The sequence below is a fragment of the Pseudomonas sp. 2(2015) genome, from assembly GCF_000955865.1.
Classification (GTDB): domain Bacteria; phylum Pseudomonadota; class Gammaproteobacteria; order Pseudomonadales; family Pseudomonadaceae; genus Aquipseudomonas.
In genome coordinates, this window is the sequence record NZ_JYOF01000012.1 from 61743 (window position 1) to 118638 (window position 56896).

Genomic DNA, 56896 nt, shown 5'->3' on the forward strand with positions numbered 1-56896 from the left:
GGGGCAAGCCCGCTCCCACCCAGCCCACCCCATCCAGCCATCCCCACCAAGCGCATTCATCTATTCATGTGCGCTGCCGATACATTAAGGCACAATGCCATTATTGATCTGCCGGGTCGGAGATTACCCTTGTTTCGTTTATCCGCTGTACGCCTGAGCCACTTCCTGCCATCAGTCTGTTTGCTGGTGTCGGGGCTCGCGGCCGCTTATGTGAGAGACCTCAGCGTCTTTTTCACCTCACTGTTCAATGTCCTGCCTACTCTGGTCCTGTTGCTCGGCGGCGCCTATTGCGCCGTGTACCGTCGTCAGCGCGAACTGTTTCTGATGCTCACGGTGTACATCGCCTACTTTCTCCTCGACACCCAGACCGACTTCTACCGCGACAACGGTCGCGTGCGCGAAGACGCGGCGGTGGTGTTCCACCTGGTTTGCCTGCTGTTGCCGCTGATGTTTGCCCTGTATGGCGCCTGGCAGGAGCGTACCCATCTGTTTCAGGACATGGTCGCGCGCTTCGCCGTACTGCTGGCCGTGGGCAGCGTCGCCCTGGGCCTGGAGCAGAGTTTCCCCCAGGCACTGCTGAGCTGGCTGGCGGAGATCCGCTGGCCATCGCTGCACGGCCAGTGGATGAGCCTGATCCAGCTGGCCTACCCGGTGTTCTTCTGCGCCTTCATCCTGCTGGTGGTGCAGTACCTGCGCCAGCCACGGCCGTTGCATGCCGCGCAGTTGATCGGCCTGATCGGTATCTTCTGGATGCTGCCCAAGACTTTTATCCTGCCGTTCACCCTGAACATCATGTGCAGCCAGGTGATGCTGATGATTGCCGCAGCGGTGTCCCACGAGGCTTATCAGATGGCCTTCCGCGATGAGCTGACCGGCTTGCCCGGCCGCCGCGCGCTCAACGAACGCATGCAGCGCCTGGGGCGCAACTATGTGCTGGCGATGACCGACGTCGACCACTTCAAGAAATTCAACGACACCCATGGCCACGACGTCGGTGACCAGGTGTTGCGCCTGGTGGCCAGCAAGCTGTCCAAAGTTACCGGCGGTGGTCGGGCCTATCGCTATGGCGGTGAGGAATTTGCCGTGGTGTTCGCCGGCAAGAGCATCGAGGAGTGCATGCCGCACCTTGAGGCCGTGCGCGAGGTGATCGCCAACTACAACATCCAATTGCGCAATCAGGACAGCCGCCCCCAGGACGACCAGCAAGGGCGCCAGCGCCGCGGTGCGTCGGCGGCCTCAAGCGTTTCGGTGACCATCAGTATCGGCGTCAGCGAGCGTCTGGCCGATCATCGCTCACCCGACGAAGTGCTCAAGTCCGCCGACCAGGCCTTGTACAGCGCCAAAGGTGCCGGGCGTAACTGTGTCGTCGCCTACGGTGTACAGGCCAAGCGTGGTGCCGTACGCATGGCGTGACCGAAATAGACTATACAGTCGCCAGATGACCCTATGTGTCACAAAAGTTGTTCGGTTACACTGCTTGCATAACAGTGATGCGGCCTACGGGCCGTCCCCGACTCTAGTGTGAGAGGTAGCCATGGCTGACTATAAAGCGCCCCTGCGCGATATGCGCTTCGTCCTCAATGAAGTCTTCGAGGTGTCCAGGCTCTGGGCGCAGTTGCCGGGCCTGGCCGAAGTGGTCGACGAAGAGACCGCGCTGGCGGTGCTCGAAGAAGCCGGCAAGGTCACCAGCAAGAGCATCGCGCCGCTGAGCCGCAGCGCCGATGAAGAAGGCTGCCACTGGGACAACGGTGCGGTGAGCACCCCGGCCGGCTTCATCGAGGCCTACCAGACCTACGCCGAAGGCGGCTGGGTGGGCGTCGGTGGCGACCCGGCCTACGGCGGCATGGGCATGCCCAAGGTGATATCGGCCCAGGTCGAGGAGATGGTCAACTCGTCCAGCCTGGCGTTCGGCCTGTACCCGATGCTGACTGCCGGTGCCTGCCTGTCGATCAACGCCCACGCCAGTGAAGAGCTCAAGGAAAAGTACCTGCCGAACATGTACGCCGGTATCTGGGCCGGCTCCATGTGCCTGACCGAGCCGCACGCCGGCACCGACCTGGGCATCATCCGCACCAAGGCCGAGCCTCAGGCGGACGGCAGCTACAAGGTCAGCGGCACGAAGATCTTCATCACCGGTGGCGAGCACGACCTCACCGAGAACATCATCCACCTGGTGCTGGCCAAGCTGCCGGACGCCCCTGCCGGGCCGAAGGGCATTTCCCTGTTCCTGGTACCGAAGGTCCTGGTCAATGCCGATGGCAGCCTGGGCGCGCGCAACCCGGCCACTTGCGGCTCGATCGAGCACAAGATGGGCATCCAGGCCTCGGCCACCTGCGTGATGAACTTCGATGAAGCGGTCGGTTACCTGGTCGGCGAGCCGAACAAGGGCCTGGCGGCGATGTTCACCATGATGAACTACGAGCGCCTGGGCGTTGGTATCCAGGGCCTGGCCTCGGCCGAGCGCTCCTACCAGAACGCCATCGAATATGCCCGCGACCGCCTGCAGAGCCGCTCGCCAACCGGCCCGCAAGCCAAGGACAAGGTCGCCGACCCGATCATCGTCCACCCTGATGTGCGGCGCATGCTGCTGACCATGAAGGCCCTCAACGAAGGGGGTCGTGCGTTCTCCACCTATGTGGCGATGCAGCTCGATACTGCCAAGTTCAGCGAAGACGCCCAGACCCGCAAGCGCGGTGAAGACCTGGTGGCCTTGCTGACGCCGGTGGCCAAGGCATTTCTCACCGACCTCGGACTGGAGTCGGCGGTGCATGGCCAGCAAGTGTTCGGTGGCCACGGTTACATTCGTGAGTGGGGCCAGGAGCAACTGGTGCGCGATGTGCGCATCACCCAGATCTACGAAGGCACCAACGGCATCCAGGCCCTCGACCTGATGGGGCGCAAGGTGGTTGGTAGCGGCGGCGCGCTGTACAAGTTGTTCGCCGACGAGATCCGCCACTTCACCGCCAGTGCTGGCAGCGAGCTGGGCGAATTCGTCAAACCGCTGAATGCCGCCCTCGACAACCTCGACGACCTGACCGCCTGGGTGCTCGACCGGGCCAAGAGCAACCCGAATGAAATCGGCGCGGCGTCTGTTGAATACCTGCAGGCGTTTGGCTATACCGCTTATGCCTACATGTGGGCATTGATGGCCCGTACCGCCCTGGCCAAACAGGGTGAGGACGACTTCTACGCCAGCAAGCTGGGCACCGCACGCTTCTATTTCGCCCGTTTGCTGCCGCGGATTCACTCGCTGAGCGCTTCGGTCAAAGCCGGTAGCGAGTCGCTGTACCTGCTGGATGCGGCGCAGTTTTAAGCGTAATGGTTGTTTGTAAGCATTCTCTTACATGACGTGGTGACTTTTCGCCTCTATCGGAAGATTGGATCCACAGTTAATCTTCTCACATGGACGTAGCGCAGGAAGCGCAAAGTACAGAACACGGACACGAAGGATTCCTGCCAGGATGGCGGGGCGAAAAGGATGTCAGGGAAACAGTCTGCAAAGCCCCGCTTCGGCGGGGTTTTCTTTTGCCTGCGATTTGACCTCAGCCCAGTACATCCAGCGGCGACACGCCGATCTGGCGCGGGTCGGCTTCTTCTTCCAGCAGGTTGCGCAGCAACTCCACCGAGGCTTGCTGGCGCTGCGCATCGCGAAACACCAGGCCGATCTTCAGCGGCACCCGTGGTTCGCTCAATGGCTTCCACAGCAAGTCCTGGTCATCTTCGACCACTTCCTTGGCGCGCCCGGGCAGTACCGTTGCCAGCGAGGTGTGCGCGAGGCTGTCGAGAATCCCGCCCATGTTGTTCATTTCCGCCTGCACTTGCGGGCGCCGGCCGAGGTTGGCCAGTTGCGACTGCCAGATCTGCCGCACCTGAAATTCTTCGCCGAGCAGCAGCATCGGCAATTCGGCGGCCTGCTTGAGCGATACCTTCTTGAATTCGCGCAAGGGGTGGGTGTTGGGGATGACCAGTTGCAGCTCGTCTTCGTACAGTAACAGCCCATGCAGGCCGGGCTGGCGCGGCGGCAGGTAGCTGATGCCGATGTCCAGGCTGCCATTGAGCAGGCGCCGCTCGATCTCCAGCCCCGAGAGCTCATAGATCTGCACCACCAGATGCGGCTGCGCCTTGCGCACCCGGTCTAGCAGTTGCGGCACCAGGCTTGGCCGCACGGTTTGCAGCACGCCGATGGCCAAGGTGCGCAACGACTGGCCCTTGAAATTGCGCAGGGCCTCCCGGGCCCGCTGCAGGCCATCGAGCAAGGGCAGGGCGTGGTTGTACAGGGTGTGCGCGGCCAGGGTCGGCAGCAGGCGCTTGTTGCCGCGCTCGAACAGGCTGACATCGAGGTTCTGTTCAAGCTGGCGGATCTGCTGTGACAGCGCCGGTTGCGACAGCGACAAGCGCTCGGCGGCCCGGCCGACGTGGCCCTCTTCATACACCGCGACGAAATAACGCAGTTGGCGAAAATCCATAACTGATACTTATCAAAAATGCTCGAAAAACCAAATGGCCGTTAGCCGCCAAGAAGCCTAGTCTATCCCGTATTCACAAGGTTTACAGGGCCAGAAGGCGCGATGAATACCGTGTATGTGGATGGCGTTTACATAGGCAAGGCAAAAAACCTCGGGCATGGCTTGTTGACTGATATCGATAAGCAGGAGGTTGCAAGACGCTTGTGGTTATGGCCGCAAGGGTTGGGTAACGACGAACACGGCGACCCACGCTTTCATACCGGCCCCGAACGGGCCTTGCACCACTACCCGGCCGAGCATTACGCCTGGTGGCGGCAACGTTATCCACAGATCGACTGGCGCGCCCCGGGTTTTGGCGAAAACCTCTCGACCCACGGCCTGGATGAACATCAGGTATGCCTGGGCGACATGTTCCGCTGGGGCGGGGCGCTGCTGCAGATCAGCCAGCCGCGTTCACCGTGCTATCGCCTGAGCCATCGCTGGGGTTTGCCGAACCTGCCGCAACAGGCCCAGGACAGTGGCCGCTGTGGCTGGTTCTACCGGGTGCTCAGGCCTGGTTTCGTCAGCGCCGACGAGCCTTTTGAACTGATTCAACGCAGTTATCCGGGCCTGACCGTGGCCTGGGCGCTACGCACTTTTTACCGTGAACCTCTGGAGCATGCAGGTTTGAAAAAGCTGGTGGATTGTCCGGCCCTCTCGTCTCGCTGGCGCGATATCGCCATCAAACGCATGCGCACCGGTCAGGTCGAAGACTGGACCGCGCGTTTGCTTGGCCTGCCGCTTGAGGGGCTGCGCGCATGAACCTGTTCAACCTGCGCCGCCCGGCTCCGGTCGTGGCCGAGCGCAAGATCGCTCCTGCCGTTAATCAACCTGTAGACGCCCAGTCGCGTGAATACCTGATGCCAGCGGTAGCGCGTGCTCCCCAGGTGTTCGTCCGCGGCCAGGGCTCGTGGTTGTGGGACAGCGAAGGCCATGCGTATCTGGACTTCACCCAGGGCTGTGCAGTCAACAGCCTCGGCCACAGCCCCAGCGTGCTGGTCAAAGCCTTGGGCAGCCAGGCCCAGGCGCTGATCAATCCGGGTGCCGGTTTTCATAACCGCGGCCTGTTGAATCTGGTCAACCAACTGTGCGAAAGCACTGGTAGCGATCAGGCCTATCTGCTCAACAGCGGCGCCGAAGCCTGTGAAGGGGCGATCAAGCTGGCGCGCAAATGGGGCCAGCTGCATCGCAACGGCGCCTTCCACATCATCACCGCCAGCCAGAGCTGCCATGGCCGCAGCCTGGGCGCGCTGTCGGCTTCCGACCCGTCGCCGTGCAATCGTTGCGAGCCGGGGTTGCCGGGCTTCAGCAAGGTGCCTTTCAACGACCTTGAAGCGCTGCACGCGGCGGTCGACTCGCGCACCGTGGCGATCATGCTCGAACCGATCCAGGGCGAAGCCGGGGTGATTCCGGCGACCCAGGCGTACCTGCAGGGCGTCGAGCGGCTGTGCCGCGAGCTGGGCATCCTGCTGATTCTCGATGAAGTGCAGACCGGCGTCGGCCGCTGCGGGGCGATGCTCGCCGAACAGCTGTACGGCGTGCGTGCCGATATTCTCACCCTCGGCAAGGGCCTGGGTGGCGGCGTGCCCTTGGCGGCCCTGCTGGCCCGTGGCAGCGCCTGCTGCGCCGCGCCCGGCGAGCTGGAAGGCAGTCACCATGGCAATGCACTGATGACTGCGGCAGGCCTGGCGGTATTGCAGACCGTGCTGGAGGTGGGCTTCTTCGAGCATGTGCAAGATTCCGGGCGGCACCTGCGCGATGGCCTGAGCCGGTTGGCCGGCCGCTATGGCCAGGTCGAGGTGCGTGGCCAGGGGCTGCTCTGGGCGCTGCAACTGAGCGAAGACAATGCGGGTGAGCTGGTCCAGGCTGCCTTGCACGAAGGCCTGCTGCTCAATGCCCCGCAAGCCGACGTGTTGCGCTTTTCGCCGGCACTGACGGTGAGCAAGGGCAACATCGACGAAATGCTGTTGCGCCTGGCCCGGGCCTTTGCCCGCGTGCATGCCGCGCAGCAGAACCAGCGACGCGAGGCCACGGCCTGATCAATACATCGCGTTAACGAATTTTCCGAACCGTCTCGCGTTCCTGCGCATCGCCCCGGGCCTGTTGTTTTTGGCTTGGGGCGTTTTTTTGTCTGCTGCCAACGAGTGGAACCCTGGTGCCGCGCTAGAGTCAGTTCTAGTACATCTTTGAAGGGAGCTGCCCAATGGATTTTATTCGCATCATCATCGCCATTCTCCTGCCGCCGCTGGGTGTGTTCCTGCAGGTCGGCTTCGGCGGCGCCTTCTGGCTGAACATCCTGCTGACGTTGCTGGGGTACATTCCGGGCATCGTGCATGCGGTGTATATCATCGCCAAGCGGTGAGGCCAATCGCGGGTCAAGTCGGGTCGCGATAGCGATCTAACTGCCCTCCAGCACCCGCCGATAGAACTTCCATTCCTCTTCCAGCGCATGCGCCAGGTTGCTCGCGGTACGAAAACCGTGACGCTCCGATGGGTAGAAATGCCCTTCGGCGCGAATGCCGTTGGCTTTCAATGCATCCAGCATCGAACGGGTCTGTTCCGGCACCACCACGGCATCCAGCTCACCCTGGAAGAAGATCACCGGCACCTTGATGTTGGCGGCGTGCAGCAACGGCGTGCGCTGCTGGTAACGTTCGGCGTCGACTACCGGGTCGCCGATCAGCCAGTCCAGGTAATCGCCTTCGAATTTGTGCGTGGCACGGGCCAGCGCCTGCGGGTCGCTGACGCCGTAGAGGCTGGCACCGGCGCGGAATACATCATGGAACGCCAGGGCACAGAGGGTGGTGTAGCCGCCAGCGCTGCCGCCACGGATGAACGCGCGCTGCGGGTCGATCAGCTTGCGTTCGGCCAGGTGCCTGACCACGGCGCAGGCATCTTCGACGTCAATCTCGCCCCAGCGCAGGTGCAGGGCCTGGCGATAGTCGCGGCCATAGCTGCTGCTGCCTCGGTAATTGAGGTCGGCCACGGCAAAACCGCGCTGGGCCCAGTACTGGATGCGCGGGTCGAGCACCGGGTAGCAGGCCGAGGTCGGCCCGCCATGGATGAACACCAGCAGTGGCGGCTGCGCCTCACCGTTCATGGCCGGGTAGAAGAAACCATGAGCGAAACCATCGCCACTGGGGTAGCGCAGGGCCTGCGGGCGGCTGATGCGTTCGGCCGGCAGCGGCAAGGCACCGCCTGCCAACACCTGCACCTGATGGTTCTGGCGGTTGATGGCGATAACCGCAGGTGGGCTGATGGCCGACGCGGCAATGGCATAGATGTGCTGCTCGTCGAGATCTAGGCAGCGGAAGCGGTTGTAGTTCGCGCTGTAGTCTTCTACCGAACCGTCGGCATGACAGATGCCTAAACGACTGAAGCCGTTTTCGAACCAGCTGGCCAGGTAGTGTTGCTGATCCAGCGCCAGCCAGGTGCTGGCGCCCAGTTGCCAGGGCGCGCCGGCATGGTCTGCAGCGGCGGCCGGCAATGCGCTCCAGCCTGCGGCGGTTTCGCCCCAGGGTTGCCAATAACCGTTGCGGTCGGACAGGCAATACAAGCGGCCGCCGGCATCAAAATGTGGTTGCTGCAGGGACTGTTGCGGGCCTTGTTCACCGGCGATACAGCGCGGTGTGCTCCAGCGGCCATCGGCCTGGCGCTGGCAACAGAGCAAGCGGGTTGCGGTCCATGGTTGCTCGGGGCGGCTCCATTCTATCCAGGCCAGGCGCGAGCCATTGGCGCTGAGGGTGGGCGCGGCGTAGAAGTCGGCGCCTTCGGCCAGTACTTCACGGCTGCCCTTGGCAATGGCCACCAGGCGATGCTCGACCGCTCCGGGTCCATGGCTTTCTTCCACTGCCAGCACCTGGCCATTGGCCCAGCGCAGATCGCCGTAACGTTTGACGCCCTCAGTCAGAGGTTGCGGCGATCCGCCGTCGAGGTTCTGGGAGTAGAGCTGTTGGTCGGCCTCGTTGACAAACACCAGGCCATCGTCGCTCAGGCAGAAGCTGCCGCCACCGTACTCATACACCCGGCTGCGCACGCTGAAGCCATTGGGCGTCAGGCAGCGGGCCTGGCCATCGCGCCAGTGCCAGATCCGGCAGGCGCCGTCGCTGGGGCGAAACTCATTCCAGAACAGGCCCTGGGTGGCAACCCGAAGCTCGGCAAAATCGGTACCGGCGGCGACCGCCTGTTCGGCGCTGAAACGCTCAGCCGCGGACAATGACACGGGAGTTTCGCTCATTACGGAAGGTCAGCTCATCGATGGTCTGGTGGGCATGCTCGGCGTCTTCACGCGCCTTGAGGATGATGCCGTGTTCAGCCGACTTGGCGCAAACCGGGTCGGCATTGCTGGCATCGCCGGTCAGCATGAAGGCCTGGCAGCGGCAGCCACCGAAGTCTTTCTCTTTTTCGTCGCAGGAGCGGCACGGTTCGGGCATCCAGTCATAACCACGGAAGCGGTTGAAGCCGAACGAGTCGTACCAGATGTGCTGCATGCTGTGCTCGCGCACATTGGGAAACTGCACCGGTAACTGCCGGGCGCCATGGCAGGGCAGGGCGGTGCCGTCCGGGGTGACGGTGAGGAACACGCTGCCCCAGCCGTTCATGCAGGCCTTGGGGCGCTCTTCGTAATAGTCCGGGGTGACGAAGATCAGCTTGCACGGGTTACCGGCGGCCTGCAGTTTGGCCCGGTACTCGTTGGTGATGCGCTCGGCGCGTTCTAGCTGGGCGCGGGTTGGCAGCAGGCCGACGCGGTTCAGGTGCGCCCAGCCATAGAACTGACAAGTGGCCAGTTCAACGAAGTCGGCTTCCAGGGCCACGCACAGCTCGATGATGCGGTCGATCTTGTCGATATTGTGCCGATGGGTGACGAAGTTCAGCACCATCGGGTAGCCATGGGCTTTTACCGCGCGGGCCATTTCCAGCTTTTGCGCGAAGGCCTTCTTCGAGCCGGCCAGCAGGTTGTTCACCTGCTCGTCGCTGGCCTGGAAGCTGATCTGGATATGGTCCAGCCCGGCCTCTTTGAAGGCGGCGATCTTCTGCTCGGTGAGGCCGATGCCGGAGGTGATAAGGTTGGTGTAGTAACCCAGGCGCCGGCCCTCGCCGATCAGTTCGGCAAGGTCCTGGCGCACCAGCGGCTCACCGCCGGAAAAACCCAGTTGCGCGGCGCCCATTTCCCGCGCTTCGGCCATCACCTTGAACCACTGCGCGGTGCTCAGCTCCTGGCCCTGGGCGGCGAAGTCCAGGGGGTTGGAGCAGTACGGGCACTGCAGCGGGCAACGGTAGGTCAGCTCGGCGAGCAGCCACAGCGGCAGGCCGACGTCAGGTTTTGCCGGCAATTCAGGCAAGGCTGATCCAGTGTTCGGCACGGGCCACCTCCATGAACTGCTCGATGTCGTCACCAAGTTCAGGTACGCCAGGGAACTGCTTGTCCAGCTCGGCGATGATCGCGGCGACGTCACGCTGGCCGTCGATCAGCCCGCCGATCAGCGCAGCGCTGTCGTTGAGCTTGATCATTCCTTCCGGGTACAACAGCACATGGCCCTTTTGCGCCGGCTCGTACTGGAAGCGATAGCCCGGGCGCCAGGCCGGAACTTGCGCGCGATTAAAACTCATAGGGCGATTCCTTTGTGCCAGACCCTTTCGCTGGTGACACTGTGATAGGGCGGGCGGTTCAGTTCGTAAGCCATGCTCATGGCATCGAGCATGCTCCAGAGGATGTCCAGCTTGAACTGCAGGATCTCCAGCATGCGCTGCTGGCCTTCAACTGTAGTGTAGTGCTGCAGGGTAATCGCCAGCCCATGCTCGACGTCACGCCGGGCCTGGCCCAGGCGGGTGCGGAAGTACTCGTAGCCGGCCGGGTCGATCCACGGGTAGTGCTGCGGCCAGCTGTCGAGCCGCGACTGATGGATCTGCGGGGCGAACAGCTCGGTCAGCGAGCTGCTGGCGGCCTCTTGCCAGCTGGCGCGGCGGGCGAAGTTGACGTAGGCATCCACGGCAAAACGCACGCCAGGCAGCACCAGTTCCTGGGAGCGCAGCTGCTGCGGATCGAGGCCGACCGCCTGGCCCAGGCGCAGCCAGGCTTCGATGCCGCCGTCTTCGCCAGGGGCGCCGTCATGGTCGAGCAGGCGCTGAATCCACTCGCGGCGGATTTCGCGGTCCGGGCAGTTGGCCAGGATCGCGGCGTCTTTCATCGGGATGTTGACCTGGTAATAGAAACGGTTGGCCACCCAGCCCTGGATCTGCTCGCGGCTCGCGCGGCCTTCATACATCGCCACATGGTAGGGGTGATGAATGTGGTAATAGGCACCCTTGGCGCGCAGGGCCTGTTCGAATTCGGCGGGGGACAGCGGTTTGGCGTCGCTCATGTCGGCTCCTAGAGGGTGATGCTCATGCCGTCGAAGGCCACTTCGACGCCGCGGCGTACGCATTCGGCGCGTTCGGCCGAGTCCTCATCAAGAATCGGGTTGGTGTTGTTGATGTGGATAAGCACCTTGCGCTGGCGCGGGAAGCCTTCCAGCACCTCGAGCATGCCGCCCGGGCCGTTTTGCGCCAGGTGGCCCATCTCGCGGCCGGTGCGGGTACCGACACCGCGGCGCTGCATTTCATCATCCTCCCAGAGGGTGCCGTCGACCAGCAGGCAGTCGGCGTCGCTCATCATCTGCAACAATTTGCCGTCGACCTGGCCCAGGCCCGGGGCGTAGAACAGCTTGCCGCCGGTGCGCAGGTCTTCGACCATCAGCCCGAGGTTGTCACCCGGGTGTGGGTCGAAGCGGTGCGGAGAGTAGGGCGGTGCGGCGCTACGCAGCGGGAAGGGGGTGAAGCGCAGGTTCGGACAGGCATCGATGACGAAGCTGCCTTCGAGCTCGATGCGCTGCCACTGCAGGCCACCGTTCCAGTGGCTGAGCATGGTGAACAGCGGGAAACCAGTGCTCAGGTCCTGATGGACCATGTCGGTGCACCAGACCTGGTGCGGGCAGCCTTCGCGCAGGCTGAGCAGGCCGGTGGTGTGGTCGATCTGGCTGTCGAGCAGGACGATGGCATTGATGCCGGTGTCGCGCAGGGCGCGGGCCGGCTGCATCGGGGCAAAGCTTTGCAGCTGTGCGCGGATGTCCGGCGAGGCGTTGCACAGCACCCAGTGGATGCCGTCGTCAGACAGGGCAATCGATGACTGGGTGCGCGCCGTGGCGCGCAGGCTGCCGTCGCGAAAGCCTTTGCAGTTGGCGCAGTTGCAGTTCCACTGGGGAAAACCGCCACCGGCGGCGGAACCTAGAATCTGGATGTACATGGCCACTCCTGCCGCGTCCTGAAATAAAAACGCCCCGGCGGGCCGAGGCGTTGTACCGCAAGCAGGTTCAGCGGCTTGCGAAATACATGGTCACTTCAAAGCCGATACGCAGGTCAGTGTAAGCAGGTTTGGTCCACATGGGATTACTCCTTCCGGATAGGTCTGGGGGTTGTCAGCTACTTATTTAGTCCACCCTCCAGGTGAGGGGTTCCATAGCCAAGATTGCGCTATCTTACTAAAAAAATACGAACCGAATGGTTAAATCTGAGATAAACGCCATTACCGGGACGGTAAGAATCGCCTGCATCAGTGCCAGTTTTCGCTGGGCACCGGGCCGTTGACCAGGCACAGCCAGCCGTGTTCGGCCTGGCTTACCTGGCGGGTCAGGTGCTGCAGTTGCGGCGTTTCGACCGCCAGGATCGCCGCTTGCAGATCGCTCAACTGCGGCTGGCGATGGCCGGCCAGATGCGCCTGCCAGGCCCATTCGGCCACCTCGTTGTTGGTCATCGCCGCTTCGTCGAACTGGGCGGCGAGGGCCTGTTTATCTGCAGGGTTGCAGCTCAGTGTGGCGGGCAGGTTATCGAGCAATGCCTGGATGTGCCCGATGATCTCGGTATGGCTGGCCGATGGCGACTGCACGCCAAGCAACAGGCCGTTGCAGCCCTCGATCTGTCGGAAGGCGCTGAATACCGCGTAGCCCAGGTTCAGTTCGACCCGCAGGCGCTGATAGAAAGGCCCTTGTAGCTGCTGGGCAAACAGCCGGCCTGCGGCTTGGTCCTCGATCGGGCAGAACAGCAGCAAGGCCTGTTCACTGGCCGCTGGCGGTCGCGTTTGCCAGCGCCGCACAGGTTCGATTGTGGTCGGCAGATGCCTGCCAGCGCACCCTGGCATTGCGCTTAGGGCCTGGTTCAGCGCCGATTGCTGGCTGGCACTGAAGCCGGTCGAAAGTCCAGTCCAGGTTGAATGCTCCCACAACGCATCCAGATCGCTCTGGCTGATTATGCAGGCCGGCAAGGGCTCGTCGACGCGGCGGCCTAGTAGTTGCTCCGGCAACTGCCTGAGCAGCGCGCGGATCGGCATGGTATCAGGCCGCTCGGCAGCGCCAGTTGTCCAGCTCTGGCTGGGCGGCTGCCGCAGGATGGCCAATGCCTGTTCAATCACTGCGCCCACCACGGTGCCATTGCCGGCGCAGCGCAACTGCCAGTATTTGTCGCAGGCGCTCAATTGCACTTGCACCCCAGCCTGCGCAGCCTGTTCACTCAGGGCTTGCAGCGCCCGATCAAGTACCTGCCACAGGCGCCCACGCAAGGCTGAGGTGAGCTGCCAGCGCAGGTAGACCACACCATGCTCGCGCGACGGCGGTAGCAGGGGAGAGACAGCCAGGCCTTCGGGAACGGCGCTGACCGAGAGGGTCTGCGCCTTCACGCTCAGCAACGGATTTGCAGCGGGCAACTGCCAGGCATGGCTAGGCGGTTTTACCTGGCCGGCGAGCATTGTTTCGAGCAACTGTTCAAGCGCAGCCAAGCCTTGCGCGTCCAGCGCGTCGAAGCGTTGCCCGGTGCTGTCCTGGCGTGCCAGCTCCAGCGCGCTGGCGGCAAGTTCGCGACAACGCTGCAAGCGGGCGTATTCCTGATTGATGCTGCTCAGGTCCGCCGTGCGGAAAAACGCCAACCAGTCAGTCAACAGCGCCTGGACCTGCGTGGCATCAGCCGTGTCGTTGAGCTTGAAGCCCGCATGCAGCAGCGTCTGGCCGGCAAAGCTGTACAGCGAGGAAAACGCGAAGTGCGCCAGCCAGCCCCGCGCGCGCAAGGTCGCCGGCAAGCCGCCGGGCCGGATGTCGCTCAGCCAGGTAGCGAGAAAATCGACTGCCTGCTCAAAACCTGTGGGGAGTTGCTCGCACGGGTACAGCACATCCAGTTGCCGTTCGTTGTGCATCAACAGCGCAGCCCGGCTATAGAAGCTCGGTGGTAGCGATTGCTGCACTTTTGCCCCGCGACTGAACACCTGGCCGAAGCGATTCGCCAACGCCTGCAGTTCGTCGAGGCTTTGTGGCCCGCTCAGGCTCAAGGTGATTTGCCCGGCCTGGTAGAAGCGCTGGTGAAAGCCGCGCAACGCCGCCTGGAACGCCGGATTTTGAACCTGCAGGCTGTAGCGGTTGCCAGCCTGGAACGCGCTCAGCGGATGTTCGCTGCCCGCAGCCTGAAGCAAGGCAAACTGGTGCTGCGCTTGTGGATTGCGCGACCAGGCAATGAACTCGGCATGGATCACTTCCCGTTCGCGCACTTGCCGCTCAAGGTCGAACTGCGGCTGTGCGAGCATCTGGCACAGTCGCTCAAGCCCCCCGGCAAAAGCCGCGGGCGGTACTTCGAAAAAGAACTCGGTGCTGCGTTCACGGGTGCTGGCGTTGACCTGCCCGCCGTGGTGCTGCACATAGCGCATCAGGCCTTCGTCCAGGGCGAAGCGTTGATTGCCGAGGAAGAACAGATGCTCGAGAAAGTGTGCCAGCCCCGGCCACGCCGGTGGCGCGTCATGGCTGCCGGCCGCTACCCGCACAGCCGCCGCACAGCGTTTTAGCTGTGGTGCATGGCGCAGGGTGACCTGCAGGCCATTGGCGAGGGTCAGGTTGTGCAGGGCGCTGGGCATGACGACTCCGGGTACAGGCGAACCGTCATGCTAGCGGATTATTGCCGCGGCGTGCTGTAGAGCTCGGGGCGCAGGTCGTGCAGGTAAGGGTTGTTGGCCCGCCCTTGCTGCACTCGCTGCAGGTTGAGGTCGGCGCTCAGCAGCGCGCTGTCACGACCGGCCATGGCCAGGATGCTGCCATCCGGGCCGACGATGCTGCTCTGCCCGCAGTAGTGGATTTCGCCTTCGCTGCCGCAGTAGTTGGCGTACGCCAGGTAGCACTGGTTCTCGTAGGCGCGGGCGCGCACGGTGACCTGGGCAATGAAGTCGAAGGGCACCATGTTCGCCGTCGGCACCAGGATCAGTTCGGCACCGGCCAGGGCCAGGCGCCGGGCGTTTTCCGGGAACTCGATGTCGTAGCAGATCAAAAAGCCCAGGCGCCAGCCGTTGAGCTCGACCACCGGAAAGTGATCGGGCCCCGGGCTGAACATCGCCCGGTCGAGGCCACCGAACAGGTGGGTCTTGCGGTAGTTGCACAGGCTGCTGCCGTGGGCGTCGATCAACTGCACGCTGTTGAAGATCTGCCCGTCCTCGGCCAGCTCCGGGTAGCCGTAGGCAATGGCGATGCGGTTGCTCTGGGCGATCTCCACCACGGCCATGGCCGAGGGGCCGTCTTCGGCTTCGGCCAGGCGCGCGACGGCTTCGCTGCCGATGTTGTAGCCGCTCAGGAACATCTCCGGGCATACCAGCAGTTCGGCGCCGCGGGCAGCGGCCAGTTGCGCCTGCTGGTGCAGGCGCTCGAGGTTGCCGGACAGGTCCAGCGGTTGCGGTTCGCCTTGGAACAGGGCGATGCGCATGGCGATTCTCCCGTCAGTCGGCCAGGGCGATCGGGCCGATTTCATTGAACACGTCGCCCGGGCCTGGGTTGTCCGGGTGGGTCTGGCCACCGAAGTGATTGATGATACCCCACACCGCATTGAGCGACGTTTGCACCGCGCCTTCGACCCAGGCCGGGGTCCACGACACATCGTCACCGGCAATGAAGATGCCGCGCTGCTCGGCCGGCATGTCCTGCTGCATGAAGTGCGCGTACATGCGCTGGTTGTAGCGGTAATGGCCGGGCAGGGCGCCCTTGAAGGCGCCGAGGAAGTGCGGGTCGGCTTCCCACGACACGGTGATCGGGTCGCCGATGATGTGCCCGGCGATATCGACTTTCGGGTAGATCTTCTTCAGCGCATCGAGGGCCAGCTTGACGCGCTTTTCCACCGGGTGCGGGAGCATTTTCAGCGCATCGCTCATCCACGAGTACGACAGGCAGATCACCCCCGGCTTGTCGTCGCCGTTGTCGAACAGGTAGGTGCCGCGGGTCAGGCGGTCGGTCAGGGTCATGCTCATCAGGTCGCGGCCGGTATCTGGATCCTTGTCCTTCCAGAACGGCCGGTCGACCATGACGAAGGTCTTCGACGACTGCATGTAGCGGGTACGGTCCAGGGCCATCCACATCTTCTGCGAGAACAGCGATTCTTCGCACTCGATCTGGGTGGTCAGCAGCCAGCTCTGGCAGGTGGTCAGCACCGCGGCGTAGTGGCGGGTGTCGCCCCAGGTGTCGGTTACCGCCAGGCGCCCGTCGCTGTCGCGGGCAATGCTTTTCACCCCGGCACGTGGCGCGCCGCGGTGTAGCGAGCTGAGGCTGGTGCCGGCCGGCCAGTGCGCGCAACGCTCCGGCACATGGCGCCAGATGCCCAGCGGCACTTGCTCGACGCCGCCAACTACCAGGTGCTGGTGATCGTCGCAGTTGGTCATCACCACGCGGAAGATTTCCAGCATCGAATTGGGGAAGTCCGAGTCCCAGCCACCGGTGCCGAAACCGACCTGGCCGAACACCTCGCGGTGCAGGAAGCTGAGCTTGGCGAAGGCTTTTGAGGTGGCGACGAAGTCGTAGAAGGTGCGGTCGTCCCACAGCGGTACCAGGGTGTTCCACAGCTCCTTGAGGCGCGGCACATCGCGGTCGCGGATGGCTTGCTGGATGTCGCCGAAGCGGGCGCCGTCTTCCAGGGCATCGGCCCAGGCGTCGGCAACCTCCTGGAACAACTTGGGCAAATCGGAGAGTTTTTCCGCGTAGTGGGTCTGGCCTTCGAGGTCGATTACCGTGCTGCCCGACGCAGGGGTCAGCGGGTTGGGAAAGGGCTTGGTTTCAAGGCCGAGCTTGTCGACATAGTGGTAGAACGCCGTCGACGACACCGGAAAGCGCATGCCACCCAGCTCGGCGATGATCCCGTCGCTGCCTTCGAAGGCTTGCGAGCGCAGGCGCCCACCCATTTTCGAAGCTTCGTAGACCACAGGCTTGAGGCCCAGCTTCATCAGCTCGTAGGCCGCCACCAGCCCGGCGATACCGGCACCGACAATCGCCACTTCCTCTCCATGGCGCGCCGCCGGGATGCTACCCAAGCCGGCCGGGTGCTCGATCCAGTCGTCAAAGGCAAAAGGAAAATCCGGGCCGAAAATGGTGATGGGTTTCTTGCCGTCGGCGGGGTGACGATTGTTCTTGTTCATAAGTGACCTTGCCAGGCGCTGCGCGGGGTGCGGAGCTTGAGTATAGAAAAACACTGGCGGTCATTTTAGGGGGTGGGGGTTACGTAATTAAGATGCAGAGTGTCGTCGTTATGATTTGATGTAAGTCATTTTGACGATACTGATTGGCTAAATGACGAGTCAGGCCAGCGCAGCCAGGTGCTCCACGGTTTCAGGGAATTTTTCTACCAGGCGAATCAGCGTCATTGCCTGGGCATTGGGGCGAGCCCGACCCTGTTCCCAGTTTTCCAGGGTGCGGGCATTGGTGCGCAGGTACATGGCAAATACCGCGCGAGACATGTTCAGGTGTTCGCGAATAGCCACAAGCTCCTCCGCCGAGACGTCCATCAACTCGGCGAGCTGTACTTTGTGCGAGCGCAGGGTCAGTTTGCCCTGGCGCTCCTGGGCAAGGGCATCGAAGCCTTCGTTCAGTTCGGAAAAAATATCACGTTTCATTTTATCTCCTCGCTTCGATTTCCAGATCGAGCATCTGTTTGAGCGAATGGCGTTGCGCAGGGCTCAGGTCGTCCAGTTGATCCTTGCCGTACAAGGTGAACAGCCAGAACTGTTGGCCGTTGCTCCACCAGTAATAGATGACTCGGATTCCACCGCGCTTGCCCTTGTGCCGCTGATCATCAGCAAAGCGAACTTTGCGCAAGCCCCCGGTCCCCTGGATGACTGAGCCGGCCTGAGGATTGAGCAGCAATACGAGCTGCAAGGCCCTCATCGCCTCGTCATCCAGGTAGTCACTGCGATAGCGCGCAAAGGCCGGTAGTTCGACGAAAAGTGCTTCCATGCTTTGTACGTTACCTGCGTATAGTTTGTGGTTATCAAGCCTTGCCGTCAAGCGACGGGCCTGTAACCAGCCTATACGTGCAGCCGCGATGCATCCGGGGGGATGATTGCCTGGTGTGTCAAACCGGCTGCCCGCGATCCACCTTGCTGCTGAGGATGATCGAGGTGGTGGTTTTTTCCACGCCTTCAACGCTGCCGATCTGGTCGAGCAACTGGTCCAGTTGCTCGGGCGAGTCGCTGCGCAGCCAGGCGACGTAATCGAATTCGCCACTGACCGCGCACAACTGCTGCACCTGGCCCATGGCGCTCAGGCGCCGCACCACGTCCTTGCCCGAACGCGGTTGTACCTTGATCCCGACATAGGCCTGCAGGCCACCATCGATCAGGCGCTGTCCCAGGCGCACGCCGTAGCCGCTGATGACCTTGGTCTTTTCCAGGCGGGCCAGGCGCGAAGTTACCGTGGTGCGCGCGATACCCAGTTGCCGGGCGAGCGTGGCGACGCTTTCACGGGCGTTGATCTGCAGCAGCGAGATCAGCTGGCGATCGATTTCGTCGAGGGCGACGGGGCGGCTGTCGGACATGGGCACTCTCTGGCAAGAGCCGCTTTGCGCGGCTCATGGAATAAGCGCGATAGCCTATCCATTGCCCTCACCCTGGGGCAAGGCGTCTGTGCTCAGCGCGCCTTGAAGCAGTGCTCGGCCTGGGGGAAGCTGCCGTCGCGTACTTCCCGGGCATAGGCGGCCAATGCCTGGGCAATCTGCGGCTGAAGGTCGGCAAAGCGTTTGACGAAGCGCGGTTGGTATTCACCGAACAAACCCAGCAGGTCCTCGGTGACCAGCACCTGGCCATCGCAGGCAGGCGAAGCGCCGATACCGATGGTGGGGATTGTCAGCTCTTCGCTCACACGGCGTGCCAGGGGTTCGGCGATGCCTTCGAGCACCACCGAAAAGGCACCGGCGGCCTGCATGGCCAGGGCATCCTGGCGCACTTTGGCGGCGCCCTGGTCGTCGCGGCCCTGGGCCTTGAAACCTCCCAGGCAGTTAACCTGTTGCGGCATCAGGCCGACATGGGCCATGACCGGAATCCCACGGCGGGTGAGGAATTCTACGGTCTCGGCCAGCTCTTCACCGCCCTCAAGCTTGACGCCCTGGGCACCTGTCTCGCGCAGCAGCCGGGCGGCGCTGAGGAAGGCCTGTTCGGGTGAAGCCTGATAGCTGCCAAAGGGCAGGTCGATGACCACGCAAGCACGCTGGGAGCCGCGCATCACTGCCTGGCCATGGGCAATCATCATCTCCAGGCTGACTCCCAAAGTGCTGGGCAGGCCATACAGCACCATGCCCACCGAGTCGCCGACGATAATCACGTCTGCTTCGGCATCTACCCAACGCGCCATCGGCATGCTGTAGGCGGTCAATACCACCAGGTTGCCAGCGCCCTTGCGTTGCTGGATGGCGGGCACGCTCAAACGGTTTTCACGCACATGGCTGCTCATCGGTCTCTCCTTGGGTTGTTCAACGAAGCCGGGCGCAGGCTACCATCGGCCTTCGTCGGCTCACTTGAGCAAAGGAGACAGGCATTGCCGCCAATGAGACAAAGCAGTGAAGTACCGCCGTTGCCGGACTTCCAGCAACTGCCGGGGCCGGTTTACCGGCGCATGTTTGCTATTCCGGCCGGCCATCGCGTGCAAATGCACAGACACCCCTGGGTGCAGTTCACCTACGCCAGCGCCGGGATCATGCAAGTGGTCACCGAGCAGCACAGCTACCTACTGCCGCCGCAATGTGCGTTGTGGATACCGGCGGGGGTCGAGCACACCGCCTACAGCGACCAGACCATCGAGTTTCGCGGGCTGTACCTGGATGACTCGCTGCTCAATGGCTACCAGCGTCCTTGCGGTGTGGTGCAAGTCACGCCGCTGGTACGCGAGCTGATCGCCAAGGCCAACAGCTTTGCACCGCAATACCCTGCCCAAGGCGCCCAGGCGCGGCTGTTGCAGGTGCTGGTCGATGAGTTGCGCGAACTGCCCGAAGCGCCGTTCGGCCTGCCGCTGCCCAGTGATCCGCGCCTGCGCCGAATCAGCGAAGCCTTGCAGGCCAACCCGGCCGACAACCGCAGCATTGAAGACTGGGCGCAGCAGGTGGGGGCTTCGCGGCGCACCCTGGTGCGGTTGTTCCAGGCCCAGACGCAGTTGTCGTTCAGGGAATGGCGCCAACGCTTGCGCCTGTTGGCGGCCTTGCCGTTGCTGGCGCAAGGCATGAGCGTCACGGCGCTGGCCAATGAGCTGGGCTACGACTCGGTGTCGGCGTTCATCGCCTTGTTCCAGCGTCACTACGGCAAGACCCCGGGCTTGTGGGCGGCAGAATTGCGCAGCTGACAGCGGGCACAAAAAAACCGCGCCATGCGCGGTTTTTTGTTTGGTGGGCCCAGCAGGACTCGAACCTGCGACCAAGGGATTATGAGTCCCCTGCTCTAACCAACTGAGCTATAGGCCCCAGTGGACGCGGATTATAACGAGGGATTCCAGGCTGTGCCATCCGAAAGATCTGAAAGAGCTATGCGAAGGAAGGTCCTGGCGAATTCCTCGGCCGGTAGCGGCAGGCTGACGATGTAGCCCTGGATCTGCTCGCAGCCTTCGGCAGCAAGAAACTGCTGCTGAGCCTGGCTTTCCACCCCTTCGGCGATGATGGTCAGTTGCATGCTGCGGCCCAGGGCGATGATGGCGCGGGCAATAGCCGCATCATGAGGATCGTCGGGCAGGCCGCGGATGAACGACTGGTCGATCTTGAGGATATCCAGCGGCAGGCGTTTGAGGTAGCTCAGCGACGAGTAGCCGGTGCCGAAGTCGTCGATCGCCAGTTGCACGCCCAGGTGCTTGAGTTGATGGAGGATGGCCAGGGCTTCTTCGGCCTGGCTCATGATGAAGTTCTCGGTGATTTCCAACTGCAGGTCACCGGCCTTGAGCTGGTGGGTCTTGAGCAGTTGTTCGATGCGTTTGACCAGGCTTGGCTGGCGCAACTGAGCGCCGGCGAGGTTGACCGACAGCGGGCCGAACGCCAGGTAGTTATGCTTCCAGACCTGCATTTGCCGGCAGGCTTGTTCCAGTACCCAGTCACCCAGTTGCAGGATCATGCCGTTCTCTTCGGCCAGTGCAATGAAGTGCTCCGGCGGGACGTCGCCGAACGTCGGGTTGGTCCAGCGGATCAGCGCTTCGGCGCCGACCAGGCTCTGGGTCTTGAGGCTGAACTTGGGCTGGTAGCACAGGCTCAGTTCATTGCGCTCGATGGCCCGGCGCAGTTCGTGCTCCAGAGCGATGCGCTCGCTGGCCTGGGCGGTGAGGTCGCGGGTGTAGGACTCGACCCGGTTGCGCCCCTTGGCCTTGGAGCGGTACATGGCGGCGTCGGCGTTGCGGATCAGCGAGGCGACGTCGGTGCCGTCCTGTGGATAAAGGCTGGTGCCGATGCTGGCGCTGGTGAAGAACTCATGTTCGCCAGCCTGGAACGGTGCGCCAAAGCAGGCCAGCAGTTTGTGCGCGATGTGCTCGGCATCACTAGGCTGGTGCAGGCCGGGCAGGAGGATGATGAACTCGTCGCCGCCCAGGCGTGCGACGGTATCGATGTCGCGCACCTGTTCCTTGAGCCGCTGGGCGATGCCTTTAAGCAACAGGTCGCCGACCGGATGGCCGAGGCTGTCGTTGATGTGCTTGAAGCGATCGAGATCGAGAAACAGCACCGCGCCTTGGCGCTTGGAGGCCTGGGAACAGTTGAGCGCGGCCTGCAGGCGGCTTTCGAACAGGGTGCGATTGGGCAGGCCGGTCAGCGGGTCGTGATGGGCCTGGTAATCGAGCTTGGCCTGGGCGTGCTTGAGGCTGGAGATATCGGCGAACACCGCGACAAAGTGGGTGATGGCGCGCTCGCTGTTGCGCACCGCGCTGATGGTCAGCCAACTGGGGTAAACCTCGCCGTTCTTGCGCCGGTTGTGGATTTCGCCCTGCCAATGGCCCTCGGCCGTCAGTTGGTGCCACATGGCCACATAGAAGGCGCTATCGTGCTGGCCGGAGGCGAGCAGCCGTGGGGTCTGACCCAGCGCTTCAAACTCGCTGTAGCCGGTGATTTCGCTGAAGGCGCGGTTGACCGCACTGATGCGCTGGTCGATGTCGGTGATCAACACGCCTTCGGCGGTGTTCTCGAATACGGTGGCGGCCAGTTGCAGTTTTTCCTGCATCAGATGGCGCTCGGTGATGTCGCGGGCGATGGTCAGCATGCAATCGACCCCGGCAATCGGCAGCGGCCTGGCTGACAGTTCGCAGAGACGGATCTGGCCGTCGCTGCGGCGGATATGGCAGCTGAAATCACGCACGAAGCCGTCGCGCTGGAGCATGTCCAGCAGCCGCCGGCGCTCGTTGAGGTCGACCCAGATACCCAGGTCCAGCGAGGTGTGGTCCAGCGACATGTGGGTGTCGTAGCCGGTCAGGCGGCAGAAGCCTTCGTTCACTTCAATCAGCAAACCGTCGCTCTGGCGCGACAGCAGCAGGCCGTCGGGGGAGGCGTGGAAGGCCTTGGCGAACTTCTCTTCGGAGGTTTGCAGCTGCTCCTGGGTTTCTTTCAGCTGGCTGATGTCGCGTACTGCCACTACCAGCGCCGGCGTGCTGTCGAGCTGGAAGGTCTCGGCGGAAGTCAGGCCGGTGAACAGCTGGCCGTTGCTGCGCCGGAAGAGCATTTCCAGGTTGCGGATGCTGCCTGCCTGCAAGCGCTTGAGCAGGTCCGGGCCAACGCCGTCGATGCCCCAGATGTTCAGCTCGGTGGCGGTGCGGCCCAGCACTTGCGCCGGGCTCAGGCCGATCTGTTCTTCAAAGGCCTCGTTGACTTCCAGCAGGCAGCCGTCGCTCATCCGGGCGATCACCAGGATATCCGGGCACTGCTGAAACACCGAGGCGAACTTCTGCTCCGACAGGCGCAGGGCTTCTTCGGCGTTCTTGGTTTCGCTGATGTCGATCATCAGCCCGCGCATCACTGGTTTGTGCCCGTGTTCGATGAGGCTGACGATATCGCGTACCCACAGGCTGCGGCCGTCGGCGCGGATTACGCGGTAATCAAGGCTGTGATCGCGGCCGGCGGCGGTTTCGCTGTCGCAATAGGCCTGGGCCCAGAGGGCGTCGTCAGGGTGGATGATGCTGCGCCAGAAGCCCGGGCGCAGCCACTGGTTCAACGGGTAGCCGAGCAGGTCTTCGGCATGGGGCGAGACGTAGCTGTAGGTGAAGTCGTTGGCGTCGGCTTCCCAGGCAATGGCCGAAAGGCTTTCGACCAGGCCGCGGTAGTGGTATTCGCTGCTACGCAGTTCCTGCTCAAGGGCGATGCGCCGGGAAATCTCCGAGCTCAGGCGGCGGTTGACGCGGATCACCGCAGCAAGGATGGCGATCATCAGCAGCAGGGCGGGCAGGCCATAGATCAGCAGGTCGTACCACAGCGTGCGGTGGTCAAGCACTTTGCCGACCCAGCGCTCCTGGATATTGCTGATTTCGCCGGGGCTCATGTCGGCCATGACCTTGTCGAGAATGCCGACGAGGATCTTCTGTTCCCGTGGCACTGCCATGGCCAGCTGATAGCGGTAGGGCGTTTCGCCGCTGACGTAGAGGCCTTCGAGCTTGAGCTGGCGCAGGCTCCAGATGCTCGAGGCAAGGTCGCCCACCACGGCATCCACTTCATCGGTGGCCAGGGCCTGCAGCGCCGAGCTGACATTGGGCAGGGCCACCAGGTTGAGGTCCGGGTGGTGGGTGCGCAACAGCTCGTGGGGCGCGTAGTTTTCCACCACGGCGATCTTCAGGCCGTAGAGGTCCTTGATGGTCCGTGGTTGCGGCCCGCCATCATGGGCGAGGATGACGATCGGAAAATCCAGGTACGGGCGGGTGAAGGCCAGAAAGCTCTGGCGCTCTGGGGTCGACATGATGCCGGGCAGCAGGTCGAGCTTGTTCTGCCGGGCCTGCTCGAGCACGGCAGTCCAGCTGATCGGCTCGATCGGCTTGAACTGCACGTCCAGGCGGTCCTGGATAAGGGCAATGTAGTCGGCGGCCAATCCCTGGTAGCGACCGTCCTGGTCCCGGTATTCAAAAGGTGGCCAGGATGCATCGACGCCCAGGCGCAGCTGCGGGTGTGCGCTGAGCCAGGCTTGTTCTTCCTCAGTCAGGGTCAAGGCGCCGGCAGTTGCACTCCAGACGAGCAGGAGAGCCAACAGAAGGGCCGGCATTCGGGGCATAACGGCCTCGTCACACAGGTGGATTGATTCGAGTGTAGACGGGCATTTCAGCGGCGGGGTAGTGGGCAAAGGCTGAAAAGCGCCGTTCGCCGGAAAAGAAAAACCCCGGCCTGGGCCGGGGTTTGTCATCACTCGTCGAGGAAGGAGCGCAGATGCTCGCTTCGCGTCGGATGGCGCAGCTTGCGCAGCGCCTTGGCTTCAATCTGACGGATCCGCTCGCGGGTCACGTCGAATTGTTTGCCGACCTCTTCGAGGGTGTGATCGGTGTTCATGTCGATACCGAAACGCATGCGCAGCACCTTGGCTTCGCGTGCGGTCAGACCGGAGAGCACGTCACGGGTCGCTTCCTTGAGGCTTTCGACTGTGGCCACATCGATTGGCGACTGCATGGTCGAGTCTTCGATGAAGTCACCCAGGTGCGAATCTTCGTCGTCACCGATTGGGGTTTCCATGGAGATCGGCTCTTTGGCGATCTTCAATACCTTGCGGATCTTGTCCTCAGGCATTTCCATGCGCTCACCCAGCTCTTCCGGGGTCGGTTCGCGACCCATTTCCTGCAACATCTGCCGGGAAATACGGTTGAGCTTGTTGATCGTCTCGATCATGTGCACCGGAATACGGATGGTGCGGGCCTGGTCGGCGATCGAACGGGTGATCGCCTGGCGAATCCACCAGGTGGCATAGGTCGAGAACTTGTAACCACGACGGTATTCGAACTTGTCCACCGCCTTCATCAGGCCGATGTTGCCTTCCTGGATCAGGTCGAGGAACTGCAGGCCGCGGTTGGTGTACTTCTTGGCGATCGAGATAACCAGACGCAGGTTGGCCTCGACCATTTCTTTCTTGGCGCGACGAGCCTTGGCTTCACCGATCGACATGCGACGGTTGATGTCCTTGATCTCGGCGATGGTCAGGCCGGTTTCGCTTTCGAGGTCGATCAGCTTCTGCTGGCAGGCCACGATGGCGTCGCTTTTCTCACCCAGGGCAGCCGCCCATTTGGTGCTGCGCTTGGCCAGGTCGCTGGCCCAGGTCTGGTCGATTTCGTTGCTCGGGAACAGGCGCAGGAAGTCGGCACGTGGCATGCGCGCGTCACGGACGCACAGTTGCATGATGGCGCGTTCTTGCTGACGCAGGCGGTCCAGGGCGCTACGAACGCGCTCAACCAGGGCTTCGAACTGCTTCGGTACCAGCTTGATCGGCATGAACAGCTCGGCCAGATCAAGCATCGCCTTGAGGCTGTCCTTGTGGCTGCGGCCGTTCTTCTTCAGTACCTTGAGGGTAGCGTTGAGCTGATCCTGGACGGCACCGAAGCGCTGTTGCGCGACGACCGGATCCGGACCGCTTTCGACTTCTTCCTCTTCGTCGCTGCTTTCCTCTTTCTCTTCCTCGTCGTCGTCAGCATCGGCCTTGGCCGGGGCTTTCGGGTCGATCGGCGGCGGCACCTCGGCCGGCGGCGCGATGCCGTCGTCCGGGTCGATGTAACCGCTGAGAACGTCGGACAGGCGGCCACCTTCGGTGGTGACGCGATCGTACTCGGAGAGGATGTGCTCGACCGTACCCGGGAAGTGGGCGATAGCACCCATGACTTCACGAATACCTTCTTCGATCCGCTTGGCGATTTCGATTTCGCCTTCGCGGGTCAGAAGCTCGACGGTACCCATTTCACGCATGTACATGCGCACCGGGTCAGTCGTGCGACCAATATCGGTTTCCACAGCCGCCAACGCTGCGGCGGCTTCTTCAGCTGCGGCTTCGTCGGTGTCGGCTTCGGCCAACAAAAGGGCATCCGCATCCGGAGCACTCTCGAATACGTTGATCCCCATGTCGTTGATCATGCGGATGATGTCTTCCACCTGCTCCGGATCTGAAATATCCTCTGGCAGGTGGTCGTTGACCTCCGCGTAAGTCAGGTAGCCCTGCTCACGACCGCGGGTGATCAACTCTTTGATGCGAGACTGCTGTTGCGCTTTTCCGGACATAACACCCTATCCACTGAAGGTCTTGGCGGGCAAAAAACAAGCCGAGGATTATACCCGAGCTAGGACCTCACGCGCCAGTTGAGGTCGGGGTTTGTGCGGGAACATTACGGCTTAACAGGTCACGCAGCTGATTTTTTTCCTCTGCGCTCAAGTCACTTTGACGTGCTTTCCTGAGCAGATGTTCCAGGCTGCGCTCGCGTTGGCGAGCGGACAAGCTAGTTATGGTGTCGAAAAACTGTTGTTCAAGGTTATCGGCATCGATCAGCCATTCCTTTTCTGCCAATGCCCTTAGCAGGCGGCCCTGTTCGGTGCCATGCCAGCGGGCGATCAGCTGTAGTGAGCGTAGCTCAGGATTCTTTTGCAACGCCTCGAGCAGGGCTACCAGCAACTGGGCATAGACGTGTTCTTCGGCCGCCAGCTGGCTGGCATCTTCGACCTTTTTCGCCAGTTGCGGGTGATGCAGCAAGGTGCGCAGGGCGCTCAAGGTCGGCGGTTCTACCGAGGTCGGCACCCGTGGTGGCGCATCCTGGCGCTGGCCATTGCGCTCCCAGGGCTTGCCCTTCTTGTCCCAGGGTTTGCCGTCCCACTTTTTCTTGCCGCCCTTGTTCGGTGTCCACTGCTGTTGTGGTGCGGCGTACTCGGGCTGGTGAAAATCAGCGTAATCCGGTGTGTAGTCGGGAATCGCGTCGTAATCGATGCCCGGGTCGTAACTGGGTGGAGCTTCAGCCGGTGCAGTGTGCGCCAGTTGTTCGACCTGCTGGTTGTCCAGGCCGGTGATTTCCTTGAGGCGGTTGCGCATCAAGGCGCGAAGATTCGCCCCGGGCACTTTTTCGATCAACGGTGCAGCGAGGGTGGCCATGTGTGCCTTGCCCTCGAGCGAGCGCGGGTCAGCTTCCTCGGTCAACTGCTGGAAAAAATAATCGGCCAGCGGCTGCGCATGCTGGTTGATGCGCGCGCGGAAGGCATCGGTGCCTTCGGCGCGTACCAGGGTGTCGGGGTCTTCGCCTTCCGGCAAAAACAGAAAGCGCGCCTTGCGCCCGTCCTGCAGGCTCGAAAGCGTTGCTTCCAGGGCGCGCCAGGCAGCATTGCGGCCGGCCTGGTCGCCGTCAAAACAGAACAGCACGCTCGGCACCACGCGAAACAGACGCTTGAGGTGCTCTTCGCTGGTGGCCGTGCCCAGGGTTGCCACCGCGTTGCGCAAGCCTTGCTGCGCGAGGGCGATGACGTCCATGTAGCCTTCGACCACGATGATCTCGTCGAGGTTGCGGTTGAACTTGCGCGCCTCGTACAGCCCGTACAGCTCCTGGCCCTTGTGGAACACCGGGGTTTCCGGGGAGTTGAGGTACTTGGGCTTGTCGTCGCCCAGAACCCGGCCGCCGAAGGCGATGACCCGGCCACGGCTGTCGCGGATCGGAAACATCACCCGGTCACGGAAGCGGTCGTAGCGCTTGCCGGACTCGGCGTTCTCGATCAGCAGGCCGGCATCAATCATGGCCTTTTGCTGCAAGGTATCGCTGCTCAAGTGTTTGAACAGGTTGTCCCAGCCGGGCGGGGCAAAGCCCAGGCCGAAGTCGCGGGCGATCTCGCCGGACAGGCCGCGGCCCTTGAGGTAGTCGACCGCGGATTTGCGCGTCGGATGGCTGCGCAGCGCCTGGCGATAAAATTCGGCGGCGGCTTCAAGCAGCGGGTACAGCGGTGAATCGACTGGTTGCCGGGGTTTGTGAGCACGCCCGCTTTCTTCGCGGGGGATCTCCATGCCGGCGGCCTTGGCCAGTTCCTCGACGGCCTGGGGGAAATCCAGGTTGTCGTGGTCCATGATGAAGCCAAGGGCGTTGCCGCCCGCGCCGCAGCCAAAGCAGTAATAGAACTGTTTGTCGGGGCTGACGCTGAAGGACGGGGTCTTTTCCTTGTGGAACGGGCAGCAGGCCGTGAGGTTCTTGCCAGCTTTTTTCAGCTGCACGCGCGAACTCACCACATCGACGATGTCGGTACGGTTGAGCAGGTCGTCGATAAAACTCTGGGGAATCAGCCCGGCCATGGCACTCTCATCATCAGGCGATAAGCAAGTGTAATCGCTAATGCGGCGGGAACGGCTGCGCGTTCGAGCGATGTCGAATGGCGTAACACAAAATACGGAAAGACGTGCTCGTCTGCAGCCGGTGAAGGCTCGTCAGGAAGGACGTGCACAGCTGGCGTTGCGGCCAGTTCTGACGATTCAGGCAGGTTGTCCATGCTGCAGGGCAACAGGACGCCTTGGGCCCGAAGGCCAAAGGATCAAGCAACAACTGCCGGCAGCCCGGCTGTGGGCCGGGCGAGGCAGAAGCTTGCGACGGACGTCTGTATTAGTACAGACGAACGGCGCGGCGCTGTTCGCGCTGAACTTTCTTGGCGTGACGTTTAACAGCGGCTGCTGCTTTGCGCTTACGCTCAGAAGTCGGCTTCTCGTAAAATTCGCGGCTACGAACTTCAGCCAGAACACCGGCTTTTTCGCAGGAGCGCTTGAAACGACGCAGAGCTACGTCGAAGGGTTCATTCTCTTTAACTTTGACGGCTGGCATCCAGAGCTACCTTCATTCATTACCGGGGTCAACGAACTCGTGGCAAAAATGTGCGCTGGAGAACGTCGGTTTTTAAGGGTTGCGGATGTTAACCCTTAGCCGACCGGAATGCAAAGCCTCTGATCGAAAACCGCTGGTCGGCGTCGGGAGCGGGGACTATCATGCGCGCCTTCGAATTCAGCCTCAACAAGGCACGGACCCATGCTAGTACTGGGATTGGAAACATCCTGCGACGAAACCGGCGTCGCATTATACGACAGTGAACGCGGCCTTTTGGCCGATGCATTGTTCAGTCAGATCGACCTGCACCGCGTCTATGGCGGGGTGGTGCCGGAGCTGGCCTCGCGTGATCACGTCAAGCGCATGCTGCCGTTGATCCGCCAGGTGCTGGCCGAAGCCGACTGCGTCGCCACCGAGATCGACGCCATCGCCTATACCGCAGGCCCCGGCCTGGTCGGCGCACTCCTGGTGGGCGCTTCCTGCGCCCAGGCCCTGGCCTTTGCCTGGGGGATTCCGGCGCTTGGCGTGCATCACATGGAAGGTCACCTGCTGGCGCCGATGCTCGAAGAGCAGCCACCCGAGTTCCCGTTCGTCGCCTTGCTGGTGTCGGGCGGGCATACCCAGTTGGTGCGCGTCGACGGTATCGGTCAGTACGAGTTGCTCGGCGAGACCCTCGATGACGCCGCCGGCGAAGCCTTCGACAAGACCGCCAAGCTGATCGGCCTGCCGTACCCGGGTGGCCCGGAGATCGCTCGCCTGGCAACCCAGGGCGTGCCCGGGCGCTTTGTCTTCCCGCGGCCGATGACCGACCGCCCGGGGCTGGATTTCAGCTTCAGCGGCCTGAAAACCTTTGCCCTCAATACCTGGCAGCAGTGCCAGAGTGCTGGGGACGACGGTGAGCAAACCCGTTGCGACGTGTCGCTGGCCTTCCAGCAGGCGGTGGTGGAGACTTTGACCATCAAGTGCAAACGAGCCCTCAAGCAGACCGGCCTCAAGCGCCTGGTGATCGCTGGCGGCGTCAGTGCCAACAAGGCCTTGCGCGCTTCGCTGGAAGACATGTTGGCTGGCATCAAGGGTAATGTGTACTACGCCCGGCCGCAGTTTTGCACCGATAACGGCGCCATGATTGCCTACGCCGGCTGCCAGCGTCTGGCCGCCGGGCAGCAGGAAAGCCTGGCGATCAGCGTGCAGGCGCGCTGGCCAATGGAGCAACTGGCGCCGCTGTGAAGCTGAGCGTTGCTCATGCGCTGGATTCAGAAATGCCGTTCGCGTCCGGCGAAAAGGTCGCGTAGATTGCCGCGGTGACGCCAGACGATCAGCACGGTCAGCACGCTGATTGGCAGCAACGCTTCCGGCTCGCGCCAGGCCAGTAGTGGCAGGGTCAGTGGCGTTGCCACCAGCGCCGCCAGCGAGCTGGTGCGGGTCAGGTAGAAGGTCAGCAGCCAGGCGCTGATGGCCAGCAAGGCGGCTGGCGGGTAAAGCCCCAGCAGCATGCCGGCGGCGGTGGCGACACCTTTGCCGCCGCGAAAGCGGAAGTACACCGGAAACAGATGGCCAATCACCGCGCACACGCCGATCCAGGCCTGTTGCTGCAGGTCGAGGCCAGCAAGATTGGCGACCAGCACGGGCAGCAGGCCCTTGCACAGGTCGCCAAGCAGGGTCAGGACCGCCAGTTTGCGGCCGGCCAGGCGCAGCATGTTGGTTGCACCGGCATTGCCTGAACCGCTCATGCGCGGGTCCGGGCTGCCATTGAGGCGGCTGAGGACGATGGCAAAGGACAGAGAGCCAAGCAGGTAGGCGCACAGCGCCAGTAACCAAAACATGCTAACCATTCCGGGCGAGGACGCCCTGATTCTAACGGCGCAACGCGCCCTTGTCGTGCTGTGGAGAGAAGTGCTTGGACAGAGTGTTCATCGAGGGGCTGGAAGTCGATACCGTGATCGGCGCCTATGACTGGGAGCGCGGAATCCGCCAGTGCCTGCGCCTGGACCTGAGCTTTGCCTGGGATAACCGCCCGGCCGCAGCCGGAGACGACCTGACCAAGGCCCTGGACTACGCCAGCGTGTCGGCGCGCATCCAGGCGTTTGCCGAGCAGTCCGAGTTCCAGTTGGTGGAAACCTTCGCCGAGCGCCTGGCGGCGGTGCTGATGAGCGAGTTCCAGATTCCCTGGTTGCGCCTGAAACTGACCAAGCCTGGCGCGGTACCGGCCGCCACTGGGGTCGGCGTGGAGATCGAGCGCGGATGTCTCTGAACAGGGTTTACCTCGGGCTGGGCAGTAATATCGAGCGCGAGCGGCACTTGACCGCCGGGCTCGATGCCTTGGCCGAAATGCTCACTGACATGCACTGTTCGGCGGTGTTCGAAAGCCAGGCGGTGGGCATCAAGAGCGGACCGTTCTTCAACCTGGTGGTCAGCGGTTTGACCGAGCTGCCGCTGATGGAACTGGATCGCCGGCTCAAGTTCATCGAGGCCGACAATGGCCGCTACGCCCCCGAGCGCAAAGGCCTGCCGCTGGATATCGACGTGCTGATGTACAACGACCTGCATGGCAGCTTCGACGGGCTGGTATTGCCGCGGGCAGAGATTCTCAAGAACGCATTCGTGTTGTGGCCGCTGGCGTTGATTGCGCCAGCGCTTAAGCACCCGGGTGCCGGCAAAACCATGAGCCAGCTGTGGGCCGAGGCGCAAATCGAGCAAGTGCTGGCGCCGGTACCGTTCGAGTGGCGTGGGCAACAACTAACCAGGATTTGACCCCATCGCTGGCAAGCCAGCTCCCACAAGGTCCGGTGTAGGCAGGCCCTGTGGGAGCTGGCTTGCCAGCGATGAAGGCGACACGCATTACCGCTTGGCGTCGTCCTTGTACGCCTTCAACGCCTTCAGCCGCTCGCCCTTGAGCGCCTCGCCCAGCGCCTGCCCGGTCAGCCCTCGTTGCACCAGCGGTTGCACCTGAACTGCACGCGCCGCCGCCGCTGCGCCGCGCAGGTAATCAGCCTGTGGATAATCACGTTGCTCCAGGCCCTTGCGGCCCCGGGCGTCCATCTCGCAGGCGACGATAAACTCCTCGAAACGCTGCGGCCGGCGGTACACATCGAAGCTTTGCAGCAGCTCCAGCAAGGTCGAGGCGCGCAGTTCCAGGGCCCGGTGGCAGTGGGTGTGATATTCCCCGACCAGCAAGGCCAGTTCCTGGCATTCACGGGGCGCCTTGAAGCGCTGGTTCACCGCCTTGATCAACTTCAGCCCGCGTTGCTCGTGAGCGATGTGCCGTGGCCATTCTTCCTCTGGGGTAAGGCCCTTGCCCAGGTCGTGCAGCAAGCAGGCCCAGCGCACGCTCAGGGGCTGCTGGTGCAGGGCGGCTTGCTCGAGCACCGAGAGGGTATGGATGCCGCTGTCGATCTCCGGGTGATGGGCCTCAGGCTGCGGCACCCCGAACAGCGCATCGAGCTCGGGCATCAGTTGCTTGAGGGCGCCGCAATCGCGCAATACCTGGATGAATACCTGGGGTTGGTCCTCCATCAGCGCCCGGGCGATTTCCTTCCAGCTGCGCTCGGCGGTCAGGGCTTGCAGTTCGCCTGAATCTCCCAGTTCGCGCATCAGCTCGATGGTTTCCGGGGCCACGCTAAAGCCCATGCCGGCATAGCGCGCGGCAAAGCGGGCGACGCGCAGCACGCGCAAGGGATCTTCGGCGAATGCCGGGGAAACATGGCGCAAAATTCGGGCTTCTAGGTCTTTCTGGCCGTTATACGGGTCGCAGATATTGCCCTCGTCGTCCTCGGCCATGGCATTGATGGTCAGGTCGCGGCGGATCAGGTCCTGCTCGAGGGTAACCTCGGGGCTGGCGTGGAAGGTGAAGCCGCCATAGCCGCGTCCGCTCTTGCGCTCGGTGCGCGCCAAGGCGTATTCCTCACCGCTTTTGGGGTGCAGGAACACCGGGAAATCCGCCCCGACCGGGCGATAGCCCAGGGCTTGCATTTGTTCCGCCGTGGCGCCGACCACGACCCAGTCGATATCACTGACCGGCCTGCCGAGCAGGCGGTCGCGTACGGCGCCGCCGACTTTGTAGATCTGCATGTAGAACCTCCGTTGATGCCACAGGATAACCTGTCTGGCAGCAACGGAGGGCGTGCTAGAGGTGCACTACCGCCAGGTCCAGGCGACCATAGTCAGCTTCGCCGTGCTCGCCTTTGGGCGGCACATGGTGGGTTTTCATCACCTGCTCGCCCTGCAGGGTCTCCAGGTGGATGTCAAAGCCCCAGAGGCGGTGCAGGTGCTTGAGAACCTCCTCGGTTGAGTCGCCCAGGGGTTTGCGGTCGTGTTGCTGGTGGCGCAGGGTCAGCGAGCGGTCGCCGCGACGGTCGATGCTCCAGATCTGCACGTTGGGTTCACGGTTGCCGAGGTTGTACTGGGCGGCCAGGGTCTCGCGGATGATCCGGTAGCCACTTTCGTCGTGGATGGCCGGTACCAGCAGGTCTTCGCGCTGATCGTCATCGAGGATGCTGAACAGCTTTAGGTCGCGGATTACCGTCGGCGACAGGTACTGGAGAATGAAGCTTTCGTCCTTGAAGCTGCTCATGGCGAACTTGATGGTCGACAGCCAGTCACTGCCGGCGATGTCGGGGAACCAGCGGCGGTCCTCTTCGGTAGGGTGTTCGCACATGCGGCGGATGTCGCGGTACATCGCAAAGCCCAGGGCATAAGGGTTGATGCCGCTGTAATAGGGGCTGTCGAAGCCTGGCTGGAACACCACGCTGGTGTGCGACTGCAGGAACTCCATCATGAAGCCTTCGGTCACCAGGCCTTCGTCATACAGGTCGTTCATCAGGGTGTAGTGCCAGAAGGTTGCCCAGCCTTCGTTCATCACCTGGGTCTGGCGCTGTGGGTAGAAGTACTGGGCGATCTTGCGCACGATACGCACGATTTCACGCTGCCAGGGTTCGAGCAGCGGCGCGTGTTTCTCGATGAAGTAGAGGATGTTCTCCTGGGGTTCGGCCGGGAAGCGTGCGTTGTCGCGGTCGCTGTTCTTGTCGGCGCCCTTGGGAATGGTGCGCCACAGGTCGTTGATCTGTTTTTGCAGGTGCTCTTCGCGTTCCTTCTGGCGGCGCCGCTCTTCTTCGGCGGAGATCGGGTAGGGCCGCTTGTAGCGGTCGACACCGTAGTTCATCAGCGCGTGGCAGGAGTCGAGCAGGTCTTCGACGGCATCGATGCCATGGCGTTCTTCGCACTGGGTGATGTACTGCTTGGCAAACACCAGGTAGTCGATGATCGAGCTGGCGTCGGTCCAGGTGCGGAACAGGTAGTTGCCCTTGAAGAAGCTGTTGTGCCCGTAGCAGGCGTGGGCAACCACCAGGGCCTGCATGCAGATGGTGTTTTCTTCCATCAGGTAGGCGATGCAGGGGTCGGAGTTGATCACGATCTCGTAGGCCAGGCCCATCTGACCGCGGCTATAGGACTTTTCAGTGCTAAGAAAGTGTTTGCCGTAGGACCAGTGGTGATAGCCCAGCGGCATGCCGACGGAGGCGTAGGCGTCCATCATTTGCTCGGCAGTGATCACCTCGATCTGGTTGGGGTAGGTGTCCAGGGCGTAGCGCTCGGCCAGGCGGCTGATTTCCCGGTCATAGGCCTGGATCAGTTCGAATGTCCATTCGGACCCGGTAGAAATAGGGTGGCGCTTCTGCTCTCTAGCGGTCATGTCACTAACCTGCGCTGGAAGAGTTCACGGAAGACCGGATAGATATCGCCGGCCGACACCAGCTGCTGCTGGGCGAACGTATCGGCAAAGGCTTCGCCGATACGCTCATACTCGTACCACAATGCCTGATGTTCGCGAGGGGTGATCTCAACGTAAGTGTAGTACTGGACGAACGGCATGATCTGCTTGGTAAGAATCTCGCGGCAGATCGGCGAGTCGTCGTTCCAGTTGTCGCCGTCTGAAGCCTGGGCGGCGTAGATGTTCCATTCATTGGCCGGATAGCGCTCGGCCATGATTTCCTGCATCAGCTTCAGGGCGCTGGAGACGATGGTGCCGCCGGTTTCCCGAGAGTAGAAAAACTCCTCTTCGTCTACTTCGCGGGCGCTGGTGTGATGGCGGATGAACACGACTTCGATCTTGTCGTAGTTGCGCTTGAGGAACAGGTACAAAAGGATGAAGAAGCGCTTGGCGATGTCCTTGGTGGCCTGGGTCATGGAGCCGGAAACGTCCATCAGGCAGAACATCACCGCCTTGGAACTGGGGTTGGGTTGCTTGACCAGCAGGTTGTACTTGAGGTCGAAGGTGTCGAGGAACGGCACGCGGTGGATGCGCGCGCTCAATCGCTCGATTTCCGCTTCAATTTCCTGAATATCGCCGAAGTTGTCCGGTTCTTCGCGCTTCAGGCGCGCCAGTTCTTCTTGCGCCTCACGCAGTTTTGCCCGGCTGCTGCCGGACAGGGCGATACGCCGGGCATGGGCTGAACGCAGGGTGCGGATGATGTTGATGCGTGACGGGTTGCCTTCGTTGCTGATACCGGCGCGCACGGTCTTGAAGGTGTCGGTGCCGGTCAGGTGACGTTTGACCAGGTTGGGCAGTTCGAGGTCTTCGAACATGAACTCGAGGAATTCTTCCTGGGTAATCTGGAAGACGAACTCGTCCATGCCTTCGCCAGAGTTGCCGGCCTTGCCGCGGCCGCCGCCCCCGCCGCCCCCTTGCGGACGGGCGATATGCTCGCCCGCGGTGAATTCCTTGTTGCCAGGGTGCACCACGGTCTGCTTGCCGCCGCGGCCATGGTGCAGCACCGGCTCGTCGATGTCGCGACCGGGAATGCTGATCTGCTCGCCATGCTCCATATCGGTGATGGAGCGGCGGCTCACGGCCTCCTCGACGGCCTTCTTGATATGGTCACGGTAACGCCGCAAAAAGCGCTGGCGGTTGACCGTGCTCTTGTTCTTGCCGTTCAGGCGTCGGTCGATCACATAGCTCATAGGCCCCTCCGGGAGTAGGCGGTAGCTGCAAGCTGTAAGCTTCAAGCTTCAAGTTGGATCACCGCTGCCCCCGCAAGCCGACACGTATTTGACCTACGTGCGCGACTTGCAGCTGACAGCTTGCAGCTTGGCGCTTATTGCGATTTTCTGACTCGCAGGTACCATTCCGAGAGCAGCCGAACTTGCTTGTCTGTGTAACCGCGTTCCACCATTCGGGTGACGAAGTCGTTGTGCTTTTGTTGATCCTCTTTGCTGGCCTTGGCGTTGAAGCTGATGACCGGCAGCAGGTCCTCGGTGTTGGAGAACATTTTCTTCTCGATCACCACCCGCAGTTTTTCGTAGCTGAGCCAGGTCGGGTTCTTGCCGTTGTTGTTGGCCCGGGCGCGCAACACGAAGTTGACGATTTCGTTGCGGAAATCCTTCGGATTGCTGATGCCGGCCGGCTTCTCGATCTTCTCCAGCTCTTCGTTGAGGGCGATGCGGTTGAGGATCTCGCCGGTTTCCGGGTCGCGATACTCCTGGTCCTGAATCCAGAAGTCGGCATACAGCACGTAACGGTCGAAGATGTTTTGCCCGTACTCGCTGTAGGACTCCAGGTAAGCGGTCTGGATTTCCTTGCCGATGAACTCGATGTAGCGCGGTGCCAGGTACTCTTTGAGGTAGCGCAGGTAGCGTTCGCGCACTTCGGCCGGGAACTGTTCCTGTTCGATTTGCTGCTCCAGCACATACAGCAGGTGCACCGGGTTGGCGGCAATTTCGTGAGGGTCGAAGTTGAACACCTTGGAGAGGATCTTGAAGGCGAAGCGGGTCGACAGGCCGTTCATGCCTTCGTCCACTCCAGCGGCGTCGCGGTACTCCTGGATCGACTTGGCCTTGGGATCGGTGTCCTTGAGGTTTTCGCCGTCGTACACCCGCATTTTCGAGTAGATGTTCGAGTTTTCCGGCTCTTTGAGCCGTGACAGCACGGTGAACTGGGCGAGCATCTTCAGGGTGTCTGGCGCGCAATGGGCCTTGGCCAGCGAGCTGTTGAACAGCAGCTTGTCGTAGATCTTGATCTCGTCGCTGACCCTCAGGCAGTACGGCACCTTGACGATGTAGATACGGTCGATGAAGGCTTCGTTGTTCTTGTTGTTGCGGAAACTGTGCCATTCCGATTCGTTGGAGTGAGCCAGCAGGATCCCGGAGTAGGGGATCGCCCCAAGGCCTTCGGTACTGTTGTAGTTACCTTCCTGGGTTGCCGTGAGCAGCGGGTGCAGAACCTTGATTGGCGCCTTGAACATCTCGACGAATTCCATCAGGCCCTGGTTGGCCCGGCACAGTGCGCCCGAGTAGCTGTAGGCGTCGGCGTCGTTCTGCGGATATTCCTCGAGTTTGCGGATGTCGACCTTGCCGACCAGGGCGGAAATGTCCTGGTTGTTTTCATCACCCGGTTCGGTTTTGGCCACGGCAATCTGGTTGAGGATCGACGGGTAGAGTTTGACCACTTTGAACTGGCTGATGTCGCCCCCGAACTCGGCCAGTCGCTTGGTCGCCCAGGGCGACATGATGGTGTTCAGGTAGCGTCGTGGAATGCCGAAGTCTTCTTCGAGAATGGCGCCGTCTTCAGCGGCGTTGAACAGCCCCAGGGGCGATTCGAATACCGGCGAGCCCTTGATGGCATAGAAGGGCACCTTCTCCATCAATTGTTTGAGCTTTTCGGCCAGGGACGATTTACCACCGCCCACCGGGCCCAGCAGGTAAAGGATCTGTTTCTTCTCTTCCAGGCCTTGGGCGGCATGGCGGAAATACGACACGATCTGGTCGATGCATTCTTCCATGCCATGGAAGTCTTCAAAGGCCGGATAACGGCGGATCACCTTGTTGGAGAAAATGCGCGACAGCCTTGAGTTGTTCGAGGTGTCGACCAGTTCCGGCTCGCCGATAGCCATCAACAGGCGTTCGGCCGCCGACGCATAAGCGCTGCGATCGCTTTTGCAGAGCTCAAGGTACTCTTGCAGCGAAAGTTCTTCCTGACGGGTGGACTCGAAACGTTGTTGGAAGTGGCTAAAAATACTCATGACGTCACCTCGCTCGATACGTGGAGCCGACGCCGGATCAGTCAGCTGATGCTGGCATGCAATCGACACCGCCGATTGCTGTATACCCCCCAGAACACCTAGAACTCGCTACCGATGACCCGCACGCCGGTGTACCGGCTCTCCCCTTTTTGGATGGCCTGCGCTTAAGGATAGTTCGTTATCGGGGAGGTCAAGGGCGGTTGTACATGAAGTTCGCCATGACCGTTCGTCTGGCCAGGCGCGAGCCCGCACAGGACGCGGGCTGCGAGAGATGAAAAAAATTATTCGGCAGTGCCTTGGGCGGTTTCTGCAGGGTAGGTGCCACGCCACAGCTCGAAGCCGCCGTCGAGGCTGTAGACGTCGGAAAAGCCCTGGCTGATCAGGTAGGCGGCAGCGCTCTGGCTGGAGTTACCGTGATAGCAGACCACTACGGTGGGGGCATCGAGATCGGCAGTGCGGATGAAGTCCGCTACCGAGTGATTGTCCAGGTGGCTTGCGCCGGTAATGTGGCCGGCGGCAAAGGCTTGCGGGTCGCGAATATCGACCACGACCGCACCTTGCTCGCGCAGCGCCTGGGCCTGCTCGGGAGGGATGCGTTTGAATTCGCTCATGGGTACGGTTTCCTTCAGGACTGGTCGTTCATTCTAGCCGGTTGTGCGGACGCAGGCTGCGTGCGCGGGGTGCCTTGCTCGGTGCATTCACAGCGCTGCAATGCGCCGGTATCGACGTTGTACAGGGTCATCGCGCCACCCCAGACGCAGCCGGTGTCCAGGGCGATCACCCCGGGCTCCTTGCAGCGCCCTTCAAGGGCGGCCCAATGGCCGAAGATGATCTTCACATGCCGTGAGCGGCGGCCCTTGTGGGCGAACCAGGGCTTGTAGCCGGGCGGGGCGGTGTCGGCGCCTTCCTTGCCCTTGAGGTCGAGCTTGCCTTCGCTGGTGCAAAAGCGCATGCGGGTGAAGTAGTTGGTGATCACCCGCAGGCGGGTGACGCCGCTCAGGTCCTTGCTCCACTTGTTCGGCTCGTTGCCGTACATGCCATCGAGGTAGGGCTTGAAGCGATTGTCGTCGCGCAGCGCTTCCTCAACTTCGCCTGCCAGCTCCAGGGCCTTGCCCAGGGTCCACTGCGGCGGGATGCCGGCGTGCACCAGCACTACGCCGCGCTGCTCGTCGTAATGCAGCAGCTTTTGCCGGCGCAGCCAGTCGAGCAGTTCGCCAGCATCTGGCGCATCGAGAATTTCGCGCAGGGTGTCGCTTTTTTTCAGGCGCTCGATGTTGTGCCAGGCGGCCAGCAGGTGCAGGTCATGGTTGCCCAGTACGCACACCAGCGATTCGCGGATGGAATAAAGGAAGCGCAAGGTTTCCAGCGATTCCGGGCCGCGGTTGACCAGGTCACCGACCAGCCACAGGCGGTCGACCTTTGGATCGAATCTCACCCGTTCGAGCAGGCACTTGAGCGGCTGCAGGCAGCCTTGCAGGTCTCCGACTGCGTATACCGCCATCAGTGCAGGGCTCCGGGGACGGCGAGGCGGAATGGGGCAATGACGGCGTCGAAACGCTTACCGTCCTCGGCAAACATCTGATAGCTGCCCTGCATGGTGCCGACTTTGGTGCTGATCACCGCGCCGCTGCTGTAGGTGTGGCTTTGCCCGGGCTCAATGGCCGGTTGCTGGCCGATCACACCGGCGCCCTTGACCTCTTCGACATGGCCATCACCGTTGGTGATCAGCCAGTGTCGTGACATCAGCTTGGCGGTCACAGAGCCATTGTTCTTCACCGTAATGGTATAGGCGAAGGCGAAACGGTCGTTTTCGGGGTCGGATTGTTCTTTGAGAAAGCGGGTCACGACGCTGACGTCGATCTGGTAACGGGGATCAGACATGCAAGGGGCCTTGGCAACAGACGCGGATACGGCGATGGCGTCAGTCTAGGCTATCGGCGGGGTAGCCGGCCAGTCATGCGGGCATGACTGGCCTATGGCGCAGGTTACGCGGCGCCCTGTTGCTCGGCCAGCTTGTCGGCCAGGCGCACGAAGGCGGCGAGGTCGAGTTGCTCGGGGCGCAGGCTGCCATCGACGCCGGCAGCTTCAATGGCGTCGCTGCTGAGCAGGGCCTTGAGGGTGTTGCGCAGGGTTTTGCGGCGCTGGTTGAAGGCTTCGCGAACGATGCGTTCGAGCAGGCGATGGTCCTTGGCCGGGAACGGCAGGGTTTCGTGTGGCACCAGGCGCACGATCGCTGAATCGACCTTGGGCGGCGGGTTGAACGCGCCGGGACCGACGTTGAACAGGTGTTCGACCCGGCAGTGGTACTGCACCATGATCGACAGACGGCCCCAGTCACCACCGCCAGGGCCTGCGGCCAGGCGCTCGACCACTTCCTTCTGCAGCATGAAATGCATGTCGCGGATCAGCTCGGCGTTGGCCAGCAGGTGGAAGATCAGTGGCGTCGAGATGTTATACGGCAGGTTGCCAACCACGCGCAGGCTGTGGGGGGCAGCGCCGAGGGTGGTGAAGTCGAACTTCAGTGCATCGCCCTGGTGCAGGCGAAAGTTGTCGCGGTTAGCGAACTGCTGGTTGAGGATCGGTACCAGGTCTTTGTCCAGCTCGACCACGTCCAGCTGCGCGCCGCTGGCCAGCAGGCCGGAGGTCAGGGCGCCCTGGCCCGGGCCGATTTCCAGCATGCGCTCGCCGGCCTTGGCGTGGATCGAGCGCAGGATGCGGTCGATGACCCCGGCGTCGTGCAGGAAGTTCTGGCCAAAGCGCTTGCGCGCCTTGTGTTGGTATTGCTCGGTCATTTTCGGGTCTCGGCCATCTGGTAGGCGGTTTCCAGGGCGACCTGCAGGCTGCCGGTGTCGATCTTGCCGCTGCCGGCCAGGTCCAGGGCGGTGCCGTGGTCGACCGAGGTGCGGATGATCGGCAGGCCCAGGGTCACGTTGACCGCAGCGCCGAAGCCTTTGTACTTGAGCACGGGCAGGCCCTGGTCGTGGTACATCGCCAGCACTGCATCGCAGTGCTCCAGATATTTGGGGGTAAACAGGGTGTCGGCGGGCAACGGGCCGCGAAGGTCCATGCCTTCGCTGCGCAGGCGCGCCAATGTCGGTTCGATGGTGTCTATTTCTTCGTGGCCCAGGTGGCCACCCTCGCCGGCATGCGGGTTGAGGCCGCAGACCAGGATGCGCGGGTTGGCTATGCCGAACTTGTGTTGCAGGTCAGCATGCAGGATCCGCGTGACGCGCTCCAGGCGCTCGCTGGTGATGGCGTCGGCAACCTCGCGCAGCGGCAGGTGCGTGGTCACCAGGGCCACGCGCAGGCCGCGGGTCGCCAGCATCATCACCACTTGCGCGGTGTTGGTCAGGTCGGCGAGAAACTCGGTGTGCCCGGAAAAGGCGATACCGCTTTCGTTGATCACGCCCTTGTGCACCGGTGCGGTGATCATCCCGGCGAAATGCCCGTCCAGGCAGCCTTGCCCGGCGCGGGTGAGGGTTTGCAGGACGAATGCGGCGTTGGCTTTGTCCAGCTGGCCGGCAACCACCGGGTTTTGCAGCGGCGTGTCCCAGACATACAGGCTGCCTGCCGGAGCGGGCTGGTCGGGGAGGGCGTCGAGGCTCACCGGCAGCAGCGTGACGGCCACGCCCAGCTGCGTGGCCCGCTCGGCGAGCAGGTCACGGCTGGTAATGGCAATCAGGGGGTGCGGCTGGGCTTGCGTGGCGAGCAGCAGGCACAGGTCAGGACCTATGCCGGCCGGCTCGCCGGGTGTGAGGGCGAAGCGCTGCGGTTTCACTGCGCGGCCTGATCGGCGCCAGGAAGCTTGATTTCGACGTAGGCTTCGTCACGGATCTGACGCAGCCAGGTCTGCAGTTCTTCATCGTACTTGCGGTTGCGCAGTACGTTCATCGCTTGTTGCTCGCGGGCCTGTTCGGTGCTGTCGGTGGCGCGGCGGCCCAGCACTTCGAGCACGTGCCAGCCATACTGGGTCTTGAATGGCTTGGTCACCTGGCCCTGTTGGGCGTTGGCCATTTCTTCGCGGAACTCTGGCACCAGGGCGCTTGGATCGATCCAGTTGAGATCGCCGCCATTGAGTGCCGAGCCAGGGTCTTCGGAGAAGCTCTTGGCCAGCGTGGCGAAATCTTCGCCGTTCTGGATGCGGTCATACAGCCGTTGCGCCAGTTCCTTGGTCGCCGCTTCGCTGCGAATCTCGCTTGGCTTGATCAGGATGTGGCGGACATGCACTTCGTCGCGCATGGTGGCACCACCGCCGCCGCGTTTTTCCTGCATCTTGATGATGAGGAAACCGGTAGGAATACGCAGTGGCTGAGTCACGTCACCAACGCTCAGGCTGCTGAGCAGCTTGGCGAGCTCCGGCGGCAGCTGACCGGCTTTACGCCAGCCCATTTCGCCGCCTTCCAGGGCGTTTTCGCTGGCGGAGCTGGCGATTGCCATCTGGCCGAAGTCGGCACCGCTTTTCAGGCGCGAGTAGACCTCACCAGCCTTTTGCGCGGCCGCCTGGATCTGCGCCGAGTTGGCGCTTTCCGGGGTTGGGATCAGGATATTGGCCAGGCGCCATTCTTCCGACAGTTGCATCTGGCCTTGCTCCGAGGCGAGGAAGTTTTTCACTTCCTGCTCCGAGACCTGGATGCGCTCGGCAACCCGGCGCTGACGCACGCGGCTGATGATCATCTCGCGTCGAACCTGCTCGCGGGCATCTTCGTACGACAGGCCGTCGTGGGCCAAAGCGGCGCGGAACTGCTCCAGGTTCATGCCATTGCGCTGGGCAATGGTGCCGATGGCCTGGTTCAGTTCTTCGTCGGTGATGCGGATGCCCGAGCGATCGCCGATCTGCAGTTGCAGGTTCTCGACGATCAGGCGCTCGAGCACCTGTTGGTCCAGGACACCGGCGGGCGGCACCTGGCCGCCACGCTTGGCGATGGTCTGCTGGACTTCGCGTACGCGGCTGTCCAGCTGGCTTTTCATCACCACGTCGTTGTCGACGATGGCCACAACGCTGTCCAGGGGTTGCACGGCGGCGTGCGCCGTGCCGGTCAGCAATACCGCGCCCAGCAACAGCGGGCGCAGACAATCAGTAAGCTTGGTCTTCACGAGTACGATAACCTTGAATGCCCTGGTCGAGGAAAGACTCGACCTTGTTGCCCACTACGCCGCCGAGGCCTTTCAGCACAATCTGCAGGAAGACGCCGTGGTCGCCTTTTTCGTTTTGCGGAATTGCCTGGCTGTAATCGTCGTAATCGATCCAGTAACGGTTGATCAGACGCAGCTTCCAGCAGCAGTTGTCATATTCGAAACCACCGAAGGCTTCCAGCGTGCGGTTGCGGTTGTAGTCATGCTGCCAGCGCGCGATCGCGGTCCACTGCGGAACGATCGGCCACATGACCGAGAAGTCATGCTGCTGGATCTTGTAGTAGTCCTTGATGTAGTTCGCGTCACCCGGCTGGCCATAGTCGCCACCACCTACCTGCCAGCGACCAGTGGCGCTGTTGTAGATGACCATGTCGTTGCGGTAGCGGTAACCGAGGTTGACCACCTTGTTGACGTTGTCTTCAGGCTGGTAATGGAACATCGCGCTGCCCGAACGGGTGCTGCGGCTGTCCGGATCCCAGTTGAAATCGGAATTGAAGCGCCAGTCGCGGTTGAAGCGGTATTCGTATTCCAGTGCGTACGGGGAAACGTCCGACTGGGCGTCCTGACGGTCCTTGTAGGCAATGCCAGGCAACTGAACCTTGCGGTCCTTGAAGTACAGGGCCTGGCCAACGCTAAGGCGCTGACGTTCAAAGCCGTTCTCTTCGATCCAGCGGTTGGTCACGCCCAGCGACAGCTTGTTCTCGTCGCCGATACGGTCGTTGCCACTGAAACGGTTGTCGCGAAACAGCGAGGCGTAGTTGAAGGTGTACTCGCTGGTATCGAAGACCGGGATGTCCATCTGGTTCTTGTACGGGACGTACAGGTAGTACAGACGTGGTTCCAGGGTCTGGGTGTAGTTCTTGCCGAACCACTGGGTGCTGCGGTCGAAGTACAGCCCGCTGTCGACGCTGACGATCGGAACATCGCGATCCTGCGTAGAATTGAACCGGCCGAATTCGCGTGGCTGGCCTGGCGCCTGGGCCTTGCCCTGACTGTCGAGGTCAAGGTCGTAGTGGGTGTAGGCGTACTTCAGCGATGGCCGTACATAACCATAGCTTGCTTCCATCGGCAGGCTGATGGTCGGCGCCAGGTGCAGGCGAGTACCGTTGGCTCGGGCCAGGCCGGTGATGTTCTGGTCGATGCGGCCACCGTCAGCGCGAACGCTGGTATCGAGCTTGCCGTCCTTGTCGAAGACAGTGCCGTTCTTCAGATCACGCTCGAAGCGTACAGCCTCGGATTCGTAGGTGAAGTTCATCCCGCCCGGGTGGTAAGGCAGCATGCCGTTGAAAGTGACCTGCGGCAGGCGGTCATACGGGGTGATCTGCGAAATGGTCGCCAGCTCGAAAGCCTGCACGTTCAGCCGCGCGGTGTAGGTATCGCCGCGATAGGTCAACGCACCTTGCTGATTGACGAAGTCCCGGCTTTCGACACCGATCTGATCCGATTCCAGGTCCTGGAAGTAGAACGGGTCGCTGAAGTCGGTGTAGTCGACTTCAGTCATCAGGCGCTCGTCGAGGCCGCCCTTGTGCTGCCAGTTGACCATCCAGCGCTGATCTTTGTAGTCCGTCTGCAGCTTGCGGTCATCATCCTTGTCATTCAGGTAGGCGCCACCGAACTGTCCTTCGCTGGACTTGGTCAGGTAGCGGAACTCACCTTCCATCAACATGCCGCGCTTGGCCATGTAGCGTGGATACAAGGTGGCGTCGTAGTTCGGCGCCAGGTTGAAGTAGTACGGCGTGACCAGCATGAAGCCGGTATCGCTGCTGGTGCTGAACGACGGCGGCAGGAAACCGGACTGGCGGCGGTCATCGATCGGGAAGTAGATGTACGGTGTGTAGAACACCGGGAAATCCTTGACCCGCAGGGTGACGTTGGTCGCGGTACCGAAGCCGGTGGCCGGGTTCAGGGTGATGTTGTTGCCCTTGAGCTGCCAGGCGTTGCTGTTCGGCTCACAGGTGGTGTAGGTACCGTCCTTGAGGCGGATGATGGCGTTTTCAGCACGCTTGGCGTATAGGGCGCTGCCGCGGATGCGCGATTTGTGCATCACGTATTCGGCGTTATCGACCTTGGCTTCACCGGTGTCGAGCTGGATGTCGGCGTGATCGCCGACCACCAGCGAACCGTTGTCGCGAATCTTCACATTGCCGCTCAGCTCACCACGGTTCTCGGCCTGGTACAGGTTGGCCTCGTCGGCCTCGACCTGCATGCTGCCCTGGCGCATGACCACGTCACCGGCGAGGGTGGCGATCTGCTGCTCCTGCTGGTAGCGCGAAACCTTGGCACCGATGAAAGTCGGCGACTCGTCTTTGGGCGTGGTGTCGGTCATGCCCGGACGGGTCGGCTCGATGTAGGCACCGGCGCAGTAAGGCCCGGTTTCGGCGAGCTGGGCTGGAGTGAGCTGGTCACGAGGGACCCAATCCAGGTGGCTGGCATCGGGGCTACGGGATTTCAGCACGCGGCCTTTGGCTTCGGTGACCAGCACCGGACCTTGAGCCTGCTCCTGGGCGACCTCGCCGGAGCCGGCTGGCGTTTCACCGGACGAGCTGGCGGCCGCCCCGGCGTGCACCGGGCGCGGCGGCAGTGCGGCGGCAGGGGTTTTGGGCTTGCAGTCCCAGCCTCCGGCAGCAGACACTTGGCAGTCGAACTGCTCTGCGGCAACCACGTATGGGGTGGCCAGAGGTTGCATCGCCAGCAAACCGCCGGTGACCAGCAACGGGAATTTTTTACGAAACGCGGGGGATTTCAATGCCATCTTATTAGTCCGGGCTTCCTGCGTGCCATCTGCCCGCGTGTGGGGCCGCACGCCTCTCGATGGTCTGAAAAAGATGCTGGATAATAAAGCATGACCCGCTTGACGGCTAGGGCCGTCGGAGACCCTTGTAATGCCCGATCACGATGTACGCTTGCAACACCTGAATGTCTGGCTCGCCGAGCAGCTGGCAAATCTGTTCCATAAACAGGGCTGGGGCACGGTTCCCGCGGGTAGCCTGACCGCCGCCAGCAGCGATGCGAGCTTTCGCCGCTACTTCCGCTGGCAGGCCGAAGGCCACAGCTTTATTGTCATGGATGCGCCACCGCCGCAGGAAAACTGCCGGCCATTCGTTGATATTGCCCACTTGCTGGCCACGGCCGAGGTCAATGTTCCGGTCATTCATGCCCAGGACCTTGAACGTGGTTTCCTGTTGCTCAGCGACCTGGGCACCCAGACCTACCTCGATGTGATCAACGCCGAGAACGCCGATCGCCTGTTCAACGACGCCATTGATGCGCTGCTGGCCTTCCAGCAGTTGCCGATGAACGCGCCGCTGCCAAGCTACGACGTGGCCCTGTTGCGCCGCGAGCTTGAGCTGTTTCCCGAGTGGTACGTCGGCCGTGAACTGGGCCTGGGCTTTACCGATGCGCAACTGGCCGCCTGGCAGCGTATCAGCAGCCTGTTGATCGACAGCGCCCTGGCCCAGCCAAAGGTGCTGGTGCACCGCGACTATATGCCACGCAACCTGATGGACAGCGAGCCAAACCCTGGCGTGCTGGATTTCCAGGACGCGGTGTACGGGCCGGTCACCTATGACATCACCTGCCTGTTCAAGGATGCCTTCCTGAGCTGGCCGCAGGCACGCGTGCAGGGCTGGCTCAAGGATTACTGGCAGCGCGCCCAGGCCAAGGGCATCCCGGTGCAGGCCGATTTCGAGGACTTCCACCGCGCCAGCGACCTGATGGGCGTGCAGCGTCACCTCAAGGTCATCGGCATCTTTGCGCGCATCTGCCACCGCGACGGCAAGCCGCGTTACCTGGCCGATGTACCGCGCTTCTTTGCCTATATAGATGAAGTGATCGCGCGCAGGCCGGAGCTGGCCGAACTCGATGAGCTGATCGATAGCCTGCAGGCCGCAGCCGGAGCGCGTCCATGAAAGCGATGATTCTTGCTGCAGGCAAAGGCGAGCGCATGCGACCGCTGACCCTGCACACCCCCAAGCCGCTGGTGCCGGTGGCCGGTATGCCGCTGATCGAGTACCACCTGCGTGCGTTGGCAGCGGCCGGCCTCAAGGATGTGGTAATCAATCACGCCTGGCTCGGGCAGCAGATCGAAGATCACCTGGGCGATGGTTCGCGCTGGGGCCTGAACATCAGTTACTCACCCGAAGGTGAGCCGCTGGAAACCGGCGGCGGTATCTTCAAAGCCCTGCCGTTGCTGGGCGATGAGCCTTTTGTGTTGGTCAATGGCGATATCTGGACCGAGTACGACTTCGCCCGCCTGCCGAAGCACCTCGACGGCCTGGCCCACCTGGTGCTGGTGAATAACCCTGGCCATCATGGCAAGGGTGACTTCTGTCTGGATAGAGGCCAGGTCAGCGATGCCAACGCCGATGCCGACACCCTGACCTACAGCGGTATCGCCGTCCTCGCCCCACAGCTGTTCGCCGACTGCCAGGCCGGCGCCTTCAAGCTGGCGCCGTTGCTGCGCCAGGCGATGACGGCCGGGCAGGTCAGCGGTGAGCATTTCAGCGGGCACTGGGTGGATGTCGGCACCCTGGAGCGGCTGGCCGAAGTCGAGCAACTGCTCGCTGTGCGCCGCTGACATGTTGTGGCCGAGCACAGTGATAGGTGCCGGAGCAGGCTTTGCCATCGCCAGTATTCCCGGGGCGTTGCTGGGGGCGTTGCTGGGCCAGGCGATGGACCGCCGTTTGCAGTTGCACAGTTGGGCGCATCTGCGTGAACGCCTGGGTGGGCGGCCGGTGCTGCGTGACGACGAGGTACTGTTCGTCCTGCTTGGGCGCCTGGCCAAGAGCGACGGACGGGTGGTCGATGGCCATATCCAGCAGGCACGGGTGGAGATGCAGCGCCTGGAAATGAGCGAACCGGCCAGGCGCCGCGCCATCGCCGCGTTCAATCGTGGCAAGGCTGGCAAGGAGCGCCTGGGTGTTCATCTGCGCCGCCTCAAGCAACAGCCGCATGCCGCCGAAGGCATGTTGCGCGCATGCTGGCGCATGGTCTGGGCTGATGGCCAGGCTGGCCGGCATGAACGCGAGCTGCTGCTGGCGTGGGGCCAGGCCCTTGGCTGGTCGGCAGCCAAGGTCCAGGCCCTGGCGCTGGACTATGAGCCGCAAAAGGCTGTGCTGGCCGATGGCACGCTGGGTTATCCACAAGCCTTGCGCATGCTTGGGGTCAGCGCCGACAGCGAAGCCGGGCAAATCAAGCAAGCCTACCGGCGCCTGCTCAGCCGTCATCATCCGGACAAGCTGGTGGGCAATGGCGCAAGCCCCGCGCAGGTTCGCGAGGCCACCGAACGAACCCGCGAACTGCATCAGGCCTACGCCGTCATCCGTAAACGCCGTGGCTTCTAGTCGAGTTTTTCCGGGCTGAGCCAGCCGCGGATGCGGCGGAACAATTGCTCCTGTTCCGCCGCGCTGTTGCCTGGCATGGCGGTCAGGCTGACCTGCCGGTAGTTGGCGTCCTTCAAGCGTTTACTGGCTTGCAGGCGCTGCTCGGCGGCGCGCCTGGCCTGGGGCAGGGTGGCGTAGAAGAAATCTGCGGTGGCTACCTTGAGGCTCGGCGCCAGGCTGTCCAGGCTCTGTTCGGCCTGGGCCGGTGTTTGTGCGGCGACCATCACCAGCTTCTGCACCTGGGCCGGTTGCCGTTCGCTCAAGTAACGCGCTGCCCAGTAGGCGCCGCTGCCGTTACCGAGCAGGACAATGCTGCGGGCGTTCTGTTGCTGGGCATAGGCAACGGCCGCATCGAGGCGGGCGAAGATGCGCTCGGCATCGGCCTTGTCATCGTCGACCGGCGCCCTCGCTTGTTCGGTACTTTCGCTGTTCTCGCTTTCGGCTGCCGTGGCCTGCTCGATACTGGCGTTGGCATTGGCCGGGGTGTCCTTGGCCGGTGCGCTTTCGCCTGGCTCGGCCTTTTTTTCCACTGCCGGGGGCACTTCGACGCGCGCCTGCGGGGCGCTGGCAAGCAAATCCGGCTGGGCCAGGCTCAGGCTGTGCCAACCGGCATCGGGAAACTTGCGCCGCAGCGGGCCGACGGTTTTCGGCCAGTCGGCATTTTCGCCAGCACCGGCAAGAATGATCAGGGCGCCTTCGGGTTCGGCAGTGTTGGCCGGTTTCCACAGGGCCAGGAAGCTGTCGCTGCCAGCCTGCAGGGTTTGCTGTTCGGCTGCAGGAACCTGGCGTTCCAGGGCCTGGGCGTCTTCCTGGCTGCGTTCGGCCAGCGGTTGGCGTTCGACTGCGGCAGGTTTGCTGTCGGCAGCCGCTTCTGGCGTTTCGCCAGCGGCTGCTTGTGCGGTACAAGGTAGTATCAGTGACAGGCATAACGCCGGCAGCGTCGTGCGATAAAGTGCGAACATGGATCGATCCAGGCCAGATTAATACCGGCAGCCTAATAGTATTTGCTCAGGACGGCCATGCTCGGTGGCCGTCCTACCCTTGATGAGAGTGCAGATGAAGCTTTTGCGCTGCCTGTTGCTTATCGGCTGTTTTTGCCTGCCCTTGATCACAGGGGCAGCTTCGCCTGCCGCGCCTGCGCAGGTTGTGCTGGAGCCGGCCCAGCAGCAATGGCTTGAGCAACACCGCAGCCTGCGCGTCGGGCTGGTGCTGCAGGCACCTTTTGCCCAGTTCGACCGGCGCCTGCAGCAGCTCTATGGGGTCAACGTCGAGCTGATGAACTGGCTTGGCCGTTCGCTGGGGCTGGACCTTACCTGGCGCAACTTTACCGATCAGGCTGCCCTTGAGCATGCGCTGCAGGCCGGCGAAGTCGATCTGGCCCCGGGTCTGACCCAGACACCTGCCAGCCTGCGCCTATGGTTGTTCAGCGATCCCTACATGCGCGTGCCGCAATTGATTGTCGGCCCGCGTACTGGCGCGGTGGCGGTTGATCTGGAGAAGCTCGCCAGTACCGATCGGGTCGCCGTGCGCATGCCCAGCACTGTCGCCGACTACCTGCGTGCCACCTACACCAACCTCAACCTGCAAGGCGTGCCTCAGGAGCGCCAGGCGTTGCAGCTGGTGCTAAGCGAACAGGCGCGGTTTGCCGTGGTAGATGAAGCGCAGTTGAGCCGTCTGTCTCGGGAAAGTGAATTCAGCGAGCTGGTGGTGGTCGGTGATATCGGCCTGCCGCAGTTGCTGCGGGTCGGCTCGCGCCGGGACTGGCCGGAGCTGGCCGAGATTCTTGAGCGCGGCCTGCAGGCCGTTCCGGCCAAGGACCTGGAGCAACTCCACCAGCGCTGGCTGGAGCCTAAATACCCGCGCCTGAGCGAATCCCCGGGCTTTTGGCAGAACCTGGGTCTGTTGCTGGCGGCGCTGCTGCTCAGTTGCGTGGCCATCGTCATTTGGCAGCGTCGGCAACTACAGCAGCTCGAGCACAGTCTATTGGCCACCCGCGACACCCTGGCCCAGCGCCAGGCCCGCGAAGAAGCCTTGCGCCTGAGCCAGTTTTCCATCGACCAGAGCACCGTGGGCATTCTCTGGGTCAACTGGGACAGCCATGTGCGCTATGCCAACCGGGCCGCCGAAAGCATGCTCGGATACCCCTCGGGGGCGCTGATCGATCGGCCGCTGATTGATTTCGAGCCGAACCTGCACATGGACCGCTGGCTCGATCTGTGGAAGCGTGCCCGTGCCAGCGATGAAGCCCCGCAGCATTTTGAAACCCGGTGCCTGCGTGCCGATCGCAGCCTGCTGCCGGTGGATGTGTCGCTGAGCTTTCTGCGCTTTCGTGATGCCGAATACCTGGTGGTGTTTCTTGCCGATGTCACCGAACGCAGGCGCGCCCTGGCGGCGCTGCGCGAGAGCGAGGCACGGCTCAAGGGTATTGCCGGCAACGTACCCGGCCTGGTGTTTCGCCTTGAACGCAACCCGGCCGAAGGCGAGCTGGAGTTCCCCTACATCAGTGAAGGCAGTGAAGCCCTGGTGGGCTATGCGCCTGCGGCGTTGCAGCATCCGGACATGGGCCTGCGCAACCTGGTGCACCCTGACGACCGCGCCGATTACCACCGGGTCCAGGACCTGGCCCTGGCCACTGACAGCGACTGGTCCTGGCAAGGGCGGATCCTGACCCGCCAGGGCGAGCAGCGCTGGGCCGACATCAAGGCCAGTACCCGCACCCTGGCGGATGGCCGGGTGGTCTGGGACGGAGTGGTCTGGGACATCAGCCAGAGCAAGCGCGTCGAACTCGAGCTTGCCCGTTCACAGGAGCAACTGCGCGAACTGTCGGCGCACCTGGAAAGCGTTCGCGAGGAAGAAAAAGCCCGTATTGCCCGGGAAGTGCACGATGAGCTGGGGCAGATGCTCACGGTGCTCAAGCTTGAAACATCCATGTGCGAACTGGCCTACGCCGAACTGGACCCCGGCCTCAACGAGCGCCTGGGCAGCATGAAGCGCCTGATCGCCCAGCTGTTCCAGCTGGTGCGCGATGTGGCCACCGCCTTGCGCCCGCCGATCCTCGATGCCGGCATTGCTTCGGCCATCGAGTGGCAGGCCCGGCGTTTCGAGGCGCGCACGCAGATCCCCTGCCTGGTGCAGGTACCGGAGAATCTGCCACCCTTGAGTGATGCCAAGGCCATTGGCCTGTTCCGCATCCTGCAAGAGGCGCTGACCAATGTCATGCGCCATGCCCAGGCGCATACTGTGCAGATCAGCCTGAGCCTCGATGGCCAGACCCTGCGCCTGACGGTGATCGATGATGGCGTAGGGTTTGTCCTTGAGCAAAGTCGGCCAACGTCCTTTGGCCTGGTCGGTATGCGTGAGCGGGTGCTGATGCTCGGTGGCAGCATGGCCCTGGAAAGCGAGCCGGGCGAGGGCACCAGCCTGAGCGTGGCCATCCCCCTGGATTAGGAGCATTGCGTGATTCGAGTACTGGTTGCCGAAGACCACACCATTGTCCGTGAAGGCATCAAGCAGTTGATCGGCCTGGCCAAGGATATGCAGGTAGCAGGGGAGGCCGGCAATGGCGAACAGCTGCTGGAAACCTTGCGCCATACCGCGTGCGAGGTGGTGCTGCTGGATATTTCCATGCCCGGGGTCAATGGCCTGGAGGCGATCCCGCGGATTCGCGCCTTGAACAACCCACCGGCGATCCTGGTGCTGTCGATGCACGACGAAGCGCAGATGGCAGCGCGGGCGCTGAAAGTCGGCGCTGCCGGCTACGCCACCAAGGACAGCGATCCGGCATTGCTGCTCACCGCGATTCGTCGGGTCGCCGGTGGCGGGCGTTACATCGATCCGGACCTGGCTGACCGCATGGTCTTCGAGGTCGGCCTCACCGATGCCCGGCCGCTGCATTCATTGCTGTCTGAGCGCGAATTCTCGGTGTTCGAGCGCCTGGCCCAGGGCGCTAACGTCAACGATATTGCCCAGCAACTGGCGCTGAGCAACAAGACCATCAGCACCCACAAGGCGCGGCTGATGCAGAAGCTCAATGTCACCTCGCTGGCGGAACTGGTGAAGTACGCGATGGAGCACAAGTTGTTGTGAGTGTTCCAGAAGCGACATTGCGCTGAGCTCATCGCGGGTCAAGCCCGCTCCTACAAAGTAGGGATCTGTAGGAGCGGGCTTGACCCGCGATAGCATTGAACCTGCCATGCACATATCCAAAAACGTCACTCTTGTAGGGCAATCCCTACCCCAAGCCTTCCATCCTGCTGATATCAATCTCTCTCCACCGCCGATTTGCGCCGCTTGCCGCCTTCACTAGGCTTTGGATACAGCAGTCATCCAACAAAAAGGTGCGGGTATGAGTGAGGTGAATTCGAGCGCTGCAACCGGCGAAGTGCTGGTCAGCTTCCGTGGTGTGCAGAAGAGCTACGACGGCGAATCGCTGATCGTCAAAGACCTCAACCTGGATATCCGCAAGGGTGAGTTTCTCACCTTGCTCGGCCCGTCCGGTTCCGGCAAAACCACCAGCCTGATGATGCTCGCCGGCTTCGAAACGCCGACGGCAGGCGAGATCCAGCTGGCTGGCCGTTCGATCAACAACGTGCCGCCGCACAAGCGCGACATCGGCATGGTGTTCCAGAACTACGCGCTGTTTCCGCACATGACCGTGGCCGAGAACCTGGCCTTCCCTTTGAGCGTGCGCAACCTGAGCAAGACCGACATCAGCGAACGGGTCAAGCGCGTGCTCAACATGGTCCAGCTCGACGCTTTCGCCCAGCGTTACCCCGGCCAGCTTTCCGGTGGCCAGCAGCAACGGGTGGCTTTGGCCCGGGCGCTGGTGTTCGAGCCGCAGCTGGTACTGATGGATGAACCGCTGGGCGCTCTGGACAAGCAACTGCGCGAACACATGCAGATGGAGATCAAGCACCTGCACCAGCGCCTGGGCGTCACTGTGGTCTACGTGACCCACGACCAGGGCGAAGCGCTGACCATGTCCGACCGCGTCGCGGTATTCCACCAGGGCGAGATCCAGCAGATCGCCGACCCGCGCACCCTGTATGAAGAGCCGAAAAACACCTTCGTCGCCAACTTCATCGGCGAAAACAACCGCATCAATGGCCGCTTGCTCAGCCACGATGGCGAGCGTTGCCAGGTGCTGCTGCCGCGCGGCGAGAAGGTCGAGGCGCTGGCGGTCAATGTCGGCCAGGCCGGCGAGCCGGTAACCCTGTCGATCCGCCCCGAGCGCGTGCGCCTCAACGGCCACAGCGAAAGCTGCGTCAACCGTTTCTCCGGGCGCGTGGCCGAATTCATCTACCTGGGCGACCACGTGCGGGTACGCCTGGAAGTCTGCGGCAAGGCCGATTTCTTCGTGAAGCAGCCGATTGCCGAACTCGACCCGGCCCTGGCCGTGGGCGATGTGGTACCGCTTGGCTGGCAGGTAGAGCACGCCCGTGCGCTCGATCCTCTGCTGGAAGCCAATTGAAGGTTTGCTTCACCAACCCTGTTCTGTGGAGAGAATAATAATGCTCAAGCACTTGAAGTTGACCGCCCTGACCCTGGGCCTGTTTGCGGCAAGCCAGGCCATGGCGGCCGACCTGACCGTGATTTCCTTCGGCGGCGCCAACAAGGCGGCCCAGGTCAAGGCGTTCTACGAGCCATGGGAGAAGGCGGGCAAGGGCAAGATCGTCGCTGGCGAGTACAACGGTGAAATGGCCAAGGTCAAAGCCATGGTCGACACCAAGAGCGTGTCGTGGAACCTGGTGGAAGTCGAGTCGCCGGAGCTGGCCCGTGGTTGCGACGAGGGTATGTTCGAAGAGCTTGATCCGGCGCTGTTCGGTAACGAGTCCGACTATGTTCCCGGCGCTATCCAGCCGTGCGGTGTCGGCTTCTTCGTCTGGTCCACAGTCATGGCCTACAACGCCGACAAACTGAAGACCGCGCCGACCAGCTGGGCCGACTTCTGGGACACCAAGCAGTTCCCGGGCAAGCGCGGCCTGCGCAAAGGCGCCAAGTACACCCTCGAGTTTGCCCTGATGGCCGACGGCGTTGCGCCCAAGGACGTCTACAAGGTGCTTGGCACCAAAGAAGGCCAGGACCGCGCCTTCAAGAAACTCGACGAGCTCAAGCCGAGCATCCAGTGGTGGGAAGCCGGTGCCCAGCCGCCGCAGTACCTGGCCTCGGGTGACGTGGTCATGAGCTCGGCCTACAACGGCCGGATTGCCGCGGTGCAAAAAGAGAGCAACCTGAAAGTCGTATGGAACGGCGGTATCTACGACTTCGACGCCTGGGCCATCCCCAAAGGCGCCAAGGATGTTGAAGAGGCAAAGAAATTCATCGCCTATTCGGTCCAGCCTGAACAGCAGAAGACCTACTCCGAGAACATCGCCTACGGCCCGGCCAACTCCAAGGCCGTCGCGCTGCTGTCCGACGAGATCAAGAAAGACATGCCGACCACCCCGGAGAATATCGCCAACCAGGTGCAGATCGACGTGGCGTTCTGGGCCGACAACAGCGAGCAGCTGGAGCAACGCTTCAACGCCTGGGCTGCCAAGTAAGGGCTGCTGATGGGGCGTCGGCTTGCCGCCGGCGCTCCTTGTTCTCAAGATTTCGGAGTTCGCTATGGCCATCGCAGTGCCCCTGAATGAAGGCGCCGGTTCCAACCTCAAGCAGCGTCTCAAGCGTGCCGAGCGGGTCAACCGCTGGAAGGCGCAAGCGTTGATCGCACCGCTGGCGCTGTTTCTGCTGCTGGTGTTCCTCGTGCCGATTGCCGCGCTGTTGTACAAGAGCGTGGGCAACCCGGAAGTGGTCGGCGGCTTGCCGCTGACTGTGACGGCTGTGGCCGAGTGGGACGGCAAGGGCCTGCCAGGGGAGGCGGTATATAAGGCGCTAAGCGAAGACCTCGCGCAAGCACGCAAGAACCAGACCCTGGGCGATACCTCCAAGCGTCTGAACATGGAGCTGGCCGGCTATCGCAGCCTGCTGGCCAAGACCGCGCGAGCGTTGCCGTTCAAGACCGAGCCGGCTTCCTATAAAGAAGCCCTGCAGGAACTGGACGAGCGCTGGGGCGATCCGGCCTACTGGCAGGCGATCCGCCGTAACACCAGTAGCGTCACCCCGTTCTACCTGCTGGCGGCCCTGGACCATCGCATCGATGACCTCGGCGAGCTGGCCAAGGCCACCCCGGACCAGGCCATTTACCTGGACATCTTTACCCGTACCCTGTGGATGGGCTTCGTCATCACCGCCATCTGCCTGGTGCTGGCCTATCCACTGGCCTACCTGCTGGCCAACCTGCCGACCCGGCAGAGCAACCTGCTGATGATTCTGGTGCTGCTGCCGTTCTGGACCTCGATCCTGGTGCGGGTCGCGGCCTGGATCGTGCTGCTGCAATCGGGCGGGCTGATCAACAGCGCGCTGATGGCCATGGGCATCATCGACAAACCGCTGGAACTGGTGTTCAACCGCACCGGGGTGTACATCTCCATGGTGCACATCCTGCTGCCGTTCATGATCCTGCCGATCTACAGCGTGATGAAGGGCATCTCGCCCACCTACATGCGTGCGGCGATATCCCTGGGCTGTCATCCGTTCGCCAGCTTCTGGCGGGTGTACTTCCCGCAAACCTACGCCGGCGTAGGCGCGGGCTGCCTATTGGTATTCATCCTCGCCATCGGCTACTACATCACCCCGGCGCTGCTCGGCAGCCCCAACGACCAGATGGTCAGCTACTTCGTGGCCTTCTACACCAACACCAGCATCAACTGGGGCATGGCGACCGCGCTGGGCGGCCTGCTGTTGCTGGCCACCGTGCTGCTTTACCTGATCTATAGCTGGCTGGTCGGCGCCAGCCGCCTGCGCCTGAGCTGAGGAGCGTTGTCATGCTGAGCCCCTACATGTCGCCCGTCGAGCGGGTCTGGTTCTACAGCTTGCGCATCCTTTGCGGGCTGATCCTGTTGTTCCTGGTGTTGCCGGTGCTGGTGATCATTCCGCTGTCGTTCAACTCCGGCAGCTTCCTGGTCTACCCGCTGCAGGGCTTTTCGCTGCAGTGGTACCACGACTTCTTCGCCTCCGCCGAGTGGATGCGCGCGCTGAAGAACAGCATCATCGTCGCCCCGGCGGCCACGGTGCTGGCGATGATCTTCGGCACCCTGGCTTCGATCGGCCTGACTCGCGGTGATTTCCCCGGCAAGTCGCTGATCATGGCCCTGGTGATTTCGCCCATGGTGGTGCCGGTGGTGATCATCGGTGTGGCCAGCTACCTGTTCTTTGCCCCGCTGGGCATGGGCAACAGCTTTATCTCGCTGATCCTGGTGCATGCGGTGTTGGGTGTGCCGTTCGTCATCATCACCGTTTCGGCGACCCTGCAGGGCTTCAACCACAACCTGGTGCGCGCTGCTGCCAGCCTTGGCGCCTCGCCGCTGACCACCTTCCGTCGGGTGACGTTGCCGTTGATTGCCCCGGGGGTGATTTCCGGTGCGCTGTTCGCCTTCGCCACGTCTTTTGACGAGGTGGTGGTCACCCTGTTCCTTGCCGGCCCCGAGCAGGCGACCCTGCCACGGCAGATGTTCAGCGGCATCCGCGAGAACCTCAGCCCGACCATCGCCGCCGCTGCAACCTTGCTGATTGCCTTCTCGGTGGTGCTGTTGCTGACCCTGGAGTGGTTGCGTGGGCGCAGCGAGAAGCTGCGTACCCAGCAGCCGGGTTGAGTCCTTTATCGCGGCCAGCCCGTTCCTACAAAACAGTAGGAGCGGGCTGGCCCCGCCATGCTTGATACCGGTCAGCCCCTGAGCGTTTCCCTGAGGTACAATGCGCGCCACTGTGAT

Annotated in this window: 49 protein-coding genes and 1 tRNA gene; 18 read left to right on the plus strand and 32 right to left on the minus strand. The window is 62.5% G+C overall.

Going from position 1 to position 56896, the window contains the following annotated elements; genetic code table 11:
* Positions 1–129: 129 nt before the first annotated feature.
* Together UB48_RS17140 and UB48_RS17145 are read left to right on the plus strand one after the other, a co-directional pair.
* A complete protein-coding gene (locus UB48_RS17140) occupies positions 130–1413 on the plus strand; it encodes a diguanylate cyclase (protein ID WP_045199217.1) in 1284 nt (427 codons plus the stop codon).
* 121 nt (positions 1414–1534) lie between these two features.
* Entirely contained in the window at positions 1535–3313 is a 1779-nt protein-coding gene (locus UB48_RS17145; protein WP_045199219.1) for an acyl-CoA dehydrogenase C-terminal domain-containing protein, read from the plus strand.
* A 229-nt stretch (positions 3314–3542) separates the two neighbouring features.
* Here the strand turns inward: UB48_RS17145 and UB48_RS17150 are convergent, their stop codons facing one another.
* Positions 3543–4466, minus strand: coding sequence for a LysR family transcriptional regulator (locus UB48_RS17150; protein WP_045199221.1), 924 nt, complete (start codon positions 4464–4466; stop codon positions 3543–3545).
* Positions 4467–4568: 102 nt separating this feature from the next.
* On the opposite strand from UB48_RS17150, the gene UB48_RS17155 reads away from it, so the two are divergent.
* The 3 genes from UB48_RS17155 (at position 4569) to UB48_RS27380 (ending at position 6867) form a co-directional block, all read left to right on the plus strand.
* Positions 4569–5267 (plus strand): MOSC domain-containing protein, encoded by a 699-nt coding sequence (locus UB48_RS17155; protein ID WP_045199223.1) that lies wholly within the window; start codon positions 4569–4571, stop codon positions 5265–5267.
* Positions 5264–6544 (plus strand): aspartate aminotransferase family protein, encoded by a 1281-nt coding sequence (locus UB48_RS17160; protein WP_045199225.1) that lies wholly within the window; start codon positions 5264–5266, stop codon positions 6542–6544. Before UB48_RS17155 ends, UB48_RS17160 begins: the two co-directional genes overlap by 4 nt.
* A gap of 164 nt (positions 6545–6708) precedes the next feature.
* Positions 6709–6867, plus strand: coding sequence for a YqaE/Pmp3 family membrane protein (locus tag UB48_RS27380; protein ID WP_003177654.1), 159 nt, complete (start codon positions 6709–6711; stop codon positions 6865–6867).
* 36 nt (positions 6868–6903) lie between these two features.
* Here the strand turns inward: UB48_RS27380 and UB48_RS17170 are convergent, their stop codons facing one another.
* The 13 genes from UB48_RS17170 to panB all read right to left on the minus strand — a co-directional run bounded on the left by UB48_RS17170 (position 6904) and on the right by panB (position 19267).
* Positions 6904–8742 (minus strand): S9 family peptidase, encoded by a 1839-nt coding sequence (locus tag UB48_RS17170; RefSeq protein ID WP_045199230.1) that lies wholly within the window; start codon positions 8740–8742, stop codon positions 6904–6906.
* Positions 8708–9868, minus strand: a complete 1161-nt coding sequence (gene pqqE, locus UB48_RS17175) for a pyrroloquinoline quinone biosynthesis protein PqqE (RefSeq protein ID WP_045199232.1) — start codon at positions 9866–9868, stop codon at positions 8708–8710. Before pqqE ends, UB48_RS17170 begins: the two co-directional genes overlap by 35 nt.
* The gene (gene pqqD / locus UB48_RS17180) at positions 9840–10115 is read right to left on the minus strand and encodes a pyrroloquinoline quinone biosynthesis peptide chaperone PqqD (RefSeq protein ID WP_045199234.1); all 276 of its coding nucleotides are present in this window, start codon (positions 10113–10115) and stop codon (positions 9840–9842) included. Before pqqD ends, pqqE begins: the two co-directional genes overlap by 29 nt.
* Complete coding sequence (pqqC, locus tag UB48_RS17185; RefSeq protein WP_045199236.1) at positions 10112–10867, minus strand: pyrroloquinoline-quinone synthase PqqC; 756 nt, start codon at positions 10865–10867, stop codon at positions 10112–10114. The genes pqqD and pqqC overlap by 4 nt, the downstream gene beginning before the upstream one ends.
* Before the next feature lie 8 nt (positions 10868–10875).
* Positions 10876–11787 carry a pyrroloquinoline quinone biosynthesis protein PqqB gene (gene pqqB / locus UB48_RS17190; RefSeq protein ID WP_045199237.1) on the minus strand — a complete coding sequence of 304 codons (912 nt, stop codon included), beginning with the start codon at positions 11785–11787 and terminating at the stop codon, positions 10876–10878.
* A gap of 67 nt (positions 11788–11854) precedes the next feature.
* Positions 11855–11926 (minus strand): pyrroloquinoline quinone precursor peptide PqqA, encoded by a 72-nt coding sequence (pqqA, locus tag UB48_RS27385; protein WP_008365141.1) that lies wholly within the window; start codon positions 11924–11926, stop codon positions 11855–11857.
* 167 nt (positions 11927–12093) lie between these two features.
* A complete protein-coding gene (pqqF, locus tag UB48_RS17195; RefSeq protein ID WP_045199239.1) occupies positions 12094–14430 on the minus strand; it encodes a pyrroloquinoline quinone biosynthesis protein PqqF in 2337 nt (778 codons plus the stop codon).
* Between the two features lie 38 nt (positions 14431–14468).
* The gene (locus UB48_RS17200; protein ID WP_045199241.1) at positions 14469–15266 is read right to left on the minus strand and encodes a carbon-nitrogen hydrolase family protein; all 798 of its coding nucleotides are present in this window, start codon (positions 15264–15266) and stop codon (positions 14469–14471) included.
* 13 nt (positions 15267–15279) lie between these two features.
* Positions 15280–16962: an NAD(P)/FAD-dependent oxidoreductase gene (locus tag UB48_RS17205; protein ID WP_045199243.1), complete on the minus strand. Its 1683-nt coding sequence runs from the start codon at positions 16960–16962 to the stop codon at positions 15280–15282.
* Between the two features lie 159 nt (positions 16963–17121).
* Positions 17122–17436, minus strand: coding sequence for a DNA-binding transcriptional regulator (locus UB48_RS17210; RefSeq protein WP_045199246.1), 315 nt, complete (start codon positions 17434–17436; stop codon positions 17122–17124).
* Between the two features lies 1 nt (position 17437).
* Positions 17438–17776 (minus strand): hypothetical protein, encoded by a 339-nt coding sequence (locus UB48_RS17215; protein WP_045199248.1) that lies wholly within the window; start codon positions 17774–17776, stop codon positions 17438–17440.
* Between the two features lie 118 nt (positions 17777–17894).
* Entirely contained in the window at positions 17895–18356 is a 462-nt protein-coding gene (locus tag UB48_RS17220; protein WP_038998420.1) for an Lrp/AsnC family transcriptional regulator, read from the minus strand.
* Positions 18357–18448: 92 nt separating this feature from the next.
* Positions 18449–19267, minus strand: coding sequence for a 3-methyl-2-oxobutanoate hydroxymethyltransferase (panB, locus tag UB48_RS17225; protein ID WP_045199252.1), 819 nt, complete (start codon positions 19265–19267; stop codon positions 18449–18451).
* Positions 19268–19360: 93 nt separating this feature from the next.
* Between panB and UB48_RS17230 the strand changes: the two genes are divergently transcribed.
* The gene (locus tag UB48_RS17230) at positions 19361–20149 is read left to right on the plus strand and encodes a helix-turn-helix domain-containing protein (RefSeq protein ID WP_045199254.1); all 789 of its coding nucleotides are present in this window, start codon (positions 19361–19363) and stop codon (positions 20147–20149) included.
* Between the two features lie 41 nt (positions 20150–20190).
* On the opposite strand, the gene UB48_RS17235 is transcribed toward UB48_RS17230, so the two are convergent.
* The 5 genes from UB48_RS17235 to rpsU all read right to left on the minus strand — a co-directional run bounded on the left by UB48_RS17235 (position 20191) and on the right by rpsU (position 28561).
* Positions 20191–20267, minus strand: a tRNA-Ile gene (locus UB48_RS17235).
* 13 nt (positions 20268–20280) lie between these two features.
* Positions 20281–24024 carry an EAL domain-containing protein gene (locus UB48_RS17240; protein WP_045199257.1) on the minus strand — a complete coding sequence of 1248 codons (3744 nt, stop codon included), beginning with the start codon at positions 24022–24024 and terminating at the stop codon, positions 20281–20283.
* A gap of 128 nt (positions 24025–24152) precedes the next feature.
* The gene (rpoD, locus tag UB48_RS17245; RefSeq protein ID WP_045199259.1) at positions 24153–26003 is read right to left on the minus strand and encodes an RNA polymerase sigma factor RpoD; all 1851 of its coding nucleotides are present in this window, start codon (positions 26001–26003) and stop codon (positions 24153–24155) included.
* Between the two features lie 67 nt (positions 26004–26070).
* Complete coding sequence (dnaG, locus tag UB48_RS17250) at positions 26071–28041, minus strand: DNA primase (protein ID WP_045199261.1); 1971 nt, start codon at positions 28039–28041, stop codon at positions 26071–26073.
* A 304-nt stretch (positions 28042–28345) separates the two neighbouring features.
* Positions 28346–28561 carry a 30S ribosomal protein S21 gene (rpsU, locus tag UB48_RS17255; protein ID WP_002551877.1) on the minus strand — a complete coding sequence of 72 codons (216 nt, stop codon included), beginning with the start codon at positions 28559–28561 and terminating at the stop codon, positions 28346–28348.
* A 201-nt stretch (positions 28562–28762) separates the two neighbouring features.
* Here rpsU and tsaD point away from each other — a divergent pair, with 201 nt between their 5' ends.
* Positions 28763–29788: a tRNA (adenosine(37)-N6)-threonylcarbamoyltransferase complex transferase subunit TsaD gene (gene tsaD / locus UB48_RS17260; protein WP_038998431.1), complete on the plus strand. Its 1026-nt coding sequence runs from the start codon at positions 28763–28765 to the stop codon at positions 29786–29788.
* 26 nt (positions 29789–29814) lie between these two features.
* On the opposite strand, the gene plsY is transcribed toward tsaD, so the two are convergent.
* Positions 29815–30384 carry a glycerol-3-phosphate 1-O-acyltransferase PlsY gene (plsY, locus tag UB48_RS17265; RefSeq protein WP_045199269.1) on the minus strand — a complete coding sequence of 190 codons (570 nt, stop codon included), beginning with the start codon at positions 30382–30384 and terminating at the stop codon, positions 29815–29817.
* Between the two features lie 74 nt (positions 30385–30458).
* Between plsY and folB the strand changes: the two genes are divergently transcribed.
* Both folB and folK read left to right on the plus strand, forming a co-directional pair.
* Positions 30459–30812, plus strand: coding sequence for a dihydroneopterin aldolase (folB, locus tag UB48_RS17270; RefSeq protein WP_045199271.1), 354 nt, complete (start codon positions 30459–30461; stop codon positions 30810–30812).
* Complete coding sequence (folK, locus tag UB48_RS17275; protein ID WP_045199273.1) at positions 30803–31312, plus strand: 2-amino-4-hydroxy-6-hydroxymethyldihydropteridine diphosphokinase; 510 nt, start codon at positions 30803–30805, stop codon at positions 31310–31312. Before folB ends, folK begins: the two co-directional genes overlap by 10 nt.
* Positions 31313–31399: 87 nt before the next feature.
* On the opposite strand, the gene UB48_RS17280 is transcribed toward folK, so the two are convergent.
* The 11 genes from UB48_RS17280 to UB48_RS17330 all read right to left on the minus strand — a co-directional run bounded on the left by UB48_RS17280 (position 31400) and on the right by UB48_RS17330 (position 45457).
* Positions 31400–32629: a multifunctional CCA addition/repair protein gene (locus tag UB48_RS17280; RefSeq protein WP_045199275.1), complete on the minus strand. Its 1230-nt coding sequence runs from the start codon at positions 32627–32629 to the stop codon at positions 31400–31402.
* Between the two features lie 55 nt (positions 32630–32684).
* Positions 32685–34247 (minus strand): SpoVR family protein, encoded by a 1563-nt coding sequence (locus UB48_RS17285; RefSeq protein ID WP_045199277.1) that lies wholly within the window; start codon positions 34245–34247, stop codon positions 32685–32687.
* On the minus strand, positions 34244–35515 hold the full coding sequence (locus tag UB48_RS17290) for a YeaH/YhbH family protein (RefSeq protein ID WP_045199279.1): 1272 nt from the start codon (positions 35513–35515) through the stop codon (positions 34244–34246). The genes UB48_RS17285 and UB48_RS17290 overlap by 4 nt, the downstream gene beginning before the upstream one ends.
* Positions 35516–35649: 134 nt before the next feature.
* Positions 35650–37572 carry a PrkA family serine protein kinase gene (locus UB48_RS17295; protein ID WP_010221441.1) on the minus strand — a complete coding sequence of 641 codons (1923 nt, stop codon included), beginning with the start codon at positions 37570–37572 and terminating at the stop codon, positions 35650–35652.
* A 281-nt stretch (positions 37573–37853) separates the two neighbouring features.
* Complete coding sequence (glpE, locus tag UB48_RS17300) at positions 37854–38183, minus strand: thiosulfate sulfurtransferase GlpE (protein WP_045199281.1); 330 nt, start codon at positions 38181–38183, stop codon at positions 37854–37856.
* A gap of 14 nt (positions 38184–38197) precedes the next feature.
* Positions 38198–39073, minus strand: coding sequence for a symmetrical bis(5'-nucleosyl)-tetraphosphatase (locus tag UB48_RS17305; RefSeq protein ID WP_045199283.1), 876 nt, complete (start codon positions 39071–39073; stop codon positions 38198–38200).
* A complete protein-coding gene (gene apaG / locus UB48_RS17310) occupies positions 39073–39453 on the minus strand; it encodes a Co2+/Mg2+ efflux protein ApaG (protein ID WP_045199285.1) in 381 nt (126 codons plus the stop codon). The genes UB48_RS17305 and apaG overlap by 1 nt, the downstream gene beginning before the upstream one ends.
* 104 nt (positions 39454–39557) lie before the next feature.
* Positions 39558–40364: a 16S rRNA (adenine(1518)-N(6)/adenine(1519)-N(6))-dimethyltransferase RsmA gene (gene rsmA / locus UB48_RS17315; RefSeq protein ID WP_045199287.1), complete on the minus strand. Its 807-nt coding sequence runs from the start codon at positions 40362–40364 to the stop codon at positions 39558–39560.
* Entirely contained in the window at positions 40361–41350 is a 990-nt protein-coding gene (pdxA, locus tag UB48_RS17320) for a 4-hydroxythreonine-4-phosphate dehydrogenase PdxA (protein ID WP_045199289.1), read from the minus strand. Before pdxA ends, rsmA begins: the two co-directional genes overlap by 4 nt.
* Positions 41347–42666, minus strand: a complete 1320-nt coding sequence (locus UB48_RS17325) for a peptidylprolyl isomerase (RefSeq protein ID WP_045199291.1) — start codon at positions 42664–42666, stop codon at positions 41347–41349. Before UB48_RS17325 ends, pdxA begins: the two co-directional genes overlap by 4 nt.
* Positions 42647–45457: an LPS-assembly protein LptD gene (locus tag UB48_RS17330; RefSeq protein ID WP_045199293.1), complete on the minus strand. Its 2811-nt coding sequence runs from the start codon at positions 45455–45457 to the stop codon at positions 42647–42649. Before UB48_RS17330 ends, UB48_RS17325 begins: the two co-directional genes overlap by 20 nt.
* 130 nt (positions 45458–45587) lie before the next feature.
* Here UB48_RS17330 and UB48_RS17335 point away from each other — a divergent pair, with 130 nt between their 5' ends.
* Genes UB48_RS17335 through UB48_RS17345 form a run of 3 tightly spaced genes read left to right on the plus strand, consistent with a single transcriptional unit; the run spans position 45588 to position 48047 of the window.
* Positions 45588–46613: an aminoglycoside phosphotransferase family protein gene (locus UB48_RS17335; protein WP_045199295.1), complete on the plus strand. Its 1026-nt coding sequence runs from the start codon at positions 45588–45590 to the stop codon at positions 46611–46613.
* Positions 46610–47281 (plus strand): N-acetylmuramate alpha-1-phosphate uridylyltransferase MurU, encoded by a 672-nt coding sequence (gene murU / locus UB48_RS17340; protein WP_045199297.1) that lies wholly within the window; start codon positions 46610–46612, stop codon positions 47279–47281. The genes UB48_RS17335 and murU overlap by 4 nt, the downstream gene beginning before the upstream one ends.
* 1 nt (position 47282) lies before the next feature.
* Positions 47283–48047: a DnaJ domain-containing protein gene (locus tag UB48_RS17345; RefSeq protein ID WP_045199299.1), complete on the plus strand. Its 765-nt coding sequence runs from the start codon at positions 47283–47285 to the stop codon at positions 48045–48047.
* Here the strand turns inward: UB48_RS17345 and UB48_RS17350 are convergent.
* Positions 48044–49048 carry an alpha/beta hydrolase family protein gene (locus tag UB48_RS17350; protein WP_045199301.1) on the minus strand — a complete coding sequence of 335 codons (1005 nt, stop codon included), beginning with the start codon at positions 49046–49048 and terminating at the stop codon, positions 48044–48046. The two genes, UB48_RS17345 and UB48_RS17350, sit on opposite strands and share 4 nt — an antisense overlap.
* A gap of 94 nt (positions 49049–49142) precedes the next feature.
* Here UB48_RS17350 and UB48_RS17355 point away from each other — a divergent pair, with 94 nt between their 5' ends.
* The 6 genes from UB48_RS17355 (at position 49143) to UB48_RS17380 (ending at position 56779) form a co-directional block, all read left to right on the plus strand.
* Positions 49143–51533 (plus strand): transporter substrate-binding domain-containing protein, encoded by a 2391-nt coding sequence (locus tag UB48_RS17355; protein WP_045199303.1) that lies wholly within the window; start codon positions 49143–49145, stop codon positions 51531–51533.
* 9 nt (positions 51534–51542) lie between these two features.
* The gene (locus tag UB48_RS17360; RefSeq protein ID WP_045199305.1) at positions 51543–52172 is read left to right on the plus strand and encodes a response regulator transcription factor; all 630 of its coding nucleotides are present in this window, start codon (positions 51543–51545) and stop codon (positions 52170–52172) included.
* A 259-nt stretch (positions 52173–52431) separates the two neighbouring features.
* Positions 52432–53556 carry an ABC transporter ATP-binding protein gene (locus UB48_RS17365; protein ID WP_038998451.1) on the plus strand — a complete coding sequence of 375 codons (1125 nt, stop codon included), beginning with the start codon at positions 52432–52434 and terminating at the stop codon, positions 53554–53556.
* A gap of 40 nt (positions 53557–53596) precedes the next feature.
* Complete coding sequence (locus tag UB48_RS17370; protein ID WP_045199307.1) at positions 53597–54628, plus strand: ABC transporter substrate-binding protein; 1032 nt, start codon at positions 53597–53599, stop codon at positions 54626–54628.
* A 64-nt stretch (positions 54629–54692) separates the two neighbouring features.
* A complete protein-coding gene (locus tag UB48_RS17375; protein ID WP_045199309.1) occupies positions 54693–55940 on the plus strand; it encodes an ABC transporter permease in 1248 nt (415 codons plus the stop codon).
* Between the two features lie 11 nt (positions 55941–55951).
* Positions 55952–56779 (plus strand): ABC transporter permease, encoded by an 828-nt coding sequence (locus tag UB48_RS17380; RefSeq protein WP_045199311.1) that lies wholly within the window; start codon positions 55952–55954, stop codon positions 56777–56779.
* The last annotated feature ends 117 nt before the right edge of the window (positions 56780–56896 follow it).

Excerpts from the sequence above, each read along its gene's own strand:
- UB48_RS17145 (WP_045199219.1), top strand. The coding sequence starts at position 1,535 with ATGGCTGACTATAAAGCGCCCCTGCGCGATATGCGCTTCGTCCTCAAT.
- UB48_RS17150 (WP_045199221.1), bottom strand. The coding sequence starts at position 4,466 with ATGGATTTTCGCCAACTGCGTTATTTCGTCGCGGTGTATGAAGAGGGC.
- UB48_RS17155 (WP_045199223.1), top strand. The coding sequence starts at position 4,569 with ATGAATACCGTGTATGTGGATGGCGTTTACATAGGCAAGGCAAAAAAC.
- UB48_RS17160 (WP_045199225.1), top strand. The coding sequence starts at position 5,264 with ATGAACCTGTTCAACCTGCGCCGCCCGGCTCCGGTCGTGGCCGAGCGC.
- UB48_RS27380 (WP_003177654.1), top strand. The coding sequence starts at position 6,709 with ATGGATTTTATTCGCATCATCATCGCCATTCTCCTGCCGCCGCTGGGT.
- UB48_RS17170 (WP_045199230.1), bottom strand. The coding sequence starts at position 8,742 with ATGAGCGAAACTCCCGTGTCATTGTCCGCGGCTGAGCGTTTCAGCGCC.
- pqqD (WP_045199234.1), bottom strand. The coding sequence starts at position 10,115 with ATGAGTTTTAATCGCGCGCAAGTTCCGGCCTGGCGCCCGGGCTATCGC.
- pqqC (WP_045199236.1), bottom strand. The coding sequence starts at position 10,867 with ATGAGCGACGCCAAACCGCTGTCCCCCGCCGAATTCGAACAGGCCCTG.
- pqqB (WP_045199237.1), bottom strand. The coding sequence starts at position 11,787 with ATGTACATCCAGATTCTAGGTTCCGCCGCCGGTGGCGGTTTTCCCCAG.
- pqqF (WP_045199239.1), bottom strand. The coding sequence starts at position 14,430 with ATGCCCAGCGCCCTGCACAACCTGACCCTCGCCAATGGCCTGCAGGTC.
- UB48_RS17200 (WP_045199241.1), bottom strand. The coding sequence starts at position 15,266 with ATGCGCATCGCCCTGTTCCAAGGCGAACCGCAACCGCTGGACCTGTCC.
- UB48_RS17205 (WP_045199243.1), bottom strand. The coding sequence starts at position 16,962 with ATGAACAAGAACAATCGTCACCCCGCCGACGGCAAGAAACCCATCACC.
- UB48_RS17210 (WP_045199246.1), bottom strand. The coding sequence starts at position 17,436 with ATGAAACGTGATATTTTTTCCGAACTGAACGAAGGCTTCGATGCCCTT.
- UB48_RS17215 (WP_045199248.1), bottom strand. The coding sequence starts at position 17,776 with ATGGAAGCACTTTTCGTCGAACTACCGGCCTTTGCGCGCTATCGCAGT.
- UB48_RS17220 (WP_038998420.1), bottom strand. The coding sequence starts at position 18,356 with ATGTCCGACAGCCGCCCCGTCGCCCTCGACGAAATCGATCGCCAGCTG.
- panB (WP_045199252.1), bottom strand. The coding sequence starts at position 19,267 with ATGAGCAGCCATGTGCGTGAAAACCGTTTGAGCGTGCCCGCCATCCAG.
- UB48_RS17230 (WP_045199254.1), top strand. The coding sequence starts at position 19,361 with ATGAGACAAAGCAGTGAAGTACCGCCGTTGCCGGACTTCCAGCAACTG.
- UB48_RS17240 (WP_045199257.1), bottom strand. The coding sequence starts at position 24,024 with ATGCCCCGAATGCCGGCCCTTCTGTTGGCTCTCCTGCTCGTCTGGAGT.
- rpoD (WP_045199259.1), bottom strand. The coding sequence starts at position 26,003 with ATGTCCGGAAAAGCGCAACAGCAGTCTCGCATCAAAGAGTTGATCACC.
- dnaG (WP_045199261.1), bottom strand. The coding sequence starts at position 28,041 with ATGGCCGGGCTGATTCCCCAGAGTTTTATCGACGACCTGCTCAACCGT.
- rpsU (WP_002551877.1), bottom strand. The coding sequence starts at position 28,561 with ATGCCAGCCGTCAAAGTTAAAGAGAATGAACCCTTCGACGTAGCTCTG.
- tsaD (WP_038998431.1), top strand. The coding sequence starts at position 28,763 with ATGCTAGTACTGGGATTGGAAACATCCTGCGACGAAACCGGCGTCGCA.
- plsY (WP_045199269.1), bottom strand. The coding sequence starts at position 30,384 with ATGTTTTGGTTACTGGCGCTGTGCGCCTACCTGCTTGGCTCTCTGTCC.
- folK (WP_045199273.1), top strand. The coding sequence starts at position 30,803 with ATGTCTCTGAACAGGGTTTACCTCGGGCTGGGCAGTAATATCGAGCGC.
- UB48_RS17280 (WP_045199275.1), bottom strand. The coding sequence starts at position 32,629 with ATGCAGATCTACAAAGTCGGCGGCGCCGTACGCGACCGCCTGCTCGGC.
- UB48_RS17285 (WP_045199277.1), bottom strand. The coding sequence starts at position 34,247 with ATGACCGCTAGAGAGCAGAAGCGCCACCCTATTTCTACCGGGTCCGAA.
- UB48_RS17290 (WP_045199279.1), bottom strand. The coding sequence starts at position 35,515 with ATGAGCTATGTGATCGACCGACGCCTGAACGGCAAGAACAAGAGCACG.
- UB48_RS17295 (WP_010221441.1), bottom strand. The coding sequence starts at position 37,572 with ATGAGTATTTTTAGCCACTTCCAACAACGTTTCGAGTCCACCCGTCAG.
- glpE (WP_045199281.1), bottom strand. The coding sequence starts at position 38,183 with ATGAGCGAATTCAAACGCATCCCTCCCGAGCAGGCCCAGGCGCTGCGC.
- UB48_RS17305 (WP_045199283.1), bottom strand. The coding sequence starts at position 39,073 with ATGGCGGTATACGCAGTCGGAGACCTGCAAGGCTGCCTGCAGCCGCTC.
- apaG (WP_045199285.1), bottom strand. The coding sequence starts at position 39,453 with ATGTCTGATCCCCGTTACCAGATCGACGTCAGCGTCGTGACCCGCTTT.
- rsmA (WP_045199287.1), bottom strand. The coding sequence starts at position 40,364 with ATGACCGAGCAATACCAACACAAGGCGCGCAAGCGCTTTGGCCAGAAC.
- UB48_RS17330 (WP_045199293.1), bottom strand. The coding sequence starts at position 45,457 with ATGGCATTGAAATCCCCCGCGTTTCGTAAAAAATTCCCGTTGCTGGTC.
- UB48_RS17335 (WP_045199295.1), top strand. The coding sequence starts at position 45,588 with ATGCCCGATCACGATGTACGCTTGCAACACCTGAATGTCTGGCTCGCC.
- murU (WP_045199297.1), top strand. The coding sequence starts at position 46,610 with ATGAAAGCGATGATTCTTGCTGCAGGCAAAGGCGAGCGCATGCGACCG.
- UB48_RS17345 (WP_045199299.1), top strand. The coding sequence starts at position 47,283 with ATGTTGTGGCCGAGCACAGTGATAGGTGCCGGAGCAGGCTTTGCCATC.
- UB48_RS17350 (WP_045199301.1), bottom strand. The coding sequence starts at position 49,048 with ATGTTCGCACTTTATCGCACGACGCTGCCGGCGTTATGCCTGTCACTG.
- UB48_RS17355 (WP_045199303.1), top strand. The coding sequence starts at position 49,143 with ATGAAGCTTTTGCGCTGCCTGTTGCTTATCGGCTGTTTTTGCCTGCCC.
- UB48_RS17365 (WP_038998451.1), top strand. The coding sequence starts at position 52,432 with ATGAGTGAGGTGAATTCGAGCGCTGCAACCGGCGAAGTGCTGGTCAGC.
- UB48_RS17370 (WP_045199307.1), top strand. The coding sequence starts at position 53,597 with ATGCTCAAGCACTTGAAGTTGACCGCCCTGACCCTGGGCCTGTTTGCG.
- UB48_RS17375 (WP_045199309.1), top strand. The coding sequence starts at position 54,693 with ATGGCCATCGCAGTGCCCCTGAATGAAGGCGCCGGTTCCAACCTCAAG.
- UB48_RS17380 (WP_045199311.1), top strand. The coding sequence starts at position 55,952 with ATGCTGAGCCCCTACATGTCGCCCGTCGAGCGGGTCTGGTTCTACAGC.